Raw genomic sequence first — 41,856 nt, forward strand, 5'->3', positions numbered from 1 at the left:
GCCACACCTGTTCCCATGTCGAACACAGCAGTTAAGCTCTCCAGCGCCGATGGTAGTTGGACTGACGTCCCGCAAGAGTAGGACGCTGCCAGGCTGTACATAACATATTCAATTTATGGATGCGATGAGCCGCATTGAGACCTTTATAGGTCTCTTTTTTTTGTTCTTTTTTCTATAGTATAATAATGCTATAACAACTATCGGAGGTAAATATGTCTCTTATTAATAAGTTAAAAAGCTTTCATATTGAAGGTGCGGTTTCAATGCATGTACCGGGGCATAAAAATAATACAATCGGAAAACTGTCAGATGTCATTAAGCCGGGATATGATTTAACAGAAATACCGGGTCTTGATGACCTTCATGACCCAGCAGAAGTATTAGATCAGCTGAATGCAGAACTTGCGCAAAAAAGTGAAGGCTATCATGCACAAGCGATGGTAAACGGTACGACTAACGGAATCATTTCCAGCATCTATGCTCTGAATGAAAAAGTTACTAATTTTTATATTATCGGAGAAGCCCATAAATCCGTATATCACGGTATATCATTAGTAAATGCTGCTTATACCGTGATTTCCGAAGAAGAGCTGTATGAGTCAGAACTCGCCAGCAGCTGTGTAATATTTACTTCTCCTGCATATACCGGCAGTTTGGATAAAAATATCAAGCAGCATATAGAATACATAAGAAATAATAGCGGCTTCAGTATTATAGATGCAGCGCACGGTGCACATTTATCGATTACTGAGAATTTTAAAGAGTCACTGCTGCTGGCGGAGGCGGATGTTGTCGTTGAGTCCTATCATAAAATGCTTCCTGCTCTGACGATGGCTTCTGTACTGTTTACGAAAGATATCCACCTGCATCGGCGGATAATGCATTATATTAATCACTTTGAAACTTCCAGTCCTTCATATCTTGTCTTGGCTTCTATCGAATACGCACAGCAATTTTATAATGAATATAATGACGAGATTTTTTTTAAGAAAAGAGCAGAACTGATACATTGTCTTAAAGAAGCTGAAATAGATGTCGCTGAACAGGATGATCCTGCAAAACTTATGCTGACATGGAAAAGAGGAGCATACAACCTGGAGCTGAGTTTTCGAAAGACTGGTATATACTCCGAGATGGTTACCGATGCAGGGGTGCTCTGGTGTCTTCCGCTTTGGCATGAAGGGGACAGCTATCCCTTTAAAGAACTGCTTCATAAAATTTCAAAATTAACTCCAGCAGTTTCCAGTGAAGGAACAGTTAAGGATATAGATATACTTGAAGGTAAAATATGCGTAGCAAACATTGTTCCCTATCCTCCGGGAGTACCGCTTGTGTTAAAGGGTGCTGCAATTACAGAGCGGGATTTGAAAAGGGTAAAGCACTATCAAGTTAATCATGTTAAAATAGAGGGTATACAATATAACATTAACTATTATATGAATGAGGCAGAATTATGAGTTATTTCATCACTTTTGAAGGTCCCGAAGGATCCGGTAAAACGACGGTTATAGAACATATCAGAGTATTGTTATCAGATTCGCATGAAGTCGTGAAAACACGTGAACCAGGGGGTATACCAATCAGTGAAAAAATTCGCGAAATACTGCTGACAAAAGAGCATGATATGGATGGCAGGACAGAAGCCTTACTTTTTGCAGCATCCCGCCGGCAGCATCTTGTCGAACGTGTAATACCAGAACTTGAGGCAGGTAAAATCGTACTGTGCGATCGTTTTATCGACAGTTCGCTTGCTTATCAGGGTATCGCCCGCGGCATCGGTTTTGATGATATAATGGCAATAAACAAATTTGCTATCGATACCCATATGCCGGACTTAACAGTTTATTTAAAACTTGATCCGGAAACGGGGCTCGAGCGAATACAGGATAATAATCGTGAAAATAACCGCCTGGATGAAGAAACTATCGACTTTCATAAAAAAGTAGTCTCTGGTTATAATGAGTTATCGGTACTATATCCGAACAGAATTAAAGTTGTGGATGCATCCCAGTCAGTTGACAGCGTTGTAAGCGATACATTAAATATTATAAATACTTATATACAATCTAGAGGTGAAGAATAATGAAAATGGTAATTGCTATTGTACAGGACCATGACAGCCAAAGATTAAATGACAAATTAACAAAAAATGATTTCCGAAATACGAAACTTGCTTCTACAGGCGGTTTTCTGCGTGCAGGGAATACTACATTCCTTTGCGGGGTTGAGGATGCTCGTGTGGACGAACTGCTTAAACTTATTGACGACACATGCGGTAACCGTGAGCAGACTGTAGCACCGGTAACTCCTATGGGCGGAAATGCAGATTCTTATATTCCTTACCCGGTTGAAGTTGAGGTCGGCGGCGCCACTGTTTTTGTTTTACCGATAGAACAATTTGAAAGATTTTAAGATGAATAACAGTATTGTACAGAAACAATTATTAAAAATTATCGAGAACAATAAGCTGAGTCATACTTATATGTTCGAAGGTGATGCAATAGAAACGCTGCGTAAATACAGCAAGTTTTTTGCGCTGCATATATTCGGCGAAAATACGCGGAATGAGATGCTGATTGATTCAGGCAACCATCCGGATTTATATTATTTATCGACAGCTGAAACGACGATTAAAAAAGAAAACATCGAACAGCTTGTCCGCCAGATGAACCAGAAACCAATCGAATCTGACTACAAAGTGTATATTATTGAGCAGTTTGAAAAACTGACTCCGCAAGCTGAAAACAGTATACTGAAATTTTTAGAAGAACCGCCTGAAAAAACTATTGCGATTTTATTAACGATAAATAAAAGCGGCATACTGCCGACGATACATTCGAGAAGCCAGCACATCCATATCCAGGGAGAGGACGGCGACCGCGAGGATTCGCTGCCGAATTTAAGTGAAGCTGAAACAGCGACTGTCAATGCTCTTCTGCTGAATGCTCGCCATGTCAACGAAATGGCTGATAAATTCAGTGAAATGCGGACAGAAGCTATCAGCTTTGGTACTCGCTGGATACATAATCATCCGCTTGTTTTAATCGATGCTAAAAAGATAGTCGATATTTGTGATGAACGAAAAGATTATGAACTGATGCTCCAGCTCCTTGCCGGATTTATCCGTCAGACATTGCATAAGACAATCGGTCTGGATAATTTTAGACCGTATGAATCAGCAATGCCGGAAGGTAATGATGTAAATACGGTAAAATTGACGCGGATGCTCGAAGAAATTCAAAAAGCGAACCAGCTGCTTTCATTTAATGTTAATCCAATGCTTGTTTTTGAAGGTATGGTCATAGGTGCGAAAGGTTGATGAATAAATATGCTTAAAATCATCAAGGTCACGCAACTTGATTATTACGATAACTTATATATCACATGCAGTGATGATTCTATAGAACGCGGTGATTATATCGTCGCCGAAACAAAAAGAGGTCTTGAACTGCTGAATGTAGTGAAAGGCACTTATGAAATCCCAAAAGATAATATTGTAGAACCCGACGGTAAATTTCTTCGTCTGGCAACAGAAGAAGATTTAATAAAATTCAAAACTAATGAAGAAAAAGCTGAAGCTGCATTAGAATTTTGTGCAAATGCAATTAAAGATGAAAAACTTAATATGAATCTCGTGAATGCCAAGTTTACACTTGATATGAAAAAACTTATTTTTAACTTTACTGCAGATGACAGAGTAGATTTTAGATCACTTGTCAGAATACTCGCGACGCGCTTTAAAACACGTATTGAGCTGCGCCAGATTGGTGTCAGAGATGAAGCGAAGTATCTCGGGGGCATTGGTCCCTGCGGACGCGCTCATTGCTGTTCAACGTTTTTAGGAGACTTTGTTCCTGTGAGTATTCAAATGGCGAAGAATCAGGATTTATCGCTTTCTCCAAGTAAAATATCAGGAGCATGCGGACGCCTGATGTGCTGTTTAAATTACGAAGATGAATATTACGAAGATGCGCGTATAAAACTGCCTGATGTCGGTGCCAAAGTGAAAACACCGGCGGGCATCGGTAAAGTTATCGGTATTAACATACTGGACCTGGCCGTCAGGGTAAAGGGTTCCGATGATTATATCGAAGAATATGGCGAAGAAGATATAGATAAGCTAGAGGTTGTGAATTAATGGATCGTGAAAAACTGTTCCTTCATATTCAGCAGCTTGAGCGCAATATAAAAACCATGGATGAAGAAGTGCGTATACTGAAAGAACTTACTGTAAAACTGGTCGAAGAAAATGTCAGTCTGGAACTTGAAAAAGAGAATTATGAACAGCTTTTAAATGATAAAGAAACAGCAGATTCTCCCTTTAAAGAAAACTCACTGAAAAGTTTATACGATGAAGGATTTCATGTATGCAGTATTCATTTCGGCACACACAGGCACGGAGACGACTGCTTGTTCTGCCAGGCATTTTTTAATGAAAGACAAAGTTAAAGCAGCGATGAGCTGCTTTTCTTTTTGGAGTGAAATCAATGTTAAAACCATATGAACGCATAGATGAACTGTTCAGAGAAAATATGCGTATTATTCAAAGCAGTGAAACTTTTTCATTTTCTGTCGATGCACTGCTGCTTGCAAATTTTGTGAAAATAAATAAACGCGACAACAGAATCATGGACTTGTGCAGCGGTAACGGCATTATACCGCTGATTTTGTCCAGCCGTGCTGAAAAGCCCATAGATGCTGTTGAAATACAGAGCCTGCTCGCAGATATGGCAGAACGCAGTATTGAAATGAATGGGAAATCAGACCAGATTACAATGTATAATGCAGATATTAAGTCACTTAAAACTTCGATGAAACATTCCTCATATGATGTTATTATAGTGAACCCGCCTTATTTTACAAGCAACCAGCCTTTAAAGGACAAAGGACCGCAGAGCATTGCGCGGCATGAACTTCACATCGATTTAAAAGGCATCGTCGAAGCCTGCCGTTATTTAATAACGAATAAGGGCAGGCTGTATATGGTGCACCGTGCAGAGCGCAGCGCTGAAGTCTTTACAGAGCTGCATAACCAGGGTTTCAGGGTCAGACGTGCACAGTATGTCTATAATGATACAAACAGCAGGACAGCGATGTTCATAGTCGTAGAAGCGATTTTTAATTCAAATGCATATGCGGATATACTGCCGCCATTTTATATTTATAAGGCGGATCAGGTATATTCAGATGAGATGCTTGAGGTGTATTACGGTGACAACAGAGGATAGACAGTATTACGTTTATATTATTGAATGCAGCGACTGCAGTCTGTATACAGGTTACACAGCTGATATCGATGCGCGTATTACAAAACATAATGCCGGCCTTGGCGCGAAATATACCCGGGGCAGACTGCCTGTGACCTTGCGCTACGTCGAAGTGCTCGATTCAAAAAGCAGCGCCTTGAAACGCGAATACGCGATTAAACAGCTGACAAAGCAGCAGAAATTATCGTTAATAGGAGGATAATAATGTTATACATTACCGGGACACCGATAGGAAATCTGGATGATATATCTTACAGAGCGATTAAAACGCTTGAAGAAGCAGATGCAATTTTATGTGAAGATACGCGTATTACCCGTAAAATAACCACACATTTTAATATTGACACGCCGCTTAAAAGCTACCATGATTTCAATAAAGAAGAAGCGACCGAATCTATTATAGAAGATATAAAGCATGGCAAAACCTATGCTCTTGTGACCGATGCCGGTATGCCTGTAATATCGGATCCCGGGTTTGAACTTGTCAGCCGCATGCAGGATGAAAAACTGCCGTACGCGGTGATTCCTGCAGCTTCTGCTTTTACGATGGCGCTTGTAGCGAGCGGGATTGCCAGTTATGAATTTACATACTTTGGCTTTTTGCCGAAAAGTGCATCGAAACAGAGAGAGAAATTATCTGAAATAATGCACCATAAGTTTACGTCCGTGCTGTATGAATCGCCGCACAGAATGAAGAGTCTGCTGACGGAGATAAATAAAATTGACAGCAGCAGAATTATGAGTATATCGCGGGAAATCACGAAGAAATTTGAACAGCATGTCAGAGGCAGAGCGGACGAATTATTATCAAAACTTGATAAGGATATCCCGTTAAAAGGAGAATTTGTCGTTGTTATAGACAGATATGAAGAAGAACAGTCTGAATTTACCGGTACTCCAAAGGAGCACGTAACGGAACTTGTTGAAGAGGGAATGCGGCCGAAAGACGCCATAAAACTCGTCGCGGAGCTGCGCGGTTTGAAGAAGCAGGAAGTATATGATGTGTTTCATAAATAAAAAGCCACGAATGGTTATTCATGGCTTAATGCATTGGCTTATTTATCAATTTTCTTTTGAATTTCTTTAATCAGCTGATCGGCGCCTTCTTTGCTCAGGACTATTTTTCCGTCAGCAAGTGACATGTTGTCATCAGACACATCGCCGGTTACTGCGCAGGTCATGCGGGGCTGATATTTTTTCAAAATAATTTTATCATCATCTGTAAAAATTTCCAGAGCATCTTTAACTTCGATATCGAGTACGCGACGCAATTCAATTGGAATAACAACGCGTCCAAGTTCATCAACTTTACGCACAATTCCAGTAGATTTCATTAGTAATTCCTCCTACATAGTTAACCAAAATATAATGGATTATATCCAATTTTCGAAATGTCTTGTGCAGAAAATGGAAAAATAAGCTGCGAAACTATTACCCGAAATTGGATATTCATGACTATAGCACAAAAATAATGGGAAAACTATTAAAAACTGTTCCGAATTGAAAAACATACATAAATTAGATATATTAGATAAGTATATTATAGGAGGATGTCCCATGACAAAACCAACATTTTATATCACTACGCCAATTTATTATCCCAGTGGAAAACTCCATATCGGGAATGCATATACTACAATTGCATGTGATGTAATGGCACGTTATAAACGCCTGAGAGGCTATGACGTATACTACTTAACAGGAACCGACGAACACGGTCAGAAAATAGAACAGAAAGCTGATAACATGGGGGTTTCACCTCAGGCCTACGTCGATGATATGGCAAAGAGCATAAAAGATTTATGGAAATCGCTCGATATTACGTACGATCAGTTTATTCGTACGACAAGTGATAAACATAAAGCTGCTGTACAGTACATTTTTGAGCGCCTGCTTGAGCAGGGCGATATTTACCTTGGTGAATACGAAGGCTGGTACTCGGTTCAGGATGAGGAATTCTTTACAGAAACGCAGCTCGATGAAGTATACCGTGATGAAGACGGGAAAATGATCGGCGGCAGAGCGCCGAGCGGACATGATGTTGAACTTGTTAAAGAAGAGAGCTACTTCTTCAGAATGAGTAAATATGCAGACCGTCTTGTCCAGTATTACGAAGATAACCCCGACTTTATCCAGCCGGAAGCGCGTAAAAACGAAATGCTGAACAACTTTATAAAACCGGGACTTGAGGACCTCGCTGTATCGAGAACGACATTTAAATGGGGCGTGCCGGTTAAATCAGATCCGAAACACGTCGTTTACGTGTGGATTGATGCTTTGGCAAACTATATTACTGCACTCGGCTATTCTACAGACGATGACGAACTGTTTAAAAAATACTGGCCTGCAGACGTGCATATGATTGGTAAGGAAATTGTACGTTTCCATGCGATTTACTGGCCGATTATGCTGATGGCTCTCGATCTGCCGCTGCCGAAGAAATTACTCGGCCACGGCTGGCTTTTAATGAAAGACGGAAAGATGTCGAAATCCAAAGGGAATGTTATTTATCCTGATCAGATTGTAGAGCGCTACGGTCTTGACTCGCTCCGTTACTACTTAATGCGCGAAGTGCCTTTCGGTTCTGACGGCGTATTTACACCGGAGTCGTTTATCGAGCGCACTAACTTTGATCTGGCAAACGATCTCGGCAACCTGGTTAACCGTACAATCTCAATGATTAATAAATATTTTGACGGATATGTACCGGAGTATACAGGTGCACATACTGATTTCGATAAAAGCCTTGAAACAGCTGTTAAAGACAGCGTTTCAGAATATGAGACTGCCATGGAAAAAATGCAGTTCAGTCATGCTTTAAGAGCAGTATGGACAATTATCGGACGCTCGAATAAATATATTGATGAAACTGCGCCTTGGGTGCTGGCAAAAGATGAGACAAACAAAGAAGCACTCGGCAACGTGATGGTGCATCTCGCAGAAAACATCCGTATTGCGGCTATCCTTTTGAGCCCTTACCTGCCTCATGGTCCGAAAGAAATTTTCAAACAGCTGAATATTACTGATGAAAACCAGCAGACGTATGAGTCAGTATTAAGCTATGGCATTGTAAAACCTGCCAGCCAGCTGACTAAACCGACACCGATTTATCCAAGATTGGATGTTGAAGAAGAAGTCACACATATTAAAAATCAAATGCGTCCGCCTGATGCAGAAGAGGATCAGGAAGAAACAGAAACGGCTGAAAAAATCACAATTGATGACTTTAATAAAGTGGAAATTAAAGTTGCGACTGTTACTGCAGCAGAAGCAGTGAAGAAAGCGAAAAAGCTGCTGAAAATCCAAGTGGATTTAGGCACTGAAGAGCGCCAGATTGTTTCGGGGATTCACGAGCATTATGAACCGGGAGATATTATCGGCAAGAAAGTGCTTGTCGTGACGAATCTGCAGCCTGTAACCTTGCGCGGAGAGAAATCAGAAGGTATGATTTTAACTGCAGAAATGGGCAGCCGTTTAACATTAATTGATGTGCCTGACGGCATAGAAAACGGCAGTATTGTAAAATAAATCAGGGAGTGATTATGTGTTAATCGATACACACGTCCATCTGAATGCGCACCAGTACGAGGAAGATCTCGAGGAAGTAATCGCACGCGCGAGAGAGAACGGGCTCGAGAAAATGGTTGTTATCGGCTGTGATCGTCCGTCGATTGAACGCACCATGGAACTCATTGAAGAATATGATGATATTTACGGGGTCATCGGATGGCATCCGGTCGATGCTGTCGATTGTACTGATGAAGATCTGAAGTGGATAGAAGAACTGTCCAAACATAAGAAAATTGTCGGCATCGGTGAAGCAGGTCTCGATTACCACTGGGACAAATCACCAAAAGACGTCCAAAAAGAACTGTTCAGACGTCAGCTGGCCTTAGCGAAACGCGTCGGTCTGCCGATTATTATTCATAACCGTGAATCGACGGAGGATTGTGTGGAAATTTTGAAAGAAGAAAATGCACAGGAAATCGGCGGCATTATGCACGCTTTCAGTGCCGATGAAAAGACAGCCGACGAAATTATCGATATGAATTTCTATGTATCACTTGGCGGTCCGGTGACATTTAAAAATGCGCAGCTGCCTAAAGACATCGCTGTTCATGTTCCGCTCGACCGTCTGCTTGTGGAGACGGATGCACCGTATTTAACACCGCATCCATACCGCGGCAAGCGCAATGAACCGGCACATGTAAAACTGGTAGCAGAAAAAATTGCAGAGCTGCGCGGTATGAGTTATGAAGACCTGGCCGCTGCAACGACTGCGAACGCAAAAAGATTATATAACATCTGAAATGAAAGTGTTTCACTTTGACTTTGGTTGAAGTGAAGCACTTTTTTAGTGTGCTGAAGATAAGAAATCTTAAAATATGGTATGATACTAAACGAAGTATAAGAGGTGGAGATGTATGGAAAAACCTGTAATTAAAGAAATTATTATTGTCGAAGGCAGGGACGACACACGCAGACTTAAAGAAGCGGTTATCTGCGAGACGATTGAAACGAACGGTTCGGCAATCAATGAACGGACACTTGAAGAAATAGAAGTTGCCTTGAATTCACGCGGAGCGATTATTTTCACGGATCCTGACTTTCCGGGTCATAAAATAAGAAATACAATTATTGAACGTTTCCCTGATATTAAAGAGGCGTTTTTACCAAAACATAAAGCACTTGGTCATAATAGTGTAGGCGTGGAACATGCCCGAATCGAAGATATACGAGCAGCGCTCGAAAACTGCCAGACGAGCCGGCAGGTTAAAGAGGAACTGATAACAATTCAGGATATGCAGTATTTCCGTTTATCGGGCAATTCACAAGCGAAAGAACGACGCGAGTATTTAACGGAACAGCTGAATATCGGTTATGCGAACGCAACTCAGCTGCGAAAAAAACTGAACCGCTACAGCATCTCACCTGAAAAAGTTGAAGAAATATTAAAAGGGCTGGAAGTGAATAACTGATGAAACATATTGCTACTATAGGGCGGACTAAAGAAATACTCGACAAGCACCATTTTACTTTTAAGAAAAGTCTTGGACAGAACTTTTTAATCGACTCCAATGTTATTAAAGAAGTCATTCATAAAGCGGATATTAATAAAAATACAGGTGTCATTGAAGTGGGACCGGGAATTGGATCACTGACGGAGCATCTTGCAATCAATGCAGGAAAAGTGCTGGCTTTTGAAATTGACCAGCGCCTGATCCCGGTACTTAATGATACGTTAAGCGATTATGATAACGTGACAGTTATCAATGAAGATATACTGGAAGCCGATGTCCCGGCTCGTATCGAAGAATTCTTAAGCGATTGTGATGATATCGTGGTTGTCGCAAACCTGCCGTATTATATTACGACGCCGATACTGATGAACTTCCTGACTGCACATCTGCCGATTTCACGTTATTATGTCATGATGCAAAAGGAAGTTGGAGAACGTATCAGTGCGTCACCGAATTCAAAAGCATATGGGTCTTTATCGATTGCGATCGATTATTATACAGAGGCTAAAACAGTTCAAAATGTTCCGAAAACCGTATTCATGCCGCCGCCGAACGTCGATTCTATTATTGTAGAGTTAAAAAACCGCACTCAGAAAAAAGTAGATATTGATGATGAAGAAACTTTTTTCAAGTTAACAAGAGGCGCATTTCTGCATCGCCGTAAAACAATACTGAACAACTATCAGTCATTGTTTGCTGACGGAAAGAAAAGAAAAGATGAAATCAGAACGCTGTTTGAAGAAGCGGGAATTGATCCGGCACGCCGCGGTGAAAGTTTATCACTTGAAGATTATAAGGAAATTTACGATGCTTTCAAGAAAAGGGACTTGGATTTCGCTTAAAAATGTTGAGAAATTGGCTGATTTTTGACAGAATTATGTAAACTTGCTATAATGGACTTAGTGAGGTGGGGTATAATGCCAAAAACATTAATCGACATCAAAAAGATTCTTGATTGTCAGTTAGGAAATCCATGTGTGCTTCGCGCAAACGGAGGACGCAAGAAGTTGATTGAAAGAAAAGGTATTTTAAGAGAAACATATCCATCGATTTTCGTAGTTGAACTAGATCAAGACGAACATAATTTTGAGCGTGTATCTTATACATACACAGACGTGTTAACATCAAATGTAGAAGTTACTTTTTATAACGACGATTTTACAGAAGAATTTTTAATTCAATAACATATTAAAAACCATCCGAAAGGATGGTTTTTTTGTTTTATGAGCGTATGTTGAGCATGCAGGTATAAAGATATATATTATTAGAACTATATAATATACGGAGTGTGATTTATGAATACAAATAACCTTCATATCATGCCGGAAATCGATAAAAGCCAGGGGCTTGAATTTGGTCTGTATACCCTCGGAGATCATTTACCGAATCCGCATACAGGACAGAGAATTCCTGCAAGCCAGCGTATTAAAGAAATTATCGAAACGGCTGAGTACGCAGAACAGGCGGGAATTGATACCTTTCAGATCGGTGAATCCCATCAGGATTATTTCGCGTCTCAGGCTCATCTGATTATTTTATCGGCCATTGCACAAGTGACAAAGCAGATAAAAATTGCTTCAGGCTCAACGATTATCAGTACATCGGACCCGGTGCGTGTATTTGAAGATGCATCGACAATCGATCTTATTTCAGGCGGACGCATGGAAATTATTGCCGGCCGGGCTTCACGTGTCGGGCTCTATGATTTACTCGGCTACAGTCTGAATGATTATGAAGCATTGTTTGAAGAAAAGTTTAATCTTCTGTTAAATATAAATGAAAATGAGTATGTGAACTGGCAGGGAGAATTCCGTGCGCCTTTAAAAAATGCTCATGTCATTCCGCGTCCTGAAAATGATAAGAACGGACTGCCGATTTGGCGGGCGGTCGGAGGTTCAATGGCTTCTGCCCATAAAGCAGGTCTCGCGGGAGTGCCGATGTATCAGGCGCACCTCGGCGGGCCGGCTGAAGCCTTTAAGAGCCGTATTGATTTATACAGACAGACGGCGGAAGAAAGAGGCTACGATGTGTCTAAACTACCTGTAGCGACTGCTGGATTTTTCTTTGCACATGAAGATAAACTTGAAGCATACAGAAAATACTACCCTCATATTAATGAAGGCATGAAAAAATCGAACGGTCAGGGCTTCCCGAAGCAGAGCTTTGCCGAGGGTCAGGACTATCGCAGTGTAATTAACGTTGGCGATCCTGATCTGATTATTGAGAAAATTCTTTATCAGCATGAATTATTTAATCATGACCGTTATATCGCCCAGCTGGATTTCGGCGGTGTGACACTGGATGATATTAAACGTAATATAGACATTATTGGCGAAAAGATACTGCCTGCCATTAAAAAATATACAAAACCACAGGGGGAACAATAATGAAAGCAGTAATCATCAGCGGTTCAGTCGTCGGGAGCAAAACACGGAAAGCGACGACGGCACTCAGAGAAAAGGTTGAATCATTAAACGTTCACGAAGTTGAATATATCGACTTAAAAGATTACGATATGCCGTTCAGCGATGGCAGAAATTATTTGGACTACGGCGGTGCGACAACTGAAGCACTGACTAAAATAATGGAAGCGGATGTCGTATTTATCGGCACACCGATATTCCAGGCATCCATACCGGGGCCTTTAAAAAACTTATTTGACTTGCTGCCGCCGGATGCATTACTGAATAAAACCATCGGCATGATTATTACTGCGGGCTCACTCAGACATTATCTGGTGGCGGAACAGCAGCTGAAACCGATTTTGTCATATATGAAAGCAAATATTGTTCCGGGATATGTATATATTCTGGATCAGGACTTCGGCTCAGAAGGAATCGAGAACGATGATATTCTGTTCAGGCTGGGTGCACTCGTGGATAATACATTTAATAATGCAGAAGCACACCAGGCGGTGCTTGAAAAATTTAACGATTCTTTCGGCTTTTAAATAAAAAACCTTTCAGGACAAAGTTCCTGAAAGGTTTTTTATCTGTCTTATCTGATTGATTTAAGTCCGTTAGCCCAGTTAACTGTAGTAGTGATTACAGCTTCAATAGTCGGGTTGTGTATTTCAGCAGGGGCAAATTTAGACATTTCTTCAAAGTCAGTGAACAGGCTGAATGCACCGAAAGGTCCAACAGTTGCCACATTAAAGTTAGAAAGAATTTGACGCAGTGAAAGTGTTGCAGCAACACCTAAAGTTGAGCCGTAGCCAACGATTCCTGCTGATTTATTACCGAATTCAGGTCCGATGTAGTCAAGAAGGTTTTTTAGTGCCGGTGAAACAGCTTTATTGTATTCAGGTGTAACAAAAATATAACCGTCAAGTGAATCAATTTTAGCTGACCAGTTATTGATTACATCAGAACCGTATTGTTTATTAGCCATTAACGGCGGTAAAGATTCTTTAAACAATGGTGCTTCGTAATCTTTAATATCTACGATTTCGAATTCAGCACCTGTATCTAATTTTTCAGCAAAGTCTTTAAGCCACTCTGCAACTTGTAAGTTAACGCGTGAGTCACGTGTACTTCCTGTAACAATACCAATTTTAGTCATTGTATAATTCCTCCGGGGTGTTCATTTATTATTAAGTTACATTTTGTAACTGTTTATTAATATACAGTATTTCGAATTGAAAATAAAGACTTTTGCTTAATCTTTTCAGTGAAATTGTCATGATTACGTTTCCATGGTAAATTTAAAGAGATTTCATACGACAGGAGCAATGACAATGGATATAGAAATTCAAAAAATCACGGCCGGTCCGTCTAATGGAAAAATTAAAATGAGGGCCGGCAAAAGTCTTGCAGTGCAAATACCGTATGAGCTCGCTGAAACTTTTTCCGATACGATGGAGAAGGCAGGTGCCCATGTATTTTCAGGCGGCCTTTTATATTATAAACGGCTGAATTTAAAAGTGCATATTGAATATTTGAGAAAATGGTACAACAGTCCATTGAAAACAGAAGATTTAATCCGGCAGTTTAATATTACAGACTCCGTATCAAGCCTGTCAAAGTTGAACCGGACTGAAATTCAGAAACTGACTTATATCCATGCTCTGCTCAGCAATAATCAGTATATAGTTTTTATCGATCCATTTTTAAATACAGTTAATGATAACATTCATCTGTTTCATAAAATGAAAGAACAGCTTATTCAGCAAGAGAAATCATTGTTGGTGGCATCGTCGAGACTGGAAGATGCCTTTATAGTTCAGCCGGATGTTATGAAATTAAGCGACCAGGGGCTCGAGACAGTTGAGACAACAGATAATACTGAAGATAACAGCTCTTCTAATGTGAGCAAAATTAAAGTGAAAGCACATGATAAAACGATTTTTGTCACTATAGAAGAGATTGAATATCTGGAAAGTCATGATGGTAAAGTATACATTAATCTCGGTTCGGAGAAATTTATAATGGAATCGACCCTGCAGGGGGCAGAAGAACAGCTCGAAGCTCACGGTTTTTACCGATGCCACCGTTCTTATCTCGTCAATCTTCATAAAGTAAAAGAAATTATTACATGGTCTAAAAACACTTATTCTGTCATTATCGATAATTCGGAAAAGTCCAGAATCCCGTTATCCCGAACTAAATTCAACGAAATACAGGATAAATTACTAAAATTATAAAAAGGTGACCTTATGAATCTATTTAAAATACGGGCGACGATATATAGAGATATTAGAGAATATTTTACAAACTATGCAGTTCTGACAGTCTTGCTCATGCCTCCGATTATGGCTTTGATGTACAGTACACCGGCACGCAATGTCAGAGAGGATTTGCCGGATGTAATGATATTTATACTCCTCGGGACAGCACTTGCTTCAATAGCAACCAATGTTCCCTTAATGTTATACGCCGAAGAAAATGAACATGATTTATTGAAGCTTGTTACACATAATGTATCGGATTTAATGAATGGTATAGCAGGCAGGAGTATACTGGTATTATTTATTACTGCAGCAGTTACTGTTATCTCCCTCCTTATTGCAGGACAAGCAGATGTGCTCAGCTGGCCTCTTGTATCAGGATTAAGTATTGCAGCTTTGATATTCCTGAATTTAGGATTAATTGCGGGACTGCTTGCTAAGCTGCAGTCGACTTCGACTGTTTACGGTGTGGCCGTCTTGTTTTTATTAGGAATGACACCTATTATTGAAACGTTTTTTCTGAATGACAGCCACCTTTTAATGAAATTAGCTGAATTCACTCCTGTATATCAATTAATGGCGATACATAATAACGCTGGTGTAATGCCCTACGTTATTATGCTGGTATGGTTAGGTTTGACGACCTTCTCAGTCTATTTAGCAGTGCTGAAACGTGCTAAAACATTGTAGTACAGTTCAGAGCTGTGCTGTACACTTCGGGAATTTAACAGCCCGGCGGATAGATATAGTACACAGTTCAATATTTATTTCCTACAACTCACCGCGATTATATCGCGGTGTTTTTATTTTGAGTCTAAACTTTAGTTAAGAGAGCGGAAGCAAAATAATTGGAGGTAATCATATGAGCATGATCCAGGTAAACGAACTTGAAAAGTCATTCGGCAGTGAACGCGCCCTGCGCGGTATTACATTTAATGTGGAAGCGGGACAGATTTTCGGACTGCTTGGCCCGAGCGGTTCGGGGAAGACCACAACTATTAAAATTATGACAGGTGAATTTAAACCGTCGGGCGGAGAGGTGAATGTTAATAGCTACAACTATAAACAGTTCGCGAAAAATGATTATGTCAGCAGCCTTGGGATTTTATCTGATAAAAGTTCTTTGTATGAAAGACTGACAGTCAAAGATAATCTGGAGCTGTTCAGAAAACTGTACAATGCGCCGAAAGGGTCAGTTGAAAAAGTACTGAAAGATGTAGGACTCGAAAGTGAAATCGATAAAACTGTATCCAAGTTATCCAAAGGAATGAAGCAGAGAATTCTTTTATGTAAAGCGGTCATTCACAGACCGGCGATTTTATTTCTCGATGAGCCGACATCAGCACTCGATCCGACGACCACTGAAAAAATTCACGACATGCTTGAGGAGCTGCGTGATGAGGGTACGACTATTTTACTCACGACACACAATATGGATGAGGCAACACGTCTATGTGATAAGGTCGCCTTTTTGTATCAGGGAATTATTCAGGATTCAGGGGCGCCATCTGACTTAAGACATAAATACAAGCGCGAGGAAGTCCATATTACTTATAACGACGGCACGATGAAAACAGTGGAGAAAAAAGAGGAAAACAGACAGCTGCTTAATAATGTACTGTTCAGCGAAGAAGTTGCCGATGTCAGAACAGATTTCCCGACACTTGGAGAAGTGTTTAAAAAAGTAACTGGTAAGGAGCTGGTTTAAATGAATATGACAAGAGCGATGGCAATATTTGAAAAAGATCTGAAAGAATTTATGAAAAATATGATGCTGTTTACATCGGTGCTGATTCCAATACTGATGGCGGTGTTCTTTTCAAGAGTGGGAATCGGTGCAGGGGCGGAAGGCGAAATACCGCCGGAAATACTTGGAATTCTTGCAGGAGTCGTCTTTTCTGCCGTAATGTTCAGTGCGGTTATGACGATGATTGCTGAAGAAAACGAAAAAGATACGTTAAGAGGACTGCTGCAGTCGCCGGCGACAATTATCGATATTATTCTCGGCAAGAGCATGGTGGTGACGCTGATGACAATAATATCACTCGTTGCTTCAATTATAATTATCGGACCGGAAAACTACTGGACTGTGGAAAATATAATCAGTCTCGTGCTGACAGGACTGTTTTTCCTGAATGTGGGAATAGGGCTTGGCCTCATTGTGAAATCAGTTGCAACGACATCGGTATATATTATTCCGATTATGTTCATCTTCGGTTTTACACCGTATATTGAAATGCTGGTTTCAGATGCGGACAGCACAGCGATTAAAATTGCAGAATACTTCCCGATATATCAGCACATGTTTGTACTTGAAGGCAGCGGCGGAGCAATGGAATTTATCATTCTGGCTGCCTGGGTCGCGGTGAGCTTTCTGCTTGTGCTGTGGGCATTTAATAAACGTAAAAATGATGAATAATATGTAAGAGCACCGGAATCCTGCGGGTCCGGTGCTTTTTTAATGTATGGACTCCCCAGTTTTCGCAGCGGCGACACCCGCCCGGTAAAACCAGAACACCCTCAAGCTCACTCCTCATGTTAATCTTTAAAAATACCATCAATATTCACCTTTGTTATATGATAAAATAACACATATATATTTCGAAAAAATCTGGCAAAGGACTATGAACTATGCATTATGAAATCGCACCAGCAAAAATTAATTTAACTCTGGATACGCTGTATAAACGCGATGATGGTTATCACGAGGTCAGCATGGTGATGACAACTGTCGATTTAAACGATAATTTATCATTTAAAAAGCGTAGAGACAGAAAAATCATCATTGAATCCGATCATCAGTTTGTGCCGACTGATCGGCGCAATCTTGCCTATCAGGCTGCTCAGCTGATGATGCGCCGCTACAAAATTAAAACGGGCGTCACGATTAATATCGATAAGCATATTCCAATTGCTGCAGGTCTTGCCGGCGGTTCTGCTGATGCTGCCGCGACGTTCAGGGGAATGAATGCGCTGTACAAGCTCGGTGTAGGACTGGACGAGCTCGCAGCCTTGTCATCAGAACTCGGGTCCGATATTCCTTTTTGTGTATACGGAGGCACTGCGCTCGCAACCGGACGCGGCGAGATTATCGAACGGCTGCCAAAACCGCCGCATGCATGGGTGGTGCTGGCAAAACCGTCTGTCAGTGTGTCTACAAAGACAATTTACGGCGCACTGAAACCTGGAAAGAATAAGCCGGCATCGGGGTTAATGAAAAAAGCAATTATAGACGAGGATTACGAACAAATACTCGGAACATTGAAAAATGACCTTGAAGAAGTAACGGTGAAAAAATATCCGCAGGTCAGAAAACTGCTTGGCAATATGAAAGAATCGGGCGCTGATGGTGCGCTTATGAGCGGCAGCGGGCCGACTGTGTTTGGCATCGTCAGAAAAGAACGCCAATCTGTCCATCTGTATAACGCAATGATGGGCTGCTGTGCTGAAGTTTATCGAATAAGATTGCTTGGATAAGTATTAAAATCCGAACTTATATGGTAAAATCAATACCTATAATACGGTTTAGGAGTTAGACTATGAAATATAAACGCAGCGAACGGCTGGTCTACATGACCCAGCATTTAATTACCAATCCAAATAAATTGATACCCTTAACGACTTTTGTCGATAAATTCAGCCAGGCCAAGTCTTCTATCAGTGAAGATATCCGCATTATTAAAGATGTTCTGAATGCGGAAGGTCTCGGTATACTTCAAACGACAGCGGGCGCTAACGGCGGCGCAATGTTTATTCCTAAAATAAGTGTAGAACGTGCTGAGAGTATTATCGCGGAATTTAAAACGGAGCTCGAAGCGCGGGAGCGTCTTCTTCCGGGCGGCTATTTATATATGTCAGATATTATGGGCGACCCGAAAATGATGAATGATATCGGTGATTTAATTGCGACGATGTACGGTGACTTGGAAATTGACTCGGTCGTCACCGTTGCAACCAAAGGAATTTCACTCGCAAATGCTGTGGCGCGCAAACTGAATGTGCCGGTGGCCGTTATCCGTAAAGATAACAAAGTGACAGAAGGCTCTACAGTTTCGATAAACTACGTTTCCGGTTCAACGCGTAAAATTGAGACGATGGTGCTGTCAAAACGCACGCTTAAAGAAGGCTCTAACGTTCTTGTAGTAGATGATTTTCTTCGCGCCGGCGGTTCGATTACCGGTGTGACGAATCTGATGGAGGAATTCAACGCGACAGTTGTCGGTGTCAGCGTCCTGGTTGAAGCAAAAGAAGTTGCGAACCGCAGATTTAACGATTACACATCACTGCTTAAGGTATCGAGAATAGATGAATTTAACGAATCATTTGTAGTGGAAGAAGGAAACTGTTTAGATTACATTACAGGCAAGTAAATTTAATTTACGGAGGATGATTAGGATGCAGCCAATTAATTCAGACAAAGCACCAGCAGCAGTAGGACCATACAGCCACGGAGTAAGAACGGGGAATTTATTCTATTCTTCAGGTCAGGTGCCGTTAACACTGGAAGGAAAGATTGTTTCAGATGATGTCGCTGAGCAGGCTAAACAAGTTCTCGACAATATCGGAGCTGTACTGGAAACGGCCGGTCTCGGCTACAGCAACATCGTAAAGACGACTATTTTTATCGCCGATATGAACGACTTTGCAGTGATTAACGAGGTTTACGCTAAATACTTTACGGGTAAATTACCTGCAAGATCATGTGTAGAAGTTAGTCGTCTCCCATTAGATGCAAAAGTGGAGATTGAGATTGTTGCATCTTTCGAGTAACTGTTGATTTGAGTGGGGTTCTAAGCTAGATAGGTTTTACACAGAAGATCTAAAACATAAATCTATGGAGGAACAGACACATGAAAATAACAGACGTAAGACTAAGAAAAGTCAATAATCAGGATACAAGAATGAAAGCTTTAGTTTCTGTAACATTTGATGAGTCATTTGTTATTCACGATTTGCGTGTAATAGATGGTAATAACGGACTGTTCGTTGCGATGCCGAGTAAGCGGACTCCGGACGGGGAGTTCAGAGATATTGCCCATCCGATTAATTCCGACATGCGTCAGCATGTGCAGGAAGAGGTCATGCGTGTTTACGAGGAAACTGCTGATGCGTCTGAAGAAGCGGTAGAAAATGTGAGCGAGCCGACTGTGGAATCAGATCCGGCAGATGATGAAAAAACACCGGAGCAGGTTGATGAAGAGAACGCCGATGACTCAAACACTGCTAAAGAAGAAAACATGAAAAATGAAGATTCACCGGAAGTATCGGTAGATACTGCAGAAAATGATAAATAGACAGAGAAAGTTTAGGCCGGGCCGGTGTGGTCCGGCCTAAGTTTCGTCTTGAAAGATACCATGGACTGAAATATAATTAGAATATCGTATTATGATGGGGGTTAATTATGCAAACGAGAGTGATTATTGTTGCTGCAGGTGTCGGCAAAAGAATGAATTCAAAGAAACCCAAAGTATTGCATGAAGTCTGCGGAATTCCGATGATTACGAGGGTAATTAACACCGTGAAAACGGCGGGAATCAGTGATATCCATGTCGTGTCAGGTTCGGACCAGGATGCGGTTGCCGAAATACTGCCGGAGGACGTTAAAATTACAGTCCAAAAAGAACAGCTTGGCACGGCTCATGCTGTTAAGCAGACGGCGCCGGAACTTGAAGGCGCCGAGGGCAATACGCTGATTATTTTCGGAGATACACCGCTCATTTCCCCGGAAACGGTCAAAAATTTAATTGCTGACCACGAAAAAACAGGACTAAAGGCAACTGTGCTATCCGCCTATGCTGATGATCCGACTAATTACGGCCGTGTGCTGCGTAAAGAAAACGGCACGGTCAAAGAGATACTGGAAGAAACTGAAATTACGCTTGAGCAGGAAGAAATTAAAGAAGTCAGCGCAGGTGCTGCCATCTTTAATAATCGTGAACTGTTTAAAGTGCTCGATAAGATTTCGAATGATAATCCCGAACAAGAGTATTATCTGTCTGACGCCATCGGTCTTTTAAGCAGTAAAGGGGCCCGCGTCGGCGCTTTTGTCACCGCGGATAAGAATGAAATTATTAATGTGGACAACCGCCTGCTTTTAGCGCGTGCCTCAGAACTTTTAAGGCAGCGTATCAACGAAAGGCATTTGAAACAAGGTGTAACAATTATCGATCCTTCGAACACATACATCGATGAAAGTGTTAGAATTGGTATGGATACTATTATTTATCCTAACACTGTTATTAAAGGCGATACGGTAATCGGAGAAAATGCGATTATTTCGGCCAATTGTGAAATCAGCAACAGCGTAATCGGCGATAAGGCGGAAATTAAACATTCGGTAGTAACCGATGCAGAAGTCGGCAGCGGTACAACCGTCGGCCCGTATGCGCAGCTGCGCCCGGGAGCGAAGCTGGGAGAAGCTGTGAAGATTGGAAACTTTGTTGAAGTTAAGAAGTCGGAGTTAAAAAACGGCGCGAAAGTATCGCACCTGAGCTATATCGGCGATGCGGAAATCGGCGAGAGGACGAATATCGGCTGCGGCGCGATTACGGTTAATTACGACGGGGTCAACAAGTTTAAAACGACAATCGGTGCAGATGCGTTCATCGGCTGCAACACGAATCTTGTTGCCCCGGTAACGGTAGGCAGCCGTTCTATTACAGCGGCCGGGTCGACGATTACAGACGATGTGCCTGATGACAGTTTGGCGATTGCACGAAATAAGCAGACGACAAAAGAAGGCTATTATAAAAAATAATACTTGGAGGATCAAAATGTTAGCATCTAGTAATCAAAACAAAAATTCTAAGATGAAATTATTTACGTTGACAGGCAACGAACCATTAGCACGTGAAATTGCGGAACATATCGGTATCCCGCTTGGTAAATGTACTGTAAACCGCTTTTCGGATGAAGAAGTCCAGGTCAACGTTGAAGAAAGTGTGCGCGGCTGCGACGTATTCGTTATTCAGCCGACAAGCCAGCCGGTAAACGAAAACCTGATGGAATTGCTGATTATGCTTGATGCGCTGAAGCGCGCGTCAGCCAACACAATCAATGTTGTTATGCCGTATTACGGCTATGCCCGTCAGGATCGCAAGAGCCGTGCACGCGAACCAATTACAGCGAAGCTCGTTGCAAACATTATTGAAACTGCAGGCGCAGACCGTGTGATTTCACTTGATCTTCATGCCCCTCAAATCCAGGGATTCTTCGATATTCCAATCGATCACCTGATGGGAGTACCGATTTTAAGTGATTACTTCCTTGAACATGAAGGTATTGACCTTGAAGAAGTAGTCATCGTTTCACCTGACCATGGCGGAGTGACCCGTGCCCGCCGTATGGCAGACCGTTTGAAAGCTCCAATTGCAATCATCGATAAACGCCGCCCGCGTCCGAATGTGTCGGAAGTAATGAACATCGTTGGAGAAATTAACGGGAAAACCGCAATTATTATCGACGATATTATCGATACAGGCGGAACGATTAAAACTGCAGCGCAAGCCTTAGTGGACAAAGGTGCCAAAGACGTTTACGCATGCTGTACGCACCCGGTGCTGTCAGGTCCGGCAATCGAACGCATCCAGGACTCTGTAATTAAAGAGCTTGTCGTAACCAACTCCATCCAGCTGCCGGAAGAAAAGAAAATCGAGAAAATTACGGAATTGTCTGTTGGCGAACTGCTTGCTCAGGCAATCGTGAGAGTTCACGAACAAGAATCAGTGAGCATTTTATTCGACCAAACATGATAATTTAGCAGTTTTTTTACAAACTGCTGTATTTTGTGGTATTATAATGCGTGGCTATGTGTTAGGATAGGCGTTATTATAATAGACTTGTATTAGATGAAAGGTGGAAATAATTATGGCTAAATTAGCCTCAAACAAAAGAGCTGAGAAATCAAAACAGTCAGAACTTAAAGAATTACGTCAAAATGGTAAAGTACCTGCTGTCGTATACGGTTTTGAAACAGAAAATACATCATTATCAGTAGATGAGAACGAATTTATTAAAGTAATTCGCGAAGTCGGACGTAACGGGGTTATCGACCTTGAAGTGGCTGAAGGAACTACTCAGGTAATGGTTAACGATTATCAGTTCGATGCACTTAAAAACCAAATTACTCACATCGACTTCATTGCAATCAATATGCAGACTGAAGTAACGGTAGAAGTACAAATCGTTCTAGAGGGCGAAGCACCGGGACAAAAAGAAGGCGGCGTTCTTGAACAGCCATTATTCGAAGTGTCTGTAACGGCTAAACCGGCTGATATTCCAGAAACTATCGAAGTAGATATTTCTGAACTTAACATCGGAGATTCAATTCATGTTGAAGACATCCGCTCTAAAGGTAACTTCGTGATTGAAAACGAAGATACTGATGCAGTAGTAATCGTAAGTGCGCCAACTGAAGAGCCGGAAGAAGATGAAAACGCTGAAGAAGAAAGCGTGGAAGTTGAAGCAACTGCTCAGAAAAATGATCAGGCGGACGAAGAGTAATAACAAGAAAAATAACAACGGCGGTGGACTTTCCATCGCCTTTTTTAACGTTGATGAGGTGATGGAATGAAATGTTTTATCGGTCTCGGAAATCCGGGTCCAAAATACGAAAAGACACGTCACAATATCGGATTTATGACGATAGACAGATTGAGCAGTGATACTAACATCGATCTTGATAAAACAAAGTTTAAATGTCATTACGGCACAGGTTTATTAAACGGAGAAAAAGTAATGCTCGTAAAGCCTCAGACTTTTATGAATTTATCAGGTGAAGGTGTGCGCCCGCTCATTGATTACTACAATATTGAACTTGAAGATATCGTTGTTATTTACGATGATCTGGACTTGCCGCTTGGCCGTATCCGTCTGCGTCAAAAAGGAAGCGGCGGCGGGCATAACGGCATTAAGTCACTGACACAGCATTTCGGAAGTGAAAAATATAATCGTATCCGTCTCGGTATTGAGCGCCCGCCTGCAGGCGTGCCGGTAACGAACTATGTGCTCGGTAAATTCTCTGAAGCAGACTCGAAAATACTGGATAAGGTGCTCGATACATCCAGTGAAGCCTGCCGGAGCTTTGTTACTGCACCGTTTTTAGACGTGATGAACAAGTATAATGGTGATGTCAATGCATAAAAAAATAAGTGCTAGAATACTAAATGATGAACGCGTCAAAGGCATTTTAAATTACAAGAGTGATAAAAACCTGCTCGTCACAGGTGTAAATGATGACTTTAAGCCGGTCCTGCTGAAAGAATTGACACAGAATTCAACGGAACCTCAAGTCGTTTTTGTTGAAAACAACCATCATATGGAGAAGCTCGCCAACAGTATGATGGACGTTATGGACAATGTGTACACATTCCCTGTCGGCGATATTATGATTGAAAGTTTATCAAAGCAAAGCCCTGATTTTATGAAAGCAAGAATGACTGCATTATATGCACTTGCTCATGAGAAACCAGGGCTCTTTATCGTACCTGTGCACGGGCTCTTAAAACCGCTGATGCCAAAAGACAAGCTGCTGTCCTACGAAAAAACGCTGCAGCTCGGCGGCACGGTAAATTACGATGAGCTGATAGAATTCCTCGTCAGCCTGGGATATAAGCGCATGAACCAGGCTCAGAATTTCGGCGAATTTGCGGTCCGCGGAGATATCTTTGATATTTACATGCACGACTCTTTTCTCCGCCTGGAACTTTTCGATGATGAAATCGATTCGCTCCGTCTGATTGATCCTGAAACACAGCGGTCTTTGCAGAATATCGACAGCATTACACTGGAACCATATGCAGAGTATATTGTTGAGGCGAGCGAGCGTGAAGAGCTGCTCAGTAAAATTGATGAATTATACGAGCAGACCGCTGAGGGGCTTGAAGGTGTGACGAAAGAAGCTCTGGAGGAATATTATGATGTTGTGACACATCCGGATCAGCTGGGGAACCACCTTGCGCAGTTTGCGCATCTTCTGGAGGATCACGATAAATCGCTGCTTGACTATTTAACGCCCGCCCACCGGGTGTTCGTCGATGACGTCAATGCCGTGAAAACATCGTATGACGCGGAGTTTGAGGCAGTGCATAACTATTTCGCTTCAGTGATGGAAGCGGGACAGATGTTCACCGGAGCAGCTAATTATCTGGAGGGTCAGTACGAGCGTCTGTTAAATCTTAAAGGCGTGACATATTTCAATTTATTTATGAAGAGCATGCCTGTCGCTATCGGTGAAATGATTAAGATCTCTGTCAAACCAACGGAAATCTATTATGGTCAGTATGATATTCTCGCCTCGAATTTAAACGGCATGCTGGATAACAATTATTTAGTCAATATTATACTGCGCGATGAAGATGAACTGAATAAGACGAAGCAGCTGCTGGAAGACTTAAAAATACCGAGCTTTATTAACGATATCCCTGAAGACTCGGGAATAGTACTGACTACCGGCAGCATGGCGACAGGGTTTATTCTGCCGTATATGAGCGCTGCGATTTTAACATCGAAAGAACTGTACAATAAAGTTCAAAAGCGCAAAAAGCGTAAACAGAAAATATCGAATGCTGAAAAGATTAAATCCTATCAGGAATTAAATGTCGGGGACTACATTGTCCACGTGCATCACGGGGTCGGACGCTATCTCGGCATAGAAACGCTGCAGGTTGGCGGTATTCACAGTGATTATATGAAACTGCAGTACAAAGGGACTGATCAGCTTTACGTGCCGGTGGACCAGATGGATCTCGTGCAAAAGTATGTTGCGAGTGACGACGGTTCGCCTAAAATGCATAAACTTGGCGGCGTGGAATGGAAAAAAACGAAAGCCAAAGTTGAAGCGAACGTCAACGATATTGCTGAAGAATTAATCAGGCTGTATCAGGAACGTGCGCAGTCGAAAGGTTTCCAGTTCAGTCCGGACACCGAAATGCAGGAAGCTTTTGAAGCGCGCTTCCCGTATGAACCGACGCCGGATCAGCTGGCGAGCGTGCATGAGATTAAGAAGGATATGGAAGATCCGAAACCGATGGACCGTCTCTTATGCGGCGATGTCGGTTACGGTAAAACTGAAGTCGCAATCAGAGCTGCTTTTAAAGCGGTGCAGGATGGCAAACAGGTGGCATTTTTAGTGCCGACGACGATACTTGCCGCCCAGCACTTCGAAAGTCTGATTGAACGGATTGAAGATTATCCTGTCAATGTTGCGATGATGTCGCGCTTCAGGACGGCAAAGGAGAACCGTGAAACAGCAGAGGGCTTAAAAGAAGGACGCATTGATATCGTAGTCGGCACGCACAAAATACTTGGGAAATCGATTGAGTATAAAGACCTCGGTCTTTTAATTGTTGATGAAGAGCAGCGTTTTGGCGTCAAACACAAAGAAGCAATTAAACAGATGAAAAATAATGTCGATGTGCTGACTTTGACGGCGACGCCGATTCCGAGAACTCTCCATATGAGTCTGACGGGCGTCCGGGATTTATCGGTAATAGAAACTCCTCCTGAAAACAGGTTCCCGGTGCAGACTTATGTTTTGGAATATAACGGAAATTTTGTTAAGGAAGCAATTGAACGGGAACTTGCGAGAGGCGGGCAGGTGTTTTACCTGCACAACAGAGTCGACACAATTTATAACAAGCAGGCGCACGTTGAAATGCTGGTGCCGGATGCGTCGGTCGGTGTGATGCATGCCAAGATGACGGAGAAGCAGATCGAAGAAACAATGCTCGATTTCGTCAATGGTGAATTTGATGTTTTAGTCACAACGACGATTATTGAAACCGGTGTGGATGTGCCGAATGCCAATACGCTGATTATTGAAGATGCCGACCGCTTCGGCTTGAGCCAGCTGTACCAGTTGCGCGGCCGGGTTGGCCGTAGCAACAGAATCAGCTATGCATATCTCTTCCATCAGCCGAATAAAGTGCTGACGGAAGTGGCGGAAAAACGTCTTGAAGCCATTAAGGAATATACAGAACTCGGCAGCGGGTTTAAGATTGCTATGCGCGATTTGAATATCCGCGGCGCCGGTAACCTGCTCGGTAAGAACCAGTCAGGATTTATCGATTCGGTTGGTTATGAGATGTACAGCGACATGCTTGAAAGTGCAGTTCAGGAAAAACAGGGGATTGAACAGGAAGAAGAACCGGTCAATATTCCGATTAATATTGAAGCGGATGCCTATATCCCGGCGACTTACATTACACATGAACAGTCGAAAATAGATATTTACAAACGTTTAAGAAAAGCGAATTCACTGGCGGATATCCAGGATATTGAAGATGAGCTTATTGACCGTTTCGGTGAATACCCTGAAGAAGTCGTGAATTTAATCGAACTCGTAAAAGTGAAGGTTTACGCGCTTATGTTCGGTATTTACAAAGTGTCGGAAGATGCGCGGCATTATTATCTGAACGTTTCAAAAGCCGCGACGGAAGAAATCAGCGGCGAGAAACTGTTCCAGGATACACAGGATTACAGCAGAATATTGAAAATTTCAGTTAAAGACGGGGAAATCCGTTTAACGATCCGTTCTAAAAATATTAAGGAACTCGTTAATATTATGAGCGCAATACAGGACAGCAGAATGGAGGCAGTCAGATGAATACGATAAGAATTATCGGGCTCGGCACATCGGACACCGATAAGATGCCGCTCGGCGTTTACAAAGAGCTGAAAGCCGCCGGAAAAATATATGTGCGCACGCTGGACCATCCCGCAGTAAAGATGCTGGAGGATGAAGGGGCCGAAGTTATAAGCTTTGATTCTTACTATGAACAAAATGATACTTTCGAAGACACCTACGAACGCATTACAAACACCCTGCTGAAAGCAGCTGAAACAGAAGATGTACTCTACGCAGTGCCGGGTCATCCGATGGTCTATGAAACAACGACGGAACGTCTTTTGGAGGCCGATAAAACTGGCATAGTCCATGTTGAGCTTGCAGGCGGACAGAGTTTTATCGATGATGTGATTACAGCGCTTAAAATACCGGTGAATGAAAACTTCCAGCTGCTGGATGGGACGGCACTCGATGTACAGGACCTTGATTACAGAAAACATACACTCATTACCCAGGTCTACGATCAGCTGTCTGTCAGCGAGGTGAAGGTCACGCTGCTCGAGTATTATAATTATGATGCTCCGGTATTTCTAGTGGACAAGGCCGGCAGTATCGATGAAAAAATTATCGAGAGCACAATTGCAGAGATAGACTTTCATGTGCCGGACTCCAATCTCCTGTGCATGTTTGTGCCGAGAGCGGCCGGGGAACAGTACGATAACAAGTCGCTCGGGCATATGATTAACATTTTTGACAAACTCGTCGGTGAAGACGGCTGTCCGTGGGATAAGGTGCAGACTCATGCATCGCTTGAACGGTATTTGCTTGAGGAGTCATATGAAGTGATTGAAGCGATTGAGAAAGAAGACGATGACGGTCTGGTTGAAGAACTGGGAGATATTCTTCTGCAGGTAGCACTTCATGCTGCCATCGGCAAGAAAGACGGCTACTTTGACTTTTATGACATACTTGCTTCGCTGAATAAAAAATTAGTGCACCGTCACCCGCATGTCTTCAGCGATGAAACGGTTGAAAATATGGATGACTTAAATAAAGTCTGGACGAAAGCTAAAGAAGCGGAAGGCAAGAAGCCGAAGGTGAAGCATGAAAAAGAATATGCTGAGGCGGTGCTGAAGTGGATGCAAGAAACAATTCACAAAGATATACCGCTGCATGACATTATTACAGAGGATGATGATTATGAGACTCGATAAATTTCTAAAAGTATCAAGAATCATTAAACGCCGCACGCTTGCAAAGGAAATCAGCAGCGAAGGGCGCATTGAAGTAAACGGACGGCCTGCCAAAGCAAGTACAGCACTTGCAGTGGGGGATACGCTTAAAATCCGTTTTGGACGCAGTATTGTGACGTATGAAATACTGGAGCTGAACGAGAAAGCGAAAAAAGATGAAACAGACCGGATGTATAAAGTTCTAAATGAAGAGAAAATTGAAAAAGAATCAGATTTTTAATAGATTGTCACGTATTTTTCCTGTATCTTGTATATAATAGATAGTGAATACAAGATAAAGATTGGATGTGATAAGATGAGCAATAAGGTAGTCAGACTCCTGAATAACTATACGAAAAAACGGGATAGCGAAAAGAAACGGTTAGCGAGTGAATCGCGTGTTTCACGCCGCCGTACTATGTTTTTTGGAAGTATTCTTCTCGGGATTGCCATCGTACTTCTGCTCGTTGCATTCAATCAGAAACAGGCAAATGAAGAACTGTACAGTGAAGTACTGGCAACGACTGAAGTGCTGGAAGATAAAAACAAGCAGCATTCCGATCTCGAACAGCAGATCAGGCAGCTTAATGATGATAATTACATCCTGCGTATCGCACGCAGCGAGTTCTTTTTATCGGAAGAAGGAGAATTGATATTTAACCTGCCGGATCAAGAGGGAGAAGAACAGGAGCAGGCTGAAGAATAATCATTGCTTATATAATGATTATTCTTTTATTTAATGGTAATATAGGAATGTATAATGATTTTGGGAGGATATTAAATAAACATGTCAGTTGAAGCGGGCAGTAAAGTTATCGGCAAAGTTACAGGAATCAAACCATTTGGTGCGTTTGTTCAGTTGCCAGGCGGAAAAACAGGGTTAGTTCACATCAGTGAAGTAGCAGATAAGTACGTAGAGGACATCAACGAACATTTAAAAGTCGGTGACGAAATCGAAGTTAAAGTGCTAACGATAGGTGACGATAACAAGATAAGCTTATCTATTAAAAAAGCACAGGATAAACCAAAACCGAAACCGCGTGCAAAAACACCGTCTCCGGAAGACTTTGAGAAGAAATTATCAGGTTTCTTAAAAGACAGTGAAGAAAGAATGTCTACAATTAAAAGACAAGCAGAATCGCGCCGCGGCGGAAGAGGACGTAAATAATTATATTAAGAGGCCGGAGCAATTCGCTCTAGCCTTTTTCTTATTTATTGAGAGTGGGGAGACGGTGAATGATGAGCTTGAAAATCAATACTGCATGGAACCCGGATGACAATATCGCTCTGGCCTTGTCCGGCGGCATAGATTCCATGGTGCTGTATCATCTTCTGACCCGGAAATATAAACATACATACAGAACGCTCACTGTCCTACATGTCAATCATAATGTGAGAGCGGCATCAAAAGAAGAAGCGGAATATATAGAAAAGATGACCCGCGAGGACGGTATCCGTTCAGAAATTGCAGTACTGAACTTTACAGAGGGTTTTTCTCAAGGTGAGGGCAGGATCAAACGCTATGAATTTTTCGACGCTGTAATGAAAGAATTAAATATTCAGCACCTGCTGATGGGACATCATAGGGATGATCAGTATGAAACGGTGCTGCAGCAGCTTCTGACCGGGCGTCATCTTTACGGAAATCTCGGAATTCCGGATATAAAGGATAAAGGGGCTTACACTATTGTCCGCCCCTTTAGAGAGGTAACGAAAGAGCAGATTCAGTCTTACCAGACATTCAATAAGGTGATCTATTTTGAAGATGCGAGCAATGCGGAAGACGACTATACGCGGAACTATGTGAGACATCATATCATTCCGGAAATAAAACAAGCGGCTTCCCTTGATATAGAACAGTTGTCTTACGTCCGTGAAGATATAAATGAGCTCAGCGATTTCGCTTATGATTATGCGGAACAATTCGTCAGCAGGTACAGCGGCAGGCTGCCGCGGGGCAAATATTTAGAACACAGCAGCATTATCAGGAGATATATTCTTACTGTACTGCTGAACAGCGTGTCTGTGCGTCTTGGCAGGCCCGCTCTGGAAACACTCGATAATCTGCTGCAGTCGAAGACGGCGCAAAGTGTATTCGATGCGGGGAGCAGCGCGGTTCATATCGAATACGAATATTTCCGCGCGGCGCCGGTGAAAGAACTGCCGGCGGATTCCTGTTTATCTATTGAGGATAACGGCGAGTTTATTTATAATGATTATCATATATCTGTGAATCTGCCGGCATCGGAACTGCCGCTGACGTTACGGATGAAAGCTGACGGCGACAGAGTACATATTAAGAATGTAGGTACCAAAAAAGTCAGCCGGCTGTTTATCGATAAAAAAGTTCCGGCCGGTGAACGGCTGAAAATGCCTGTCGCAGTCAATTCACACGGTATTATTATTGCAGTTGGAACAATTTATAATATAATTGAACCATCTGAAAACAGACTATTAAAGATTACGAAGGAGTTTAATAATGACAATTCAAAATGATATAAGCGAGATCGTGTTATCGGTTGATGATATAGAAGCAATCAACCAGCGTCTCGGCGAGCGCATTACTAAAGATTACGAAGGCAAGACTCCTGTGCTTGTAGGTCTCCTGAAAGGTTCTATTATGTTTATGGCAGACTTAATTAAACATATCGATACACATATGGAAATTGATTTTATGGATGTTTCGAGCTATGTCGGCACTAAATCAACAGGTGAAGTTAAAATTCTGAAAGACTTGTCTACATCAGTGGAAGGCAGACATATTATTATCGTCGAAGACATCGTAGAGACAGGCACAACTTTAAACTCTATCATTGAATTTTTAACGTACAGAAAAGCCGCATCGATTGAAATTGTGACGCTGCTCGACAAACCGGTTCCTGAAAGAAAACTGAATGTCGAAGTGAAATACATCGGCACTAAAATTCCGGATGGTTTCGTTGTCGGATACGGCCTTGATTTTGAGCAGCAGTACCGCAATCTTCCGTATATCGGATTGTTAAAACCTGAATTTTACAGTTAAATCATATGAGTGGAAGTTAAAGGATATTTTTGTTACTATTTTTTGTAATGCATTAGAAATGGAGGATTACGGATGCCGAAAAATACTGGCCGTAACATATTACTTATCGCCATTCTAACAGTTGTTATGTTTGGTATTTTCCAACGCTTTAACGGCGCCGGCCAAGCAGAAGAAGAGCTGCAGTATAATGAGTTCTTAGATGCACTGGAAGCCGGAGAAGTTGCTGAATTAACGATTCAGCCAGAGAATAACGTTTATTTAATTACAGGTCGGCTAGCCGACCAGAACGAACAGGAGTCATTTAATTCTGTAGTTCCATATAACAGTGTTGATGATCTGGATCAGATTACGGATACAGCCCGCAGTCAGGATGGTCTGTCATTAACAGTAGCGCCGGAAGAAGAACCGAGCCCTTGGACGAGTATGCTTATTACTTTCATTCCATTACTGCTTATTTTCTTCCTCTTCATCTTCCTCATGAGCCAGGCTCAAGGCGGCGGTGGAGGCGGCGGCGGCAAAATGATGAACTTCGGCAAGAGTAAAGCGAAGCTTCATGAAAAAGGCAAAAAATCAGATGTACACTTTGATGATGTCGCCGGTGCCGATGAAGAAAAAGCCGAACTTGTGGAAGTTGTAGACTTCTTAAAAGATCCGCGCAGATTTGACAAAATTGGTGCCCGTATTCCTAAAGGTGTCCTTTTAGTGGGGCCTCCAGGTACAGGTAAAACACTTATCGCACGTGCAGTTGCAGGTGAAGCAGGTGTGCCGTTCTTCTCAATCAGCGGTTCAGACTTCGTCGAGATGTTCGTCGGGGTCGGAGCTTCACGTGTACGTGATTTATTTGAAAACGCTAAGAAAAATGCACCTTGTATTATCTTTATCGATGAGATTGACGCTGTAGGACGTCAGCGCGGTGCAGGTGTCGGCGGCGGCCATGATGAGCGTGAGCAGACACTTAACCAGCTGCTTGTTGAAATGGATGGGTTTGCAGAAAACGAAGGCGTTATTATGATTGCAGCGACTAACCGTCCAGACATTCTTGACCCTGCGCTCTTGCGTCCAGGACGTTTTGACAGACAGATTCAGGTTGGCCGTCCAGATGTTAAAGGCCGTGAAGCGGTACTTAAAGTACACGCACGCAATAAGCCTCTGGATGAAACAGTTGACCTCGCGGCGCTTGCTCAGCGTACGCCGGGCTTCTCGGGTGCAGACCTTGAGAACCTGTTAAACGAAGCAGCCCTTGTTGCTGCCCGTTCAGGCAAGAAGAAAATTGATATGCGGGATGTAGACGAAGCATCAGACCGTGTTATTGCAGGGCCGGCTAAGAAGAGCCGTGTCATGAGTAAGAAAGAACGAAATATTGTTGCTTATCACGAAGCGGGCCACACAATTATTGGTATGGTTCTGGATGATGCGGAGACAGTGCACAAAGTTACAATCGTTCCGCGTGGCCAGGCTGGCGGTTATGCGGTAATGCTTCCTAAAGAAGACCGTTACTTCATGACGAAGCCTGAGCTCGAAGATAAAATCGTCGGTCTGCTCGGAGGCCGTGTTTCTGAAGAAATCACCTTCGGTGAAGTTTCGACAGGAGCGCATAATGACTTCCAGAGAACGACAGGCATTGCACGCAGTATGGTTACCGAATACGGCATGAGTGACAGGCTCGGACCAATACAGTTCGGTGAATCAAACGGTCAGGTATTCTTAGGTAAAGAAATGTCGAATGATGCAAATTATTCAGACAGCATCGCCTACGAAATTGACCAGGAAATGCAAAATATTGTGAAGACACAATACGAGCGCTGCCGTCAGATACTGACTGAACATCAGGAACAGCTCAACTTAATCGCTGAAACACTCCTTGAAGTTGAAACTCTCGACAGAGAGCAGATTGAAGGATTATTCCATCACGGTAAATTACCGGACAGAACGTTCGATAATGAGCCGGTGGAAGATGACACTTCAAAAGATGATGAAACTATCGGTGCATCTTATGAAGAAGTTAAAGAAAAAATGGACAGCGAAGGTGCTGAACAAAAAGACGGGCAGGAAGAACAGCCTGAAGAACGTCCGGAAATGGTGGAACCGCCAAAACCGGAAGAGAATACTGAAGAAAATCCTTCAGCGGACAGAAAAGACGATGAACCAAACAGATAAAAAAAGAGCTGCCTCCGGGCAGCTTTTTTTATGCGTTAATATATTTTTGGCGGCGGTTCATATTAGCAAGGGCAAGATCAATAATTACTTTTGTCAGTGCTTGATTGCGTACGAGTATGGGGCCGTGGAAGTAGGAACAGAACGTATTTTTATACATACATCCTTCGGTTTTATCTTCTCCATTATTACCATAACCTTCTTTGATTTCTCCTAGTGGAGTGACAGATTTACCTAAATAAGTTCTTCCGGCATGATTTTCATAACCGTACAAAGTAATATCGAAACGTTGATTATAAGTTGTAATATCACCGATGAGTCTTGTCGAGGATTTACTGTCCGAGTAGAAGTCGATTGCGCCTATACCATTTAAATATTGACCGCTGGCGTTAATATAATAATGACCTAGCAGTTGATAACCACCACATATGCCAATAACGACACCGTCATTTTCAATATATTTCAGCAGTTCATTCTTTTTTGTTTGAATATCTTTCGACACGAGAGATTGTTCATAATCTTGTCCGCCGCCAAAGAACACAATATCATATTTGTCAGCGTTAAAATCATCTCCCAGAGATACCAGTGTAGTGTTGACTTTGACATTTTGTGATTTAGCTGCATATTGCAGCATTAAAAGATTGCCGTTATCTCCATATGTATTCATTAAGTTCCCGTACAAGTGGCATATTTCCAGTGTCATATATTCATTCTCTCCTTTAGAATACCTTGTTCAACCATCTCTTTTCGCAAGTCGAGCATGCCGGTATATGTTGCTAACACATATACTTTTTTAGCTGGTGAATTACGAATAAGACTGAGTACATCTCGAGGTTCTTTAATGCTGAATAATTGTTCTTCATTAAATCCGGCGACTTTCATCCGGGTTTGTAAATCCTGCATGCGAATACCGCTAACATAAGCGCCCCGGTTTAAAGTGTCGGCTGCGATATCTTCGAAATTTCCGTCCCATATCCAGCTGATATCCTGACCATCTGCATGACGGTCATTAAGTATGGTAATGAGTATATACGGTTCTGTTTCAAGCTTAATCAATTCAATAATCTGGTTAAACCCGACTGGATTTTTAATAAGGTTAATTCGTACATCATTTCCGTTAATATATAGAGATTCCTGTCGGCCGAAGATACGTTTTGCACTGTGGACACCTGTTTTTATAAGTTTAGATGGAACATCTAAATATTGCGCGATTGAAAATGCTGCGAGTGCATTGTATATATTGTATTGTCCGGCGACCTGTAAGTTATATTGTTCACCGTCGATAGTAAATAACGAAGATTCGGTAGTCAGCTCATCGATAGAGGTTAATGTATACGATAAAGCCGGACGGCTGAAGCCGCAGTGCGGGCAGAAAAAGTCACCGAGGTTCGAATAAGTAATCATATGATAATGCAGGATGTTTTCGCATTGGGGACAGATGATGCCGTCTGTATTATAGTGAGCTAGAATATCTGTTTTTTTATCGTTATTCTGAAAGCCGAAATAGCGTCTTTCGTTAGGAACATCCGGAGTAGAAAAAATAGGGGCATCGCCGTTCATCATTAAAATGGTGTCGGGAGACTTTTTCACGCCTTCTAAAATTAAATTATAAGTTGTGTATATTTCACCGTAACGGTCCATCTGATCGCGAAAAATATTCGTGACTAAAATTATTTCAGGAGATATATATTTAGTGATATGTTTAACAGATGCTTCATCGACTTCCAGAACTGCAAACTTTTCCTCGCTGCCGGTATCTTTATTATCACTGAGAAATGTTGAGACGATACCCTGTTGCATATTAGCACCTGTAGGATTAGTTAAAACGTGGTTGTAGTGCTGTTTAAGTATATTGACGGTTAAACCCGTCGTCACCGTTTTACCATTTGTTCCGGTAATGATTATCGTTCTGTAGTCTTTGGATAACGAAGTTAAAATGTTAGGATCTATGGCTAAAGCGAGTTTGCCTGGTAAGCTCGAACCGCCAGTTGTAAAGCGGTGCAGTAAATATTTGGAAGAGCGTCCGGCAAGACGCGCAATTTTCGTTTTTAAATTCATAGAATAAACTCCTCAATATGAAATTGTAAAACTTTACAAGCAATGATACCACAACTTATATATGCAATTTAGTAAAATTTTGAGCAATCGGTTTGATTAATTTTGACGTTTGATTTAAGATGCATGATAGTAAACTATAGTTTATTATAAAACTGTATGTAATTTCCGTATGGAGGAATGAAAAATGAGTGATTATTTAATTAGAGGTTTAGGTCTCAATGATGAAGTGCGTATATTTGCTGTTGATACGACAGAAACTATAAATGAAGCAGTGCGCCGCCATGGTGCCTACCCGACAGCGGCAGCTGCGCTTGGGCGTTCGATGTCTGCAGGTGTGATTATGGGTGCGATGCTTAAAGGTGATGATAAAGCGACGGTAACAATTGAAGGCGGCGGACCGGTTGGCGCTATCGTAGTAGACAGTGATGCACACGGACATGTGAGAGGATATCTCGGCAATCCGGAAGTGCACTTTGACTTAAACGACCAGGGCAAACTTGATGTGAGACGTGCTGTCGGAACTGAAGGATATCTGCGTGTAGCGAAAGATATCGGTCTAAAAGATAACTTTGTCGGTTCTGTAGAATTAATTTCAGGTGAACTCGGCGAAGACTTCTCGTACTACTTCTATGCAAGTGAACAGGTGCCTTCAATCGTTGCACTGGGTGTTTTAGTTAATCCTGATAACACAATACAGGCAGCGGGCGGCTTTGTGATTCAGGTGCTGCCTTCAGCAAGCGATGAAACAATTGAATGGCTGAATGAACGTGCGAAAACTATGACGCCTGTATCTAAACTGCTTGCAAAAGGATTATCGCCTGAACAAGTTATAGATGAAGCTCTTGGTGAAGAAAACTGGAGATCACTTGATAGTATGCAGGTCAGCTTTGAATGTAATTGTTCAAAAGAGCGTTTTATAAATGCAATCAGCGCACTGGATCCTAAAGACATTATGACGATGATTAAAGAAGATGGCGGCGCGGAAGCGGATTGTCATTTCTGCCGCAACAAAGAATGGATTACAAAAGAAGAACTGCAGGAACTTATCACCCGCTAATTGTTTGAAAACCGGCAGTTTTAATGGTATATTATTCATAGTTACTAACTAGGGATAGGAGTGTTTCTTGTGAACAGCGTATTCAATAACATTTCAGAAGCAATCGGAAATACACCGCTGGTAAAGTTAAACCAGCTGACTGATGAAAACAGTGCAGATGTTTATGTAAAAGTAGAGTTTATGAACCCGGGCAGCTCGGTTAAAGACCGCATTGCCTTAGCGATGATTGAAAAAGCAGAAGCAACAGGTGAATTAACTGCTGACATGACAATCGTTGAACCGACGAGCGGAAATACCGGTATCGGTCTTGCTATGGTAGCGGCATCAAAAGGTTATAAAGCAATTTTAGTGATGCCTGATACGATGAGCAAAGAGCGCCGCAACCTGCTGCGTGCCTATGGTGCAGAACTTGTTCTGACTCCGGGAGCAGACGGTATGAAAGGCGCAATTAAAAAAGCATCGGAACTTGCAGAAAAAGACAGTTACTTTATGCCTCAGCAGTTTGAGAACCCTGCCAACCCTGAAATTCACGCTAAAACAACAGGTAAAGAATTAGTTGAACAGGCGAATTCAGCAGGCTTTGCAATCGATGCGTTTATTTCGGGCATCGGTACGGGCGGAACAATCAGCGGTGCCGGCAAAGTACTGAAAGAAAACTTCGGAAATGTTAAAGTTGTTGCGGTTGAACCGACGGATTCAGCGGTTTTAAGCGGGAAAGAACCAGGTCCTCATAAAATCCAGGGTATCGGTGCAGGATTCGTTCCTAAGACATTAGATACTGATATCTATGATGAAATTATCGCAATTGAAAATGAAGAATCGATGGATACAGCGAGAGAACTTGCTAAAAAAGAAGGTATCCTCGGCGGTATTTCTTCAGGCGCTGCAGTTAAAGCGGGTCTCAAAGTCGCAAAAGAACTCGGCAAAGGTAAAAACGTGGTTGTTGTGCTGCCGTCAAATGGCGAAAGATATTTATCAACACCATTATTTAACTTCGAAGACTAATTTAAATAGAAAAACTCCGTCTGCTCTGCAGGCGGAGTTTTTTGGTGTGCTGTATATTTTACCCCGGAAATATTTGAAGGAATAATCATCTTTAAACATGTTATAATATGACTATTCAATTTATGTAAAAGCAGAGGTAGATTTTAATGGAAAGACTGAAAGTAATGGGTATTTTAAACACCACACCGGATTCCTTCAGCGACGGCGGCAAGTACAATTCTGTCGAAGCGGCTGTGAAGCGCGCTCTGGAAATGGTTGGAGAAGGCGCTGATATTATTGACGTCGGCGGATATTCAACGCGTCCGGGCTATACTGAAATTACTGCAGAAGAAGAAATTGAACGTACGGCCCCAGTGGTGAAGGCGCTCAGAGAAGCAGGAATAACTGCGGATATTTCAGTCGATACGTTCAGAAGCGATGTGGCACGCGCTGTACTGGAAGCGGGTGCGACGATGATTAATGATCAATGGCGGGGTATTTACGATGAAAAAATACTCGATGTAGTCGCAGAGTTTGATGTGCCGATTTTTCTAATGCATAATAATGACCACAGCACTTATAAAAACGTGACTGAAGATATGATCAGAGAGCTTAAAGAATCCGCTGAACTCGCTTTAAAACATGGTGTTAAAAAAGAAAACATCTGGCTTGACCCGGGCATCGGTTTTGTTAAATCGAGAGAAGAAGAAATAGAAGTGATGCAGAATCTTGACCGGCTTACAGCTGAAGGTTATCCGGTGCTCCTTGCAACAAGCAGAAAGCGTATGGTCAAAGAGCTGATTGGCGGAGAAACAAATGCTGATGATCGTGATGCAGGCACACTTGCGACGACGATTATCGGTATTGACGCGGGTGTCAAAGCAGTCAGAGTTCATAACGTGAAAATGAACCGCCAGGCGGCAGATGTCTATATGAAACTAAAAGGTGATTACAATGGATAAAATTCATATTAATGGAATTAAAACATACGCGTATCACGGCGCCATTCAGGAAGAACGGATACTCGGACAGTATTTTATTACGGATCTTGTCCTTCACACTGATTTAACAGCAGCATCTAAGACAGATGATTTGTCTGCTACTGTACATTACGGCGAAGTATATAATATAGTGGAAGAGATTGTAAAAGGTGAACCGGTGAGTCTGCTTGAACGCCTCGCTGGTAAAATCAATACGGAATTATTTGACCGGTATGATAAAATAATAGAGATAGAAACAACTATAACTAAACCTAATCCACCAATAGATGGAAATTATGAAAGCGTGGCAATCACGCTGCACGGAAAGCGGGAAACATCATGGCAATAGCTTATCTCGGACTCGGAAGCAATATCGGTGACAGAGAAGGAAGTCTGAAAAACGCAATCGCTAAATTATCCGAAGTGCAAGGGATAGAAGTAACGAAAATTTCATCGCAGTATGAAACGAAACCTTACGGGAAAACAGATCAGCCTGACTTTATGAACATGGCAATAGAAGTGGACACGAATTTAACGCCGCTTGATCTTCTGGAAACGGTGCTTGGAGTCGAACATGAGCTCGGGCGGGTCAGAAACGAAGTGTGGGGACCGCGCAGTATCGATATCGATGTACTCCTTTACGAAGATCTCGAACTGCAGCTGACAGACTTAAAAGTGCCCCACCCGGAAATGCACCTGCGTTCGTTCGTCATCGATCCGCTGAACGAGATTGCGCCGAAAAGAGAACATCCGACCTTGCATATGACGGTAGAAAAAATTAAAGATAAATTAGATAAAAGTCAATCAGCCGAGTGACTTTAATATAAATATTATTACAACATATATAGGAGTGGAATATAGTGAGTGAAGAACTGAACGACCAGCTGGCTGTCCGCCGCGAAAAAATGCAGCAATTAAAAAACCAGGGAATGGATCCTTTTGGTAAACGCTTCGAACGTCTAGCATATACAGAAGAACTTATTGCCGACTGGGATGAGTTTTCAAAAGAAGAGCTTGCGGAAAAAGAAAATGAATCAGTCACAGCCATTGCCGGCCGTATTATGACTAAGCGCGGTAAAGGTAAAGCTGGCTTTGCGCACGTCCAGGACATTACCGGACAAATTCAAATCTACGTCAGAAAAGACCAGATTGGAGACGAAGCATTTGAAGTCTGGAATCAGGCAGACCTTGGTGATTTTGTTGGTGTTAAAGGTCCGATGTTTAAAACAAACACTGGTGAATTGTCGATTAAACCGACTGAATTTACGCTGCTTACAAAAGCACTCCGTCCGCTGCCGGACAAATATCACGGTTTGAAAGACGTTGAAGAACGCTACCGTAAACGTTACCTCGATCTGATTACGAGCAAAGATTCGAGAGACACATTTATTAAACGCAGCAAAATCATACAGGAAATGCGCAACTACCTCGACAGCATCGGTTTCCTGGAAGTGGAAACTCCAATGATGCATTCAATCGCAGGAGGGGCCCAGGCACGTCCGTTTATCACTCACCATAACGCGCTCGACAGAGACTTATTCATGCGCATCGCACTCGAGCTGCACTTAAAACGCCTCGTTATTGGAGGTATTGAAAAAGTGTATGAAATCGGCCGTGTATTCAGAAACGAAGGTGTTTCTACACGCCACAATCCTGAATTTACAATGATGGAATTGTATGAAGCATACGCTGACTATAAAGACATTATGAAATTAACTGAAGAAATGATTGCTTACATTGCCGAAAAAGTAAACGGTACGATGAAAGTGACATATGACGGCGAAGAAATCGACTTAACACCTGAGTGGAAACGCGTGCATATGGTGGATATCGTCAATGAATATACCGGCGTAAACTTCTATGACATCACAACAGTCGAAGAAGCGAGAGCGGCGGCTAAAGAGCATAATGTGGAAATTGATGACAAGATGCTTTACGGCCACATTCTGAATGAATTCTTCGAACAGAAAGTAGAAGAAGAATTAGTGCAGCCGACTTTCGTTTACGGCCACCCGGTTGAGATTTCTCCGCTGGCTAAGAAAAACGATGAAGACCCGCGCTTCACAGACCGTTTCGAGCTGTTTATCGTCCGCCGCGAACACGCGAATGCATTTACGGAGCTCAATGATCCGATCGATCAGAGAGAACGATTTGAATCGCAGGTTGCAGAACGCGACGCAGGAAATGATGAAGCGCATGAAATGGATGAAGACTATCTGGAAGCAATGGAATACGGTCTGCCGCCAACCGGCGGACTCGGTATTGGTATCGACCGCTTAGTTATGCTGTTGACGGATTCAGCATCTATTAGAGATGTTCTGTTATTCCCGACGATGCGCGACAGATAATATATATTTATGGAAACACCGCTCTCCCTATAGGATTGCGGTGTTTTTTGCTTTATTGTGCGGAATATTTAGCAGTTTTACTATTTTTATATCTCGTTGGATTTTTGAGAGACAACCTTTTATTTTCGCCTATTATATAGGGAGAGAAAACTTATTTTAGGAGGAGATGGAATGTTTTTAAACAAGCATCTTATGTCACCGGAATTTTTATACTATAAAGCGCTGGAAAAGAGAACGGAATTAGATTTTGAAGAAAGATGTAATTTGTATAACATTCAGAAAGGTTTTGACAGAGAATGCCTGTACGATAAAATGAAAACGCGAAAAAAATTGTACTTCTCATAAGAGATACAGTGGCAAAAAATTCATATTTTGTTGAACATGCTGATATTACTAGACTGAAACGTGGTCTGTATTGCGGTTCTTGTAAACAATTCGATTTAGCTAAAGGGCAATTTCAATTCATTTGTAACAGCTGCGGATCAGTTGAGAGTTATGAAAC

At 42.1% G+C, this 41,856-nt stretch carries 46 protein-coding genes, 1 rRNA gene and 1 pseudogene; 44 read left to right on the forward strand and 4 right to left on the reverse strand.

Annotation, left to right across the window (positions count from 1 at the left end):
* The 10 genes from rrf to rsmI form a co-directional block, all read left to right on the forward strand.
* Positions 1 to 94 (forward strand): 5S ribosomal RNA (gene rrf / locus DFR63_RS00485); the annotation flags it as partial.
* A gap of 118 nt (positions 95 to 212) precedes the next feature.
* Positions 213 to 1,457, forward strand: coding sequence for an Orn/Lys/Arg family decarboxylase (locus DFR63_RS00490; protein ID WP_115883828.1), 1,245 nt, complete (start codon positions 213 to 215; stop codon positions 1,455 to 1,457).
* The gene (gene tmk / locus DFR63_RS00495) at positions 1,454 to 2,083 is read left to right on the forward strand and encodes a dTMP kinase (RefSeq protein ID WP_115883829.1); all 630 of its coding nucleotides are present in this window, start codon (positions 1,454 to 1,456) and stop codon (positions 2,081 to 2,083) included. Before DFR63_RS00490 ends, tmk begins: the two co-directional genes overlap by 4 nt.
* On the forward strand, positions 2,083 to 2,412 hold the full coding sequence (locus DFR63_RS00500) for a cyclic-di-AMP receptor (protein WP_026866209.1): 330 nt from the start codon (positions 2,083 to 2,085) through the stop codon (positions 2,410 to 2,412). Before tmk ends, DFR63_RS00500 begins: the two co-directional genes overlap by 1 nt.
* 1 nt (position 2,413) lies before the next feature.
* On the forward strand, positions 2,414 to 3,319 hold the full coding sequence (locus DFR63_RS00505) for a hypothetical protein (RefSeq protein ID WP_115883830.1): 906 nt from the start codon (positions 2,414 to 2,416) through the stop codon (positions 3,317 to 3,319).
* Between the two features lie 9 nt (positions 3,320 to 3,328).
* A complete protein-coding gene (locus tag DFR63_RS00510) occupies positions 3,329 to 4,138 on the forward strand; it encodes a PSP1 domain-containing protein (RefSeq protein ID WP_115883831.1) in 810 nt (269 codons plus the stop codon).
* Positions 4,138 to 4,449, forward strand: coding sequence for an initiation-control protein YabA (locus tag DFR63_RS00515; RefSeq protein ID WP_115883832.1), 312 nt, complete (start codon positions 4,138 to 4,140; stop codon positions 4,447 to 4,449). Before DFR63_RS00510 ends, DFR63_RS00515 begins: the two co-directional genes overlap by 1 nt.
* A 38-nt stretch (positions 4,450 to 4,487) precedes the next feature.
* Positions 4,488 to 5,228: a tRNA1(Val) (adenine(37)-N6)-methyltransferase gene (locus DFR63_RS00520; RefSeq protein ID WP_115883833.1), complete on the forward strand. Its 741-nt coding sequence runs from the start codon at positions 4,488 to 4,490 to the stop codon at positions 5,226 to 5,228.
* Complete coding sequence (locus DFR63_RS00525; protein WP_245954094.1) at positions 5,212 to 5,469, forward strand: GIY-YIG nuclease family protein; 258 nt, start codon at positions 5,212 to 5,214, stop codon at positions 5,467 to 5,469. The genes DFR63_RS00520 and DFR63_RS00525 overlap by 17 nt, the downstream gene beginning before the upstream one ends.
* A 2-nt stretch (positions 5,470 to 5,471) precedes the next feature.
* Complete coding sequence (gene rsmI, locus DFR63_RS00530) at positions 5,472 to 6,284, forward strand: 16S rRNA (cytidine(1402)-2'-O)-methyltransferase (RefSeq protein ID WP_245954095.1); 813 nt, start codon at positions 5,472 to 5,474, stop codon at positions 6,282 to 6,284.
* A 38-nt stretch (positions 6,285 to 6,322) separates the two neighbouring features.
* Here the strand turns inward: rsmI and DFR63_RS00535 are convergent, their stop codons facing one another.
* The gene (locus DFR63_RS00535; protein ID WP_035810393.1) at positions 6,323 to 6,601 is read right to left on the reverse strand and encodes a transition state genes transcriptional regulator AbrB; all 279 of its coding nucleotides are present in this window, start codon (positions 6,599 to 6,601) and stop codon (positions 6,323 to 6,325) included.
* A 223-nt stretch (positions 6,602 to 6,824) separates the two neighbouring features.
* On the opposite strand from DFR63_RS00535, the gene metG reads away from it, so the two are divergent.
* From metG to DFR63_RS00570, 7 genes are all read left to right on the forward strand, one after another.
* Entirely contained in the window at positions 6,825 to 8,795 is a 1,971-nt protein-coding gene (gene metG, locus DFR63_RS00540; RefSeq protein WP_115883836.1) for a methionine--tRNA ligase, read from the forward strand.
* A 16-nt stretch (positions 8,796 to 8,811) separates the two neighbouring features.
* Positions 8,812 to 9,576, forward strand: coding sequence for a TatD family hydrolase (locus DFR63_RS00545; protein WP_115883837.1), 765 nt, complete (start codon positions 8,812 to 8,814; stop codon positions 9,574 to 9,576).
* Between the two features lie 115 nt (positions 9,577 to 9,691).
* On the forward strand, positions 9,692 to 10,246 hold the full coding sequence (gene rnmV, locus DFR63_RS00550; protein ID WP_115883838.1) for a ribonuclease M5: 555 nt from the start codon (positions 9,692 to 9,694) through the stop codon (positions 10,244 to 10,246).
* The gene (gene rsmA / locus DFR63_RS00555) at positions 10,246 to 11,130 is read left to right on the forward strand and encodes a 16S rRNA (adenine(1518)-N(6)/adenine(1519)-N(6))-dimethyltransferase RsmA (RefSeq protein ID WP_115883839.1); all 885 of its coding nucleotides are present in this window, start codon (positions 10,246 to 10,248) and stop codon (positions 11,128 to 11,130) included. The genes rnmV and rsmA overlap by 1 nt, the downstream gene beginning before the upstream one ends.
* A gap of 75 nt (positions 11,131 to 11,205) precedes the next feature.
* A complete protein-coding gene (locus DFR63_RS00560) occupies positions 11,206 to 11,472 on the forward strand; it encodes a Veg family protein (RefSeq protein WP_026860087.1) in 267 nt (88 codons plus the stop codon).
* A 111-nt stretch (positions 11,473 to 11,583) separates the two neighbouring features.
* The gene (locus tag DFR63_RS00565) at positions 11,584 to 12,675 is read left to right on the forward strand and encodes an LLM class flavin-dependent oxidoreductase (protein WP_245954096.1); all 1,092 of its coding nucleotides are present in this window, start codon (positions 11,584 to 11,586) and stop codon (positions 12,673 to 12,675) included.
* The gene (locus DFR63_RS00570) at positions 12,675 to 13,238 is read left to right on the forward strand and encodes an NADPH-dependent FMN reductase (protein ID WP_115883840.1); all 564 of its coding nucleotides are present in this window, start codon (positions 12,675 to 12,677) and stop codon (positions 13,236 to 13,238) included. Before DFR63_RS00565 ends, DFR63_RS00570 begins: the two co-directional genes overlap by 1 nt.
* 47 nt (positions 13,239 to 13,285) lie before the next feature.
* On the opposite strand, the gene DFR63_RS00575 is transcribed toward DFR63_RS00570, so the two are convergent.
* Positions 13,286 to 13,849, reverse strand: a complete 564-nt coding sequence (locus tag DFR63_RS00575; protein ID WP_115883841.1) for an NADPH-dependent FMN reductase — start codon at positions 13,847 to 13,849, stop codon at positions 13,286 to 13,288.
* A 175-nt stretch (positions 13,850 to 14,024) separates the two neighbouring features.
* Here DFR63_RS00575 and DFR63_RS00580 point away from each other — a divergent pair, with 175 nt between their 5' ends.
* The 20 genes and pseudogenes from DFR63_RS00580 to ftsH all read left to right on the forward strand — a co-directional run bounded on the left by DFR63_RS00580 (position 14,025) and on the right by ftsH (position 33,930).
* On the forward strand, positions 14,025 to 14,930 hold the full coding sequence (locus DFR63_RS00580) for a LytTR family DNA-binding domain-containing protein (RefSeq protein WP_162842242.1): 906 nt from the start codon (positions 14,025 to 14,027) through the stop codon (positions 14,928 to 14,930).
* 12 nt (positions 14,931 to 14,942) lie between these two features.
* Entirely contained in the window at positions 14,943 to 15,644 is a 702-nt protein-coding gene (locus DFR63_RS00585; RefSeq protein WP_115883843.1) for a hypothetical protein, read from the forward strand.
* A gap of 172 nt (positions 15,645 to 15,816) precedes the next feature.
* The gene (locus tag DFR63_RS00590) at positions 15,817 to 16,662 is read left to right on the forward strand and encodes an ABC transporter ATP-binding protein (protein WP_115883844.1); all 846 of its coding nucleotides are present in this window, start codon (positions 15,817 to 15,819) and stop codon (positions 16,660 to 16,662) included.
* The gene (locus DFR63_RS00595) at positions 16,663 to 17,373 is read left to right on the forward strand and encodes an ABC transporter permease (RefSeq protein ID WP_115883845.1); all 711 of its coding nucleotides are present in this window, start codon (positions 16,663 to 16,665) and stop codon (positions 17,371 to 17,373) included. It begins immediately after the preceding gene.
* 212 nt (positions 17,374 to 17,585) lie between these two features.
* The gene (gene ispE, locus DFR63_RS00600; RefSeq protein ID WP_115883846.1) at positions 17,586 to 18,431 is read left to right on the forward strand and encodes a 4-(cytidine 5'-diphospho)-2-C-methyl-D-erythritol kinase; all 846 of its coding nucleotides are present in this window, start codon (positions 17,586 to 17,588) and stop codon (positions 18,429 to 18,431) included.
* 62 nt (positions 18,432 to 18,493) lie between these two features.
* Positions 18,494 to 19,324, forward strand: coding sequence for a pur operon repressor (gene purR / locus DFR63_RS00605; RefSeq protein WP_115883847.1), 831 nt, complete (start codon positions 18,494 to 18,496; stop codon positions 19,322 to 19,324).
* 25 nt (positions 19,325 to 19,349) lie between these two features.
* Positions 19,350 to 19,724, forward strand: a complete 375-nt coding sequence (locus DFR63_RS00610; protein WP_115883848.1) for a RidA family protein — start codon at positions 19,350 to 19,352, stop codon at positions 19,722 to 19,724.
* A gap of 80 nt (positions 19,725 to 19,804) precedes the next feature.
* Positions 19,805 to 20,119: pseudogene (spoVG, locus tag DFR63_RS11885) on the forward strand (septation regulator SpoVG); the annotation flags it as partial.
* A 236-nt stretch (positions 20,120 to 20,355) separates the two neighbouring features.
* The gene (gene glmU / locus DFR63_RS00620; protein WP_115883850.1) at positions 20,356 to 21,711 is read left to right on the forward strand and encodes a bifunctional UDP-N-acetylglucosamine diphosphorylase/glucosamine-1-phosphate N-acetyltransferase GlmU; all 1,356 of its coding nucleotides are present in this window, start codon (positions 20,356 to 20,358) and stop codon (positions 21,709 to 21,711) included.
* A gap of 16 nt (positions 21,712 to 21,727) precedes the next feature.
* On the forward strand, positions 21,728 to 22,705 hold the full coding sequence (locus tag DFR63_RS00625) for a ribose-phosphate diphosphokinase (RefSeq protein WP_115883851.1): 978 nt from the start codon (positions 21,728 to 21,730) through the stop codon (positions 22,703 to 22,705).
* Positions 22,706 to 22,820: 115 nt separating this feature from the next.
* Positions 22,821 to 23,456 carry a 50S ribosomal protein L25/general stress protein Ctc gene (locus tag DFR63_RS00630; RefSeq protein ID WP_115883852.1) on the forward strand — a complete coding sequence of 212 codons (636 nt, stop codon included), beginning with the start codon at positions 22,821 to 22,823 and terminating at the stop codon, positions 23,454 to 23,456.
* A gap of 66 nt (positions 23,457 to 23,522) precedes the next feature.
* On the forward strand, positions 23,523 to 24,095 hold the full coding sequence (pth, locus tag DFR63_RS00635) for an aminoacyl-tRNA hydrolase (protein ID WP_115883853.1): 573 nt from the start codon (positions 23,523 to 23,525) through the stop codon (positions 24,093 to 24,095).
* Positions 24,088 to 27,558, forward strand: a complete 3,471-nt coding sequence (gene mfd, locus DFR63_RS00640; RefSeq protein ID WP_115883854.1) for a transcription-repair coupling factor — start codon at positions 24,088 to 24,090, stop codon at positions 27,556 to 27,558. The genes pth and mfd overlap by 8 nt, the downstream gene beginning before the upstream one ends.
* Complete coding sequence (locus DFR63_RS00645) at positions 27,555 to 28,733, forward strand: MazG nucleotide pyrophosphohydrolase domain-containing protein (RefSeq protein ID WP_115883855.1); 1,179 nt, start codon at positions 27,555 to 27,557, stop codon at positions 28,731 to 28,733. The genes mfd and DFR63_RS00645 overlap by 4 nt, the downstream gene beginning before the upstream one ends.
* Positions 28,720 to 28,992 carry an RNA-binding S4 domain-containing protein gene (locus DFR63_RS00650; protein ID WP_115883856.1) on the forward strand — a complete coding sequence of 91 codons (273 nt, stop codon included), beginning with the start codon at positions 28,720 to 28,722 and terminating at the stop codon, positions 28,990 to 28,992. The genes DFR63_RS00645 and DFR63_RS00650 overlap by 14 nt, the downstream gene beginning before the upstream one ends.
* A gap of 75 nt (positions 28,993 to 29,067) precedes the next feature.
* Positions 29,068 to 29,457, forward strand: a complete 390-nt coding sequence (locus tag DFR63_RS00655) for an FtsB family cell division protein (RefSeq protein ID WP_115883857.1) — start codon at positions 29,068 to 29,070, stop codon at positions 29,455 to 29,457.
* Between the two features lie 81 nt (positions 29,458 to 29,538).
* A complete protein-coding gene (locus tag DFR63_RS00660; protein ID WP_115883858.1) occupies positions 29,539 to 29,919 on the forward strand; it encodes a S1 domain-containing RNA-binding protein in 381 nt (126 codons plus the stop codon).
* A 68-nt stretch (positions 29,920 to 29,987) separates the two neighbouring features.
* Positions 29,988 to 31,247 carry a tRNA lysidine(34) synthetase TilS gene (gene tilS / locus DFR63_RS00665; protein WP_115883859.1) on the forward strand — a complete coding sequence of 420 codons (1,260 nt, stop codon included), beginning with the start codon at positions 29,988 to 29,990 and terminating at the stop codon, positions 31,245 to 31,247.
* Entirely contained in the window at positions 31,231 to 31,773 is a 543-nt protein-coding gene (hpt, locus tag DFR63_RS00670) for a hypoxanthine phosphoribosyltransferase (protein WP_415708178.1), read from the forward strand. The genes tilS and hpt overlap by 17 nt, the downstream gene beginning before the upstream one ends.
* 72 nt (positions 31,774 to 31,845) lie before the next feature.
* Positions 31,846 to 33,930: an ATP-dependent zinc metalloprotease FtsH gene (gene ftsH / locus DFR63_RS00675; RefSeq protein ID WP_115883860.1), complete on the forward strand. Its 2,085-nt coding sequence runs from the start codon at positions 31,846 to 31,848 to the stop codon at positions 33,928 to 33,930.
* A 28-nt stretch (positions 33,931 to 33,958) separates the two neighbouring features.
* Here the strand turns inward: ftsH and DFR63_RS00680 are convergent, their stop codons facing one another.
* Positions 33,959 to 34,630, reverse strand: a complete 672-nt coding sequence (locus DFR63_RS00680; protein ID WP_115883861.1) for a type 1 glutamine amidotransferase — start codon at positions 34,628 to 34,630, stop codon at positions 33,959 to 33,961.
* The gene (locus DFR63_RS00685; protein WP_115883862.1) at positions 34,627 to 35,985 is read right to left on the reverse strand and encodes a Mur ligase family protein; all 1,359 of its coding nucleotides are present in this window, start codon (positions 35,983 to 35,985) and stop codon (positions 34,627 to 34,629) included. Before DFR63_RS00685 ends, DFR63_RS00680 begins: the two co-directional genes overlap by 4 nt.
* A 184-nt stretch (positions 35,986 to 36,169) precedes the next feature.
* On the opposite strand from DFR63_RS00685, the gene hslO reads away from it, so the two are divergent.
* The 7 genes from hslO (at position 36,170) to DFR63_RS11670 (ending at position 41,699) form a co-directional block, all read left to right on the forward strand.
* Positions 36,170 to 37,042, forward strand: coding sequence for an Hsp33 family molecular chaperone HslO (hslO, locus tag DFR63_RS00690; protein ID WP_115883863.1), 873 nt, complete (start codon positions 36,170 to 36,172; stop codon positions 37,040 to 37,042).
* 69 nt (positions 37,043 to 37,111) lie between these two features.
* Positions 37,112 to 38,047, forward strand: a complete 936-nt coding sequence (gene cysK, locus DFR63_RS00695) for a cysteine synthase A (RefSeq protein ID WP_115883864.1) — start codon at positions 37,112 to 37,114, stop codon at positions 38,045 to 38,047.
* Between the two features lie 146 nt (positions 38,048 to 38,193).
* Positions 38,194 to 38,988 carry a dihydropteroate synthase gene (gene folP / locus DFR63_RS00700; protein ID WP_115883865.1) on the forward strand — a complete coding sequence of 265 codons (795 nt, stop codon included), beginning with the start codon at positions 38,194 to 38,196 and terminating at the stop codon, positions 38,986 to 38,988.
* Positions 38,981 to 39,355: a dihydroneopterin aldolase gene (gene folB, locus DFR63_RS00705; RefSeq protein ID WP_115883866.1), complete on the forward strand. Its 375-nt coding sequence runs from the start codon at positions 38,981 to 38,983 to the stop codon at positions 39,353 to 39,355. The genes folP and folB overlap by 8 nt, the downstream gene beginning before the upstream one ends.
* The gene (gene folK / locus DFR63_RS00710; protein WP_115883867.1) at positions 39,346 to 39,822 is read left to right on the forward strand and encodes a 2-amino-4-hydroxy-6-hydroxymethyldihydropteridine diphosphokinase; all 477 of its coding nucleotides are present in this window, start codon (positions 39,346 to 39,348) and stop codon (positions 39,820 to 39,822) included. Before folB ends, folK begins: the two co-directional genes overlap by 10 nt.
* A 44-nt stretch (positions 39,823 to 39,866) precedes the next feature.
* Complete coding sequence (gene lysS / locus DFR63_RS00715) at positions 39,867 to 41,354, forward strand: lysine--tRNA ligase (protein WP_115883868.1); 1,488 nt, start codon at positions 39,867 to 39,869, stop codon at positions 41,352 to 41,354.
* A 171-nt stretch (positions 41,355 to 41,525) separates the two neighbouring features.
* Positions 41,526 to 41,699, forward strand: a complete 174-nt coding sequence (locus DFR63_RS11670; RefSeq protein ID WP_162842243.1) for a hypothetical protein — start codon at positions 41,526 to 41,528, stop codon at positions 41,697 to 41,699.
* The last annotated feature ends 157 nt before the right edge of the window (positions 41,700 to 41,856 follow it).

This window comes from Jeotgalicoccus halotolerans (assembly GCF_003387165.1).
GTDB classification, from domain to species: domain Bacteria; phylum Bacillota; class Bacilli; order Staphylococcales; family Salinicoccaceae; genus Jeotgalicoccus; species Jeotgalicoccus halotolerans.

Excerpts from the sequence above, each read along its gene's own strand:
- DFR63_RS00630 (WP_115883852.1), top strand. The coding sequence starts at position 22,821 with ATGGCTAAATTAGCCTCAAACAAAAGAGCTGAGAAATCAAAACAGTCA.
- DFR63_RS00610 (WP_115883848.1), top strand. The coding sequence starts at position 19,350 with ATGCAGCCAATTAATTCAGACAAAGCACCAGCAGCAGTAGGACCATAC.
- DFR63_RS11670 (WP_162842243.1), top strand. The coding sequence starts at position 41,526 with ATGTTTTTAAACAAGCATCTTATGTCACCGGAATTTTTATACTATAAA.
- DFR63_RS00625 (WP_115883851.1), top strand. The coding sequence starts at position 21,728 with ATGTTAGCATCTAGTAATCAAAACAAAAATTCTAAGATGAAATTATTT.
- DFR63_RS00660 (WP_115883858.1), top strand. The coding sequence starts at position 29,539 with ATGTCAGTTGAAGCGGGCAGTAAAGTTATCGGCAAAGTTACAGGAATC.
- tilS (WP_115883859.1), top strand. The coding sequence starts at position 29,988 with ATGATGAGCTTGAAAATCAATACTGCATGGAACCCGGATGACAATATC.
- purR (WP_115883847.1), top strand. The coding sequence starts at position 18,494 with ATGAAATATAAACGCAGCGAACGGCTGGTCTACATGACCCAGCATTTA.
- mfd (WP_115883854.1), top strand. The coding sequence starts at position 24,088 with ATGCATAAAAAAATAAGTGCTAGAATACTAAATGATGAACGCGTCAAA.
- DFR63_RS00510 (WP_115883831.1), top strand. The coding sequence starts at position 3,329 with ATGCTTAAAATCATCAAGGTCACGCAACTTGATTATTACGATAACTTA.
- DFR63_RS00655 (WP_115883857.1), top strand. The coding sequence starts at position 29,068 with ATGAGCAATAAGGTAGTCAGACTCCTGAATAACTATACGAAAAAACGG.
- DFR63_RS00520 (WP_115883833.1), top strand. The coding sequence starts at position 4,488 with ATGTTAAAACCATATGAACGCATAGATGAACTGTTCAGAGAAAATATG.
- rsmI (WP_245954095.1), top strand. The coding sequence starts at position 5,472 with ATGTTATACATTACCGGGACACCGATAGGAAATCTGGATGATATATCT.
- hpt (WP_415708178.1), top strand. The coding sequence starts at position 31,231 with ATGACAATTCAAAATGATATAAGCGAGATCGTGTTATCGGTTGATGAT.
- pth (WP_115883853.1), top strand. The coding sequence starts at position 23,523 with ATGAAATGTTTTATCGGTCTCGGAAATCCGGGTCCAAAATACGAAAAG.
- DFR63_RS00505 (WP_115883830.1), top strand. The coding sequence starts at position 2,414 with ATGAATAACAGTATTGTACAGAAACAATTATTAAAAATTATCGAGAAC.
- DFR63_RS00515 (WP_115883832.1), top strand. The coding sequence starts at position 4,138 with ATGGATCGTGAAAAACTGTTCCTTCATATTCAGCAGCTTGAGCGCAAT.
- DFR63_RS00565 (WP_245954096.1), top strand. The coding sequence starts at position 11,584 with ATGAATACAAATAACCTTCATATCATGCCGGAAATCGATAAAAGCCAG.
- DFR63_RS00590 (WP_115883844.1), top strand. The coding sequence starts at position 15,817 with ATGAGCATGATCCAGGTAAACGAACTTGAAAAGTCATTCGGCAGTGAA.
- rnmV (WP_115883838.1), top strand. The coding sequence starts at position 9,692 with ATGGAAAAACCTGTAATTAAAGAAATTATTATTGTCGAAGGCAGGGAC.
- DFR63_RS00595 (WP_115883845.1), top strand. The coding sequence starts at position 16,663 with ATGAATATGACAAGAGCGATGGCAATATTTGAAAAAGATCTGAAAGAA.
- DFR63_RS00570 (WP_115883840.1), top strand. The coding sequence starts at position 12,675 with ATGAAAGCAGTAATCATCAGCGGTTCAGTCGTCGGGAGCAAAACACGG.
- folK (WP_115883867.1), top strand. The coding sequence starts at position 39,346 with ATGGCAATAGCTTATCTCGGACTCGGAAGCAATATCGGTGACAGAGAA.
- DFR63_RS00535 (WP_035810393.1), bottom strand. The coding sequence starts at position 6,601 with ATGAAATCTACTGGAATTGTGCGTAAAGTTGATGAACTTGGACGCGTT.
- DFR63_RS00585 (WP_115883843.1), top strand. The coding sequence starts at position 14,943 with ATGAATCTATTTAAAATACGGGCGACGATATATAGAGATATTAGAGAA.
- glmU (WP_115883850.1), top strand. The coding sequence starts at position 20,356 with ATGCAAACGAGAGTGATTATTGTTGCTGCAGGTGTCGGCAAAAGAATG.
- DFR63_RS00680 (WP_115883861.1), bottom strand. The coding sequence starts at position 34,630 with ATGACACTGGAAATATGCCACTTGTACGGGAACTTAATGAATACATAT.
- folB (WP_115883866.1), top strand. The coding sequence starts at position 38,981 with ATGGATAAAATTCATATTAATGGAATTAAAACATACGCGTATCACGGC.
- metG (WP_115883836.1), top strand. The coding sequence starts at position 6,825 with ATGACAAAACCAACATTTTATATCACTACGCCAATTTATTATCCCAGT.
- DFR63_RS00645 (WP_115883855.1), top strand. The coding sequence starts at position 27,555 with ATGAATACGATAAGAATTATCGGGCTCGGCACATCGGACACCGATAAG.
- hslO (WP_115883863.1), top strand. The coding sequence starts at position 36,170 with ATGAGTGATTATTTAATTAGAGGTTTAGGTCTCAATGATGAAGTGCGT.
- folP (WP_115883865.1), top strand. The coding sequence starts at position 38,194 with ATGGAAAGACTGAAAGTAATGGGTATTTTAAACACCACACCGGATTCC.
- DFR63_RS00575 (WP_115883841.1), bottom strand. The coding sequence starts at position 13,849 with ATGACTAAAATTGGTATTGTTACAGGAAGTACACGTGACTCACGCGTT.
- ftsH (WP_115883860.1), top strand. The coding sequence starts at position 31,846 with ATGCCGAAAAATACTGGCCGTAACATATTACTTATCGCCATTCTAACA.
- DFR63_RS00580 (WP_162842242.1), top strand. The coding sequence starts at position 14,025 with ATGGATATAGAAATTCAAAAAATCACGGCCGGTCCGTCTAATGGAAAA.
- DFR63_RS00650 (WP_115883856.1), top strand. The coding sequence starts at position 28,720 with ATGAGACTCGATAAATTTCTAAAAGTATCAAGAATCATTAAACGCCGC.
- rsmA (WP_115883839.1), top strand. The coding sequence starts at position 10,246 with ATGAAACATATTGCTACTATAGGGCGGACTAAAGAAATACTCGACAAG.
- tmk (WP_115883829.1), top strand. The coding sequence starts at position 1,454 with ATGAGTTATTTCATCACTTTTGAAGGTCCCGAAGGATCCGGTAAAACG.
- DFR63_RS00500 (WP_026866209.1), top strand. The coding sequence starts at position 2,083 with ATGAAAATGGTAATTGCTATTGTACAGGACCATGACAGCCAAAGATTA.
- DFR63_RS00685 (WP_115883862.1), bottom strand. The coding sequence starts at position 35,985 with ATGAATTTAAAAACGAAAATTGCGCGTCTTGCCGGACGCTCTTCCAAA.
- DFR63_RS00560 (WP_026860087.1), top strand. The coding sequence starts at position 11,206 with ATGCCAAAAACATTAATCGACATCAAAAAGATTCTTGATTGTCAGTTA.
- DFR63_RS00490 (WP_115883828.1), top strand. The coding sequence starts at position 213 with ATGTCTCTTATTAATAAGTTAAAAAGCTTTCATATTGAAGGTGCGGTT.
- ispE (WP_115883846.1), top strand. The coding sequence starts at position 17,586 with ATGCATTATGAAATCGCACCAGCAAAAATTAATTTAACTCTGGATACG.